This window comes from Mesoflavibacter zeaxanthinifaciens DSM 18436 (assembly GCF_000422365.1).
Classification (GTDB): Bacteria; Bacteroidota; Bacteroidia; order Flavobacteriales; family Flavobacteriaceae; genus Mesoflavibacter; species Mesoflavibacter zeaxanthinifaciens.
Genome location: NZ_KE383820.1, coordinates 264,338 through 322,008, shown reverse-complemented (window position 1 = coordinate 322,008; position 57,671 = coordinate 264,338). Strand labels below are relative to the sequence as shown.

The following is a 57,671-nucleotide window of genomic DNA, read 5'->3' as shown; positions in this document are numbered from 1 at the left end:
TCAAAAAGCACCGTAATATTTTTGGTTAGCCTATTAATTAATCTAATTTGATCACTTGTTAAAGCTGTACCAGAACTTGAAACTACGTTTTTTATTCCTGTTTGATAAAACTGAATAACGTCTGTATAACCTTCTACTAAATAACAATTATCTTCTTTTGCTATGCTTTGCTTAGCATGATAAATACCATAAAGCACTTTACTTTTATGGTAAATTTCACTTTCTGGACTATTTAGATATTTGGCTGCTTTTTTATCGTTTGTTAAAATACGACCTCCAAAACCTAAAACACGACCACTCATGCTTTGTATAGGAAACATTACACGACCTTTAAATCGGTCAAATTGTTTGTTTTCTTTAACTATTGTAAGTCCTGTTTCTTCTAAAAACTCTAATTGATATCCTTGTTTTATAGCCTCATCTGTAAAAGCACTCCAATCGTCTAAAGAATAACCTAAATCAAACTTTTTTATAGTTTCTGATGTAAAACCACGCTCTTTAAAATAGCTTAATCCAATTGCTTTACCTTTATCTGTATTGTGTAATATATTTTGAAAATATGTGTTTGCATATTCACTTACCAAATAAAGACTTTCTCTTTTATCTTGCGCTTCTTTTTGAGCGTTAGTTTGCTCTGTTTCTTCAATTTCAATATTGTATTTTTTTGCTAAATACTTTATTGCTTCAGGATAAGTAAAATGCTCATGCTCCATTAAAAAAGCTACTACATTTCCTCCTTTACCTGTACTAAAATCCTTCCAGATTTGCTTTACTGGAGATACCATAAAACTTGGTGTACGCTCGTCTGAAAACGGACTTAAACCTTTAAAGTTACTACCAGCTTTTTTAAGCTGAACGAAGTCACCAATAACCTCTTCTAGTCTGGCGGTTTCATATACTTGATCTATGGTAGTTTTTGATATCAAAAGATGTGTGTTTTTAATGCTTATTTAGACTGTAAAAGTAATAATATTTTACTTCTTCTTTTAATAACAAAACAATCTAAACAAAAAAAACCTCTTAAAATTTTAAGAGGCTTTAATACTAACTTATTAGACTTAATCCAAATCTACTCTAATACCTAATGAAATATTATTTTGATCTACTGTTGCGTCTTTAAAAATTGTAGACAAGTCATATTTAGCATATAAACTTAAATCTCCGTAACCTATATAAGCCGCTAAACCATAAACAAAAGTATTAGTATTGTAGCTTGTTTTTATTTTCTGTTTTACACGATCACCAAATTCATCTTCGTAAACTAACTTTTGTTGTGTCCCTAAATTGACACCACCATAACCACCTATACCTACTTTAAAATGATCATCTGTAAAATATCTAATACGATCTTTATATTCTTTTTTAGTTGATGGTCCAAACTCAAAATACACAGGTATTACAAGATTTGTAGTTCTAAACTTTGCTTTTTTTAAGTCGTTAGGAAAAACCTGCAGAGTTGTTTCTTCTGTTCCTTTTTCAAAATACAAATTGTCTTTTATATCAAATTTATTCCACTGAAAAGACAACCCGTATTTAAATCTTAAAAAATTAGATTCTTTAAAAACTCGTGTATTCCATAACCAACCAAGTTCTACAAACCCAGATCCTCCTAATTTGTATGGAGAATCATCTAAAGAAACACCATCTATAATTGCGTTATTAAAACCCATTGCAAAAAGCAATTGATTACCAGTTCTTATATCATATTTTGGTGGAGTTTTTTTTGCTTTAACCTCTACTATTTCTTTTTGTCCATCTCCTATATTAATAGAAAACACTGTTGACTTTTTATCTGGATCTGGTAGATCGTTATTGCGCTCCATTAATTCGAACTTATTTTCTAAAATAATGTAACGATTCTCTATGTTTTTAGCATGTTTTTCTGCAGCTTCTTTTTTAAGCTTTTCTGCTTCTTCAAAAGTAATATCTTCTCTATCTAAACGGTCATTAATATTATCTACTTCTTCTTTTAAAGTTTCAAGTTCGGCTTTTTTAATACGTTCTTTATAATCTTCGATCATTTTAGAAACGTCTTGTTTTGCAACTGTTAATGTGTCTTGTGCTTGCAGTTGACTAACTACAAAAATTGAAATTAATAGCGTTAAGTGTTTAATAATGTTTTGCATAATTGTTCGTGTTAATTTTGTTAGATGAAATATTAATTATCGCTACTTACTACTGTGCTTTTTACGGTTTCATAGCCTGATTTTACGACATGAAACAGTCTGTGTTTTAATGACTTTTCTGAAGTCATCTCTACTTCTTCCAGTAGATCGTTAGCGTTTATTTTTTCTGTTACGTTTTTATAATCATCTGCAGAAAATTGATTCATTGCATTTTCTAAAAGCTGGTTAGCTTCGTCTAAATTTATTTGTTCTTCAGATACTTCTGCAACTATATTTTCTGATATTTGATTAATTAGTTGATTGTTATTTTCTTCTTTATTTTTATGGTTAACCGTTGCTAAATGTTGCTCTGGTTTTTTCTTTTTATTAGTTATTAATGTTTTAGGTGCTTCTGTTTTTAATTTAGAGTTTTCGCTTTCTTCATTAACATTTACTAATGGTTTATTTTCTAAATTTTCTTCAATTTTATTTTTTGTAATTGTAGGCTTTTCTTTATTTTGTTGGTTTTTTTCTTGATTAACAATAGTGTTTTCTGGCAATACTTCTTCTTTGTTAAACAAAGTAATGGCTAACATTACACCTACTAAAGTTGCAGCTACACCTAACCACCAAACAGACAATTTTCTTTTTTTATCAGACTGCTCTAGTTTATTATTTAACTGTGTCCAAGCGTCTTTACTTGGCGCTATGGCACGGCGTTCTAAAACGTCTTTAGCTTTCTTTTCAAATTTATTTGGAGCCATACTCTTTGGTCTTTTGGTTATTAATTTGGGTTTGCAATAATTGTCGTGCTTTAAACAATTGTGATTTTGATGTACCTTCTGAAATGTTTAATTCTTTTGCAATTTCTGAGTGTTTATAACCTTCTATCGCATACATAACAAAAACCATTTTATAGCCATCAGGTAAATTATCTATCATTTTTTGCAAATGTGCCACATCATATTGTTGTGATGTACTATCTTCTATCTCTGTATAAGGATGCGTATCTTCTGTAAAAAATAGTTGCTTGTCTTGACGTAAGAAAGAGATACTTTCTCTTATCATAATGCGTCTTATCCATCCTTCAAAACTTCCTTCACTTTTAAATTGTTTAAGATTAGTAAACACTTTTAAAAAACCGTTTAGCATGACTTCTTCTGCTTTTTGAAGGTCTTTTATATAATAACGACAAACGCTTAACATTTTTGGCGCGTGCATCTCGTATAACGTATGCTGCGCTTTTCTGTTATGCTGAATTGCTTTTTTTATCAGCTTTGCTTCGTTATTAAAAAGTGTTACTACTTTCACAAAAACGTGTTTAGTTGGACGTTGTATTTATAAAGACGCAAAAACTATGAAAAAGGTTGCCTGAAGTTGAAAAAAAATTATTTTTTTCTTTCTATCACGTAATTTACCATCAGTTTTAATGATGCTTTATAGTCTGATTCTGGGAAAGTTTCAAGGATGTTTAGGGCTTCTTTTTGAAAAGATTTCATTTTAGAAACAGCATAATCTAGTCCGCCATTTTCTTTTACAAATTCTATAACCTGATTAACTCTTTTTTTATCCTTGTTATGGTTTTTCACTGAATTGATTAACCAGTTTTTATCTTTTTTAGAGCAAGTATTAAGCACATAAATAAGCGGTAAGGTCATTTTTTGCTCTTTAATATCTATACCTATAGGTTTACCAATACTTTTAGAACCGTAGTCAAACAAATCGTCTTTTATTTGAAAAGCCATTCCTATTAACTCTCCAAATTTACGCATGGTTTCTACTTCAACAGAATTAGGTTTTACAGACGCTGCGCCTAAACTACAACAAGCAGCGATTAAAGTTGCTGTTTTCTGTCGGATGATTTCGTAATAGACTTCTTCGGTAATATCTAATTTTCTGGCTTTTTCTATTTGAAGCAATTCGCCTTCACTCATTTCTCTTACGGCAACCGAAATTATTTTAAGCAAATCAAAATCGTTATTATCTATAGAAAGTAATAACCCTTTTGATAATAAAAAGTCTCCTATTAAAACTGCTATTTTGTTTTTCCAAAGTGCATTGATCGAGAAAAAACCACGACGTTTGTTACTATCATCAACAACATCATCGTGTACTAAAGTTGCTGTATGGATTAGTTCTATAACAGATGCACCACGATAGGTACGTTCGCTAACCTCTCCGTTTGCTACCATTTTTGCAACTAAAAATACAAACATTGGTCGCATTTGTTTTCCTTTTCTATTTACAATGTAGTAGGTAATACGATTAAGTAATGCGACTTTAGAAGACATTGACAACCTAAATTTTTGTTCGAAAAGATCCATTTCAAACGCTATAGGTTGTTTTATTTGTTCGGTTATTTTCAAAAAACAGTGATTATTTTATGAATTTCAAAAATACGAATAAAGTAAGACACAATATTATTAATATTTTGTAATTTTTTGTAGTCGTGCTATTTAATAGATTTTTTTGTTTAACTTTAAGTTAATTTATTAATCAACAACTAATTAGCTTATGAGAAATTTTACTTTACTTTTATTATCCATTATTTTTTCGATTGGTGCTTATAGCCAATGCACCACTATTACAGGTGAAAATTATGGAAACTTGGTTATGGTCAATGATGGTACAGCAGAACAAATTGCTGCAGATAATTGGCCAAACGCAGAATATTCTGCTATTGAAGGCTTAATTATAGGTAACACCTATACTGTTACAGGAACAAATACTACTAGCATATATATTACTGTTGCAGAAATCGACTGGCAAAATCCTGCTATAGGAGGTACAGTATTAGCACATGGTGCTTCTTCTGTATCGTTTACTGCTACTACTACAGATGTCATAATTCATTGGCATTTAAATGCAGCTTGTCAAACCCAAGCTTTTGACGCAACAGTAACTACAATACAATGTACAAGTCCTTCTTGTACCTGCACCGCTACAATGATGCCAGATGCTGCAAATATTACTTATCCTGCTAATGGTGCTATCGATGTACCAATTGATATGACAGATCCAGCAAACCCTGTTATAAACGGTTTTGCATGGACAGATAATGGCGCTGCTACTACGTACGACTTAAATCTATTAACTGTAGGAACTGTTACTGGAGTTACAAGTCCTGTTAACATAACTTATGGTTCTTGGGCTTATAATACAACCTATACATGGAATATTACTTCTACTAATTGTTTAGGAACAGTAACTAGTGTTGATTACACTTTTACAACCGAAGCTGATCCTAATTTATCTACAGATGAATTTAACATTAAATCATTTAGTATTTATCCTAATCCAACATCAGACTTTATAAAAATTAAAACAGAAGTAACTATAAATTCTGTTGAAGTATTTAATCAATTAGGACAAAAAGTATTATCATTAAATAATGATCAAATAATAGACAACTCCATAAATGTAAAAGAGTTTAATAACGGTATTTATTTTATGACTATTACCACTGAAGAAAGGAAAGAAACTTTTAAATTTATAAAAGAATAATTACACTTATTAATATTTAAAAAGCGATTTCAAAATAATTGAAATCGCTTTTTTTATTTACTCTTATTGGCTAATTGACCACAAGCGGCATCTATATCTTTACCTCTACTTCGCCTAACTGTTACCGTTATATTATTAGCTTCTAATATATTTTGATACATATCTATAGCTTCTGTGTTTGCTTGCTGAAACTCGCCATCATCAATTGGATTATATTCGATTAAGTTAACTTTACTTGGTGCAAATTTGCAAAACTTAACTAATGCATCTACATCTTTACGTTTATCGTTTATGCCTTTCCATACTACATATTCATAAGTTATCCTATTTTTTGTTTTAGCATACCAATATTCTAAAGCTTCTCTTAAATCTGATAGCGGAAACGTTGCATTAAATGGCATTATTGATGTTCTTACCTCATCTATTGCAGAGTGTAATGACACTGCTAATTTAAATTTAACCTCATCGTCTGCCATTTTTTTAATCATCTTTGGCACTCCTGAAGTTGACACCACAATACGCTTTGGAGACATTCCTAAACCTTCTGGCGAGGTAATTTTGTCTATTGCCTTTAATACGTTGTTGTAGTTCATTAATGGTTCTCCCATACCCATAAAAACAATATTGCTTAAAGGTCTATCATGGTATAATCTACTTTCTCTGTCTATGGCTACGACTTGGTCATAAATTTCGTCTGGATTAAGATTACGCATACGTTTTAAACGTGCTGTGGCGCAAAACTTACAATCCAAACTACAACCAACTTGACTAGAAACACATGCTGTTGTACGTGTACTGGTTGGTATTAAAACCGACTCGACCACCAAACCATCATGTAATTTTACAGCATTTTTCACTGTACCATCACTACTACGCTGTAAAGTATCTACTTGTATATGATTAATTACAAAATTATCTTCTAGCATTTGACGTGTTTCTTTTGAGATATTGGTCATATCTTCAAAAGTATGAACGCTTTTACTCCATAACCATTCATATACTTGATTACCTCTAAAGGCTTTGTCGCCTTGAGACACAAAAAAATCTCTTAATTGGTCTTTGGTTAATGCACGTATGTCTTTTTTCTTTATTTCCATAGATTTTGCAAAGCTACAAATTATGATTTATCCTTTGTGTAAGTGATTGATTTATTTAATGTAATAGTCTTTGGCTGGCGCATTAGCGGTTAAGGCTTTGTTGAAGCTCTTTTTGTGTTGTTGCGTATATGCAACACAAAAAAGCGACTGCCGAAAACGCGACCCTTTTGGGTAATGCCATAAAAAAACCTCTTCTTATTGACATAAAAAGAGGTTAATTTATATTTATTTTTCTTTTACAGAATTAACATGGCATCACCATAACTGTAAAACTTGTATTTTTCTTTAACAGCTTCTTCATAAGCATGCTTTACAAAATCGTGTCCTGCAAATGCAGAAATCATCATTAATAATGTTGATTTTGGTGTATGGAAGTTTGTAATCATTGAATTAGCAATACTAAAATCGTATGGTGGAAAAATAAATTTATTTGTCCAACCTTCAATCTCGTTTAACGTACCGCTTGAAGATACCGAGCTTTCTATAGCACGCATTGCTGTAGTACCAACTGCGCATACACGACGTTTTTCGGCTTTTGCGTTATTGATTATTTTTACTGCTTCTGGTCCTATTTTTAGCTCTTCGCTATCCATTTTATGTTTAGAAAGATCTTCTACCTCTACTGGGTTAAATGTACCTAAACCAACGTGTAATGTTACTTCTGCAAAGTCTACACCTTTAATTTCTAAACGTTTTAATAAGTGTTTTGAAAAGTGTAATCCTGCTGTTGGAGCTGCTACTGCGCCTTCTTCTTTTGCAAAAATGGTTTGGTAACGCTCTTCATCTTCTGGCTCTACTTCTCTTTTAATATATTTTGGTAATGGTGTTTCTCCTAACTCATTTAATTTTCTACGAAACTCTTGGTAAGATCCATCGTAAAGAAAACGTAGTGTACGACCACGAGATGTTGTGTTATCTATTACCTCTGCAACCAAAGACTCGTCTTCTCCAAAATACAATTTATTACCAATACGAATCTTACGCGCTGGATCTACTAATACATCCCAAAGACGTTGTTCTTCGTTTAATTCTCTTAATAAAAATACTTCTATACGTGCTCCTGTTTTTTCTTTGTTACCAAATAAACGTGCAGGAAACACTTTGGTATTATTAAGAATCATCACGTCTTTTTCATCAAAATAATCGATCAAGTCTTTAAACATTCTGTGTTCGATTTTTTGAGTATCTCTGTGCAATACCATTAAACGAGACTCGTCTCTATTTTCTGCTGGATATTCTGCTAAAAGTTCTTCTGGTAAGTCAAAGTTAAAATGTGATAATTTCATCTAGTTGCTTTATTTTATTTACAAGTTGCAAATATACAATCTGAAACTAGGCGTTGTCAAGTAAATGAGCAATTATTATTTACAACCTAGCAATAACAAGGGTTTACAGAGCTAAATTAAAACCTAAAGTTTTTAAATCTTCCCAATATGTTGGATATGACTTAGAAACGACTTTATAATCTTTAATTATAATATCTGTTTTTAATGCTAATGGTGCAAATGCCATAGCCATTCTGTGGTCATTATAGGTGTCTATTTCGATATTATTTAAAATTGAATTTGAAGCTTCTAAAGTTAGACTATCATTAGTAATAATTACATTACCTCCAAGTTTTTCTATTTCGGTTTTTAAAGCAACTAATCTATCTGTTTCCTTTATTTTTAAAGTGTGCAAACCTGTTAAATAACAAGATAAGCCTAACCCAAATGCTGTTACTGTAATGGTTTGAGCTATGTCTGGCGCTTCTTGTAAGTTTAATTCTTTAATTGATTTTGCTTCGGAAGTTTTTGAAATTATTACAGAGTTATTATTAAACTCAGTCGAAACTCCAAATGTTTTATAAATCTGTTCTAAAACAGAATCGCCTTGCAAACTTTCCTTTTTATAAGATGAAATAGTAACATTAGCACCTATATCTGAAAGTGCTATAATACTATAAAAATAGGATGCAGAAGACCAATCGGACTCTACTACCAAATTTTTATTTTCTTTTATATTTAGTAATCGCTTTACTGTAATTACATTATCTTTAAAAGAAGATTCTACGCCTATTTGTGATAATAAATTAAGCGTCATTTTTATATATGGAATAGATGTTATTGTTCCTTCTAAAGTTAACTTTAGTCCGTTTTCTAATTTAGGAGCAATTAACAATAATGCCGAAATATATTGACTACTAACATTGGCTTTTAAAGTAACTTCATGACCTGTTAGTTGTTTTCCTTTTATGATCAATGGTGGAAAACCTTCGTTTTCTTTATATGAAATATCTGCACCAATTTGTCTTAAAGCATCAACTAATATGGCTATTGGTCGCTCTTTCATCCGTTTAGATCCAGTTAATTCTACTTCTCTATTTTTTTGAGTAGAATAGAATGCTGTTAAAAAACGCATTGCTGTACCAGCGTGATGTATATCTATAATTCTATCTGATGATTTTAATGCCTTTTGCATTAATTGACTATCGTCTGAATTTGACAGGTTTGCAATATTAATACTTGGATATAACGCTTGTAAAAGCAACAGTCTGTTTGACTCACTTTTTGAGCCTGTTATAGCTATTTTTTTGTTGCTTGATATGGTAGATTTATGGAGTTGTAAATTCATCTATCTATGATTTACTTTAATTTTTGATTGTTATGGTGTCTGTCGTGATCGCGTTTTGTTTTTAAGTCTAACTTTTTATCAAAAGCATCTTGTAAGTCTACTCCTGTTTGATTTGCTAAACATAAAACTACAAACATAACGTCTGCTAACTCTTCACCTAAATCTTTATTTTTATCGCTTTCTTTTTCGCTTTGCTCTCCATAACGTCTTGCAATAATACGTGCAACTTCACCTACTTCTTCTGTAAGTTGCGCCATATTAGTAAGCTCGTTAAAATATCTTACTCCATGATTTTTAATCCAATTATCTACTTCTTGCTGTGCGTTTTTGATATTCATTACTAATTACCTTTGAAATGTTGATTAAACACTTCAAAGATAATTATTGTATTTTCAAAAGCTATAATACTTTTAAAATATGATTAGAATGTTTGAATAAATTTTTGTTTAAGCTTTTTTAAGAACAATTTTTTCTGACTCTTTGTCTTTTAAAAACTGATAGAATTTTTTAAAATCAAGATATTGATCTGGAGTAATTAAAGTTTGATTTATCTCTGTATCTACCATAATCTGAATTTTATTACCTACCTGCTTTGCTATGTAAGTAAAGCTAGCTGCATTAGCATTAAACTTAACTGATGCGCTTTCTGGTAAAGCATCTACCACATAGCCTTCTGGAAGGTTAATATTTACGATATATTTACTTGATAATGGTGCTACAAAATCTATAGGATAATTTCTTTGTTCTTGTACAAATGGATTTTCTTCTGAAATCAAAAATGCTAAAGGAGACAAATAGATCATACCTGCAATTTCTTCTGCTGCACCTTCGTATGTAAAATCGTAATCATAGGTTATTGGCTTGTATGTATTATCTAAATCTTTATGATTAATCTCATTAATTATTAACCCTGAATTATCATTTTCTATGTCTTGAATTATAGATTCTTTTGCTTTACCTCTATTATCATCCCTATAATTAAAAGCATAATAATCGGTTAGTCTTTTTCTAAGTTTACCTGTTTCGGTTAAATCTTCATTTAAATCTAAGTTTAATGAAATTATTTCTTTAGATGTTTTTTTTGGAGACAATTGTACCCAATCTGAAGTATTGTCTTCTCTTACAATTCTACCTAACCAATTAATAGCTCTTGTAGGAAGAATATTTATGTTAGCGTTTTTTTGTGTAGCGTCTAAATAGATTAAACCTTGTTCTTTTTCTACTGCACAGACTACATAGTTAAATCCACTTCTTGTTGGAAAAAGAGGCACACCATTATCTCTTGTACTTATTAATACAGGATTTGCTTTTATTCCTGCTTTTTTAAGCATTGATACTAAAATAAGGTTTATCTCTGCAACATTACCTACTCCTTCTTTGTAAGCTTTTTTTACACCGTCATTGGTTTTATATCCTATAAAGTCATTCCATTTTACCTTGGATTTTACTAAGTCGAATATTGCAAGAATCTTTTCGTCATCACTATTAGTTTCTTTAAGTACTTTTGCTAAATCTTCTTCGTAGTAACTTGATTTTTCTATTTGCTCTCCAAAGCTTTCGCTTTTATTTATGTTTTTTGTGATTTTGTCCCAAGTGGTAGAATATGATGTAACTTTTCCGTTTGGAGCTCTATAAAAAGCATACTCTAATGCTAATTTACCTCTATAATTATCTAAATTATCAACATACGGTTCATCTTTTAACGAAGCTACATTATCCATATTGATATTGATGATGTTTTCATCAAACTCTAATCCTTGAGATTTTGCATCAAATTGCTCTCTTCTTACTTTTTTTGTTTCTGTTAGTTCTGGTTGAATTTTTGCTTTAAGATTTGGGTATTTATTGTAGTTAAAATACTCTGGTATTGCTATTCTACTTTCTATTTTATTTATTGGAATATCATATTGAACAATAACATCATCTATACTCATAAATGGAGTTTTAAGAATATACTCAAATTCTATTACACAACCTTCTTCTATACTTGGCATTGTAAAAGATTTGGTTGCCCAAAATTCATTATTTTCGTTTTCAAAAATATTTTCTTTTCTAAGTTTTATTTTTTCTACTTTTCCATTTTTTAAAACATAAGTATAGCCTTTAATTCCTATAACTCTCTCTCTTGTTGAGGCATCTTCATTGTATAGTTTCAACTTTTTAGTTGCATAATCGTAACCTTCTTTATTATAAATTTTAATCCTTTCGTGTACTTTTCTTGTTTGCTCGAAGCCTTCTATTGTACTAAAATCAAAAGCAATCTCTTCACTTTTATATAATACTGCTGCATTTGCTTCTGACTCTAAAGGATGTTGTTTTTCTTCAACCTCTTCTTTACTAACTTTTCCGAATTTAAAATTTTGTGCTTTTGTTGTTACTGTAGATATTAACAGTAAAATAATAATTATTCTTCCCATTGGTTATTGATTTATTTTTAAGACCATTTTTGATTTGTCATATTTTGCTATATCTAGTCTAAATTGTCTGTAGTTTTTGTAGTCTTCTTTAGTATATGCGCCTTTATTGATAAGTAATTCTCTTGTGTATATTAAAGTTTTTTCATCTTTTGATTGGATAGAAGCTTTATATAGCCCAAATTTATTTTTTATTTCTATTGGTTCAAATAGAGCTTCTACTACTACATTTTCTGGTAGTAATATTTCATACTCATCAACATCATAAAAACCTCTGTCTATTTCAAAAGGTAAACTTCTGGTCTTATATCTTGGTGGCACGTATGCCATTATATTAAAAATATTAGGGCAGAACAAAAATCTGTTTCCTGCTTTTGTTGTGTAGTTTTTTGCAGATAATTTTAAATTTTCTTCAAATACAATCTGATCTTTGTTATTGATTAGGTTGATATTTTCTATTTTAAGATTCTTTATATTATCAAAATAATTTTTATAATAAAGTATATTTTCTTTTTCTGTTTGTATATCTAAGCGTTGATATTTTTTATATTGTGTTCCTTGAGATTTTATGCTAACATTAGCTTTAATACTTCCTGTTTGATCAATACTTACACTTGCTAAAGTTGTTTGTTTATTTTCTTTAGGAGCATAACTTTTTGTATGTATTATTTTACCGCCTTCTGGTGTTATTATCAACACATCCCTATCGTCTGTAAAATTAGCTATATAACCAAATGGTGCTGTTTGACTTGTACATTCTAAAGTAATATAATCGTCATTATTAGGTATACTTAAAATAGCATGATTACCTTGTAATGAAGAAAAATCTGAATCTATATCACGTATATCTGAGTCACCATAAACAATAGTATAATAAGAGGTTACACCTACGTAATCTAGTAATGCTTTTGTGTAGTTAGAAAGACCTTTACAGTCTCCATACCCAAGTCTATCTACATCTTCTGCTAACATTGGCTTCCAGCCACCAATACCAACTTGTATGCTTATATACCTTGTTTTATTTTGCATGTAGTTATAGACTATTTTGGCTTTTTCAATTGGTGAAGAAGCGTCTTTGGTAAGCTCTGTAATTTCTGTTTTAACTTCTTCTGGTAGCTCTTGTGTGCCAGATAATAGTTTATCATCCATCCACTTCCCAAAGTCTTGCCAATTGTTATTAACACCTTCTACGCCTAACATGCTAAAGTTTTTTAAAGTTGCTTTGACTGAAGGAACTATTTTTGATAATGAAGGACTAAAAGCTTCTCTTGTAACTGCTGAAGCGTTTTCAATCTTATAATTAAAATCTGAAATCTTTTCAGCTTTATATTCTTTTAAATTAGATTCTTTTACTACTACCTCTATAGGTGTGTTATTTATTATTTTGTAGGTAGAAAGCTCTGTACTTACGTTATAAGCCTCTAAAGGATACCATGACGGAATAAAAGCAGTATTTGTATTAATTGTCTCGACAGTAAAGTCTACTGTATAAGGATAACTGCTTGGTGTATAATCTAAATGCAATGCACGATTATCATTAAAAATAGAAAAACCATCAGCAACACTAACATCTGAAAAGTCTCTTTTTTTTACAGTTTTAATTTCTCTTCCTAATTGATCATATATAATCGCTTTTATCTTCTTGACATCTTTACCATCATCATAATAAGCTACTGCATTTACGTGTCTATTTCCTGCTTCGTTTAAAACCGTTACTATTCGACGTTTTTTATAAGTAATAACATCTATTGATTCGATAGTAATTTCTACTGAATTTTCTCTAATAATTGCATTAGCATTATCTGTTAAAGCAGTATTAAATAAACTAAACTGTAAGTTACTTTGTGCAAAAAAAGTTGTTGAAAAAAGGATTAAGAGCAAAGCGCTCTTCAGGTTTTTATAAAAGGGCATTATTGATTAATTTGCGACTAATATATGAATATTAATTCAACAAAAAAACTTATATCAATTTCTGTTTTTCCTTTTAACTATGTATGGTAAAATTAAAATATGAAATAATCCCATTGCTACACCAAAAAACACGCCCATTTTAACTAATTCATTTAAAGTATAATCATTATCTATAACTAAATGAATTAACGAAAAGATAATACCGTTAAATAAAAAAGCTACAATAAATTCTAATATTTTTCTTTTCATGGTTATTCTTTATTTTTTGTATCTATAATGATGGTTACTGGTCCATCATTTACTAAAGCAACTTTCATATCGGCACCAAATTGTCCTGTTTGAATAGGCTTTTGTAAGTCTGCTTCGCAAGTTTTTATAAAACTTTCGTAAAGCGGAATTGCAACATCTGGTTTTGCTGCTTTTATATAGCTTGGTCTATTGCCTTTTTTAGTACTGGCATGTAAAGTAAATTGACTTACAACTATTACATCGCCATCAATATCTTTTACAGACTTGTTCATCACACCGTTTTCATCAGAAAAAATACGGCAATTCATTATTTTATTGACTAACCAATTAATGTCTTCTTGCGCATCTTCTTCTACAATTCCTACTAAAACTAATAGACCTTGTTCTATTTTAGCTACTGTTTGGTTATCTATAGTGACACTTGCTTGACTAACACGTTGTAATACAACTTTCATCTTACTCTTTATCCCAATTATCAGTTCGGTAATGCTCTTCTTCTCCTTCTAAAATCTGAACATAACTTCTATATCTTGATGCTGCAATTTCATCATTTTCTAAAGCATTTTTTACAGCACATTTTGGCTCTTCTAAATGTAGACAATTATTAAATTTACAATCTTGTTTTAAGGCAAAAAACTCAGGAAAATAATCACCTACTTCTTCTCTTTCCATATCAACAACTCCAAAACCTTTAATCCCTGGAGTGTCTATGATTTTAGCATCAAAACTTAAATCAAACATTTCTGCAAAAGTAGTAGTGTGTTGTCCTTGCATATGCTGCATGGATATTTCTTTAGTTTTTAAATCTAAAGATGGTTCTATAGCATTTACCAAAGTAGATTTTCCTACACCAGAATGACCTGTAAACATACTTACTTTACCAGACATCATACTTTTTACCTTATCTATATTTTTTCCAGTTTTTGCTGAAATGCCAACGCACTCGTATCCTATTTGTCTATAAACATGTGCCAAATACCTTACCTCATTTAGTGTATCTTGATCATAAGTATCTACCTTATTAAACAAAAGTACAGCCTTAATATCATAAGCTTCTGCAGTAACCAAAAAACGATCTATAAAACTGGTAAATGTTGGAGGATTATCAATTGTTACTAACAAAAATACCTGATCAATATTAGAAGCAATTATGTGTGTTTGTTTAGATAAGTTAACAGATTTTCTAACGATATAATTGTCTCTATCATGAATCTTGTTTATCACTCCAGTTTCATTATCACTTTTTGTATCTAACTCAAAATCCACGAAATCACCAACAGCAATTGGATTGGTACTTTTTATTCCTTTTAAACGGAATTTACCTTTTATTCTACACTCGTAAGTCTGACCTAATTCGGTCTTTACTGTGTACCAGCTTCCTGTAGATTTATAAACGCGTCCTGTCATTTAAGCTAAATAAGTTACAAAATAACAATTTTTAAATTGAAATACGCTAAGGCTTAATCGCTTTTTTAGATGGTAATTTTTCACCATCTGCTACAATAGTTATTAAATAAACACCAGAGTTAAACTGAGATAAATCTAAACTTAAAGGTTGTGATACATTATTAAATTGATGTTGTTGCAAAATTTGTCCCGATAAGTTTGTTACTTGCACTTCAACTTGATTATAATTCTTTAACAGTTGTAAACTAAAAACACCTGTTGATGAAGGATTTGGAAAAAGCTTAGACTTGACTATAGCTTTATTGTTTTCTGTAATTTTAGTAACCTTTACAAAGCAACTGTAACAACATTTATAAGTCGTAGATTGATAACCAATTAAAACAACTTCATCCAAAGTATTATCAACTTTTAATATTACTTCAATATTATTTTGATCAGTGATTACAATATTTTTAGTACTGTAACCTAAATACAAAATTGAAAGTGTATCATTTTTTATTGCTTCAATTTTAAATTCACCATTAGCATCAGATGTTGTTCCCCTTTTTGTGCTTTTAACAATAATATTAGCATCTTCAAGTTTGTTTTCACCATCTGTAATAGTTCCTTTTATTGTTTGCGCTTTTATTATTATTGAAGATAAAAGCAATAGACTTAAGAGTAATTTTAGTTTCATAATTATTAAATTATTAATTAGACAACCAAACTTAACATTAACCTAAAATTTATAAAACCTTAATTGAGGGAAAGACCATTTTGATTGAGGGAAATAAATTGATAAAAATTATAAATTAATGTATATTCGCAAATGAACAAACAATCAATTTAATATCAATGAAAAAACAATTAACCTTTTTATTTTTCTTTTTTATCCTATTTTTAGGTCAATCGCAAACACATCTCTACGAAAACCCTAAGTTTGATAGCATTGCAAAAAACCACAAATCTATTGCGATAATTCCTTTTAAAACTCAAGTAAAACTGAGACCCAAACAGATGAAAGACATCACTGAGGAGCAATTAAAAAAATTAGAAAAAGATGAATCTTTAGGTTTACAACAAGGAATGCATTCTTGGTTTTTAAAAAGAAAGAAAAGAGGTAGTCTTAAAATAGAAGTTCAAGAACCTTCAAGAACAAATGCAATATTAAAAAAATCAAACATTTCTTATAATAATATTGAAGATCAACTACCTGAAGAACTTGCTAAACTTTTAGGAGTTGATGCTGTAATAATGGGAACATTTGAAACCAACAAACCAATGTCTGAAGGAGCATCAATAGCATTAGGTCTTTTAGTAGGTTTTTGGGGAAGCACAAACAACGCTATAGTAAATATGAATGTTCATAACAGTAATGATGGAATATTACTTTGGAATTATAATAAAAAAGTAAAAGGCAGCATTGGAAGTAGCCCAGAAGATTTGGTAAATATTTTGATGCGTAAAGCATCTAGAAGATTAGCTTACACAAAATAACATTATAAAAAAATATAAAAAGCCTTTTTCAATTAATAAAAAAGGCTTTTTTAATTTTTAAGATTTAATAATTTTCTCTTGATGATTTATAGATTCTTGATGAATAGCTTTAAATAACTTTAAAATAAACTCTTCACTTAATCCTTTTTGCTCGCCTTCAAGCACCATTTTTCCTAAAATCTCATTCCAACGCTTGCTTTGTAAAACTGCTACGTTTTTTTCTTTTTTAAGCTGTCCAATACCATCTGCTACTTGCATACGCTTTCCTAAAAGCTCGATAATTTGATTATCTACAACATCTATTTTAGCTCTTAAATTGGCTAAGTCTCTATTAAACTCTGCTTCAGGATCGGTTTCTTTTCTAATGCGTAAATCTTTCATAATTTGCACTAAACTACTTGGTGTAACTTGTTGTGCAGCATCACTCCACGCGTTATCTGGATCAAAATGAGTTTCGATCATTAATCCATCAAAGTTTAAATCTAATGCGGTTTGTGATACGTCAAAAATCATATCACGTTTTCCTGTTATATGCGACGGATCGTTAATTAACGGTAAATCCGGAAACTTGGTTTGCAACTCGATAGCTAATTGCCATTCTGGATTGTTTCTGTATTTTGTTTTTTCATACGTAGAAAATCCTCTGTGTATGACTCCTAACTTTTTAATATCTGCACTCGCTAAACGCTCTATCGCGCCTAACCATAACGGTAAATCTGGGTTTACTGGGTTTTTAACTAACACTACTTTATCTGTTCCTTTTAAAGCGTCTGCAATTTCTTGAACAATAAAAGGGCTAACCGTAGATCTTGCTCCTATCCATAACAAATCAATATCATGCTCTAGCGCTAATTCTACGTGTGCACGATTAGCAACTTCGGTAGCTGTTTTTAATCCTGTTTCTTCCTTAACTTTTTGTAACCATTTTAAACCTAATGCACCAACACCTTCAAAATTACCTGGTCTTGTTCGTGGTTTCCAGATTCCTGCTCTGTAATAGCTTACGTCTGTATCTTTTAAATCGTGAGCGATTTTTAAAACTTGTTCTTCGGTTTCTGCGCTACATGGTCCTGCAATTACTAAAGGATGATCTAATTGTAAATCGTCCAACCATGTTCTTAATTCTTTCTTGTTTTCCATTTCTTTTTCTGAATTTAACCTACCAGGTTATATTAATGTATTCCGTTTAAAATTTGTTTTATATAATTAGTGTCTTTCATTGCTTTGTAAACCGACTGAAAATCGTCTTCTACAATCATTTGTTTAAACATTGAAAGATTTTGAATATACTCTTCTAAAGTCTCTACGACATTTTGTTTGTTCTGCTCAAAAATTGGCGTCCACATTTCTGGGCTGCTTTTTGCAAGTCTAACTGTACTTTCAAAACCAGATCCTGCCATATCAAAAATATCGCGTTCGTTTTTTTCTTTTTCTATTACAGTTTTTCCTAACATAAACGAACTAATGTGTGATAAATGCGACACGTATGCTATATGTTTATCATGCGATTCTGGATTCATGTAACGCATGCGCATACCTATTTTTGAAAACACATTTAAAACTTGTTCTTGTAATTTTGATGCGGTTTTTTCGACTTCACAAATGATATTTGTTTTATTTTTAAATAAATTTTGAATAGCTGCTTTAGGACCAGAAAACTCGGTACCAGCAATTGGATGTGTTGCTAAAAAGTTACGACGTTTTGGGTGATTATCTACCGCTTTACAAATAGCTTGTTTTGTAGAACCAACATCTATCACTACCGAAAAATCAGACACTTTATCCAGTACTTTTGGCAACTCATTTACCGCAACATCTACTGGAATTGCAAGCACTACCAAATCTGCATTTGGCAAATCTTCATAAGTTGCTTTTTGATCAATAACGCCTAATTCTTGCGCTTCTATTAAATGCGCTTCGTTTTTATCAATACCATAAATGATACAGTCTGGCAACGCATTTTTAAAATCTAATGCCAAACTACCGCCAATTAAGCCTGTTCCTATGATGTATATATGTTTCATTATAATCTACTAATTGCGTCTTTAATTTGTGCTTCTTTAGCGCAAAGCGAAAAACGTATATAACCTTCGCCTTGAGAACCAAAAACGGTTCCTGGTGTAATAAACACGCTGTTGTTGTATAAAATTTGATCTATAAATGCTTCAGATGTTTTTCCTTCTGGTAACTTTGCCCAAACAAATAATCCTGTTGCATTTTTATCGTACGTACAATCTAATTTATCGGCTAATTTCCAAACAAGTTCGCGTCTGCTTTTATAAATTTCATTTAAACTTTTATACCAAGCTGATGAGCATTTTAAAGCTTCTATCGCACCTTTTTGGATTCCGTAAAACATACCAGAATCCATATTACTTTTTACTTTTAAAATCGCATTGACATGCTCTGCTTTTCCTAAAACCATTCCAACTCGCCAACCTGCCATATTAAATGTTTTGCTTAACGAATTTAGCTCTAAAGCGACATCTTTTGCACCTTCAACATCTAAAATACTTATTGGATTATTATTTAAAATGAAGCTATACGGATTGTCATTTATTAATAAAATATTGTGCTTTTTAGCAAATGCGACTAACGTTTCTAAATCGGCTTTTGTCGCTTTTGCACCTGTTGGCATATGCGGATAACTGGTCCACATTAATTTAACTTTGCTTAAATCTTGCTGCTCGATAGCTTCAAAATTTGGCAGCCAATTATTGGTTTCATCTAAATTATAATGCATTGGTGTTGCTTGTACCAATTGTGTCACCGAGCTATAAGTTGGATAACCCGGATTTGGTATTAAAACAGCATCGCCTTCATTTAAAAACGCTAAAGAAATATGCATAATACCTTCCTTGCTTCCCATAAGTGGTAAAACTTCGGTATCAGGATTTACTTCGACATTAAATTCAGAGTTATAAAAATCTGCAATTGCTGTTCTTAATTCTGGTAACCCTTGATAACTCTGGTATTTGTGCGCCACAGGATGTACTAAACTATCTACCAAAACATCAACCACTTGTTTTGGTGGCTCTAAATCTGGACTACCAATCCCTAAATTAATAATTGGTTTTCCGTCTTTAATTAATTGATTGACTTCTTTTAACTTACGAGAAAAGTAATATTCTTGAACGCTATGTAATCGATCTGCAACTTTCATTATAGTTTTGCGTTTTTATAGGTTCCTAAAATTTTAAAATGAGTTGCCATTATTGTCATAATTGATGCTGCTTTTTCAAAATCTTCATAAGCTTCAAAAGTGACATCGACAAAAAATGAGTATTTCCAAGGTGTTTCAATTTTTGGTAAGGATTGTATTTTGGTAAGGTTTAGTTTACAATCGCTCATCACATTTAAAATTGTTGCCAAACTTCCTCTTTTATGGTCTAATTCAAATTTTAATGACGCTTTATTAATTTCGTTTTTATGATTGTTAATTGGTTGCGTTTTTACAATAGCAAATCGGGTTTGATTGTGTTTTATGGTTTGAATACTTTCGGCTAAAATGTCTAAATTAAAAATCTGTGCCGCCAAAGTACTTGCTATTGCTGCAACACCTTTTATTTGCTGTGCTTCAATTTTTCTTGCCACATCTGCAGTATCTTTATCTTCGACTAATTTGATATGCGGAAAGTCTTTAAAAAATGATTTGCATTGCAATAGCGCCATAGGATGACTGTGTACTTCTTTTATATCTGCAATTGTTTGGTTTGGTAATGCCATTAATTGATGTTGCACATCCAAATACTGCTCGCCAACAATGTGTAAATTATTATTATCTATTAACGCGTAATTTGGCAAAATAGAACCAGCAATAGAGTTTTCTAATGCCATAATTGCTGTTTCTGCGGTATTATCAAATAAGGATGCAACCGTTTCGTCAAACGTTAAACATTCTTTCACTTTATGTGTGTTATCATAATAATTTAACGACACTATATGATGAAAAGAGCCTTGTATACCTTGTATTGCTATTGTTTTTGTCATAAAAAAAAGTCCCGATAAAATCGAGACTTAGTATTAAATTTATGCTGTTTAAATTACATATACAACGTCTCGTTCTTTTCGTTAAAAAAGAAGTAAAACCAGTTATAATATGTATTTAAAATTGTGTTCATTATTTTTTTGTTATTGCTAAAGTAGACAATTAATTGAAAAATCAAAATACTAAAGCCTGAAATTATGAGTTTTATAACAAGTTTTAAAGATTTTAAAGCAAATAAGCTTTTAAATTAAAGATTGTTTATTTTTGAAGAAACATATTAGCATGTCAATAAAAGTTAAAAACATCACTAAACAATTTGGATCTCAAAAGGCATTAAACAATGTATCTTTTAGCGTTAATCGTCCAGAAATTGTTGGATTTTTAGGTCCTAATGGCGCAGGAAAATCGACAATGATGAAAATTTTAACCACTTACCTTTCTCCTACTTCTGGTAACGCTGAAGTAAATGGGCATGCTGTATCAAATCAACAAAAGCAAGTACAAAAAAGTGTTGGCTACTTACCAGAGCACAATCCTTTATATTTAGACCAATATGTACGTGAATATTTAAAATTTAATGCAAACGTATATAACGTTGACAAATCTAGAGTTGAAGAAGTTATTGAGCTTACTGGATTAACACCAGAAGCACATAAAACTATTGGACAACTCTCTAAAGGTTACAGACAACGTGTTGGTTTAGCAAATGCTTTATTACACAATCCTGAAGTCTTAATTTTAGACGAACCTACAACTGGATTAGATCCAAATCAACTTGTAGACATAAGACAATTAATTAAAGGCTTAGGTAAAGACAAAACCGTGTTTTTATCTACACATATTATGCAGGAAGTAGAAGCTATGTGTGATCGTGTTATTATAATAAATAAAGGTGAAATTGTTGCTGATAAAAAGTTAAGTGAATTACGAGAAGGACAAGAACAAACCGTTATTGTCGAGTTTGATTACCGCGTAGAAGATGCGTTTTTACTTAAACTTCCGCATGCTAAAAGTGTAAAAAATGTTCACGATTTTATTTATGAAATTGTATTTGATACAACAACAGATATGCGTGCTCATGTATTTGATTTTGCACATGATAATGAGTTGAAGATTCTTCAGTTAAACCAGAAAAATGCGAGTTTGGAGAGTTTGTTTAGGGAATTAACGAGTTAAGCAAAGTTTTTCATAAATTATTAAGATTAGGAATTTTTATTCTTTCTTCTAATTTAACATTATTCAATACTAATATTAATTGATCGTTGTCATTTTTTTCAATATCCATCCAAAATGTTTTTTTATCTGAATAGATAATTTTAATTTTTTTAGTTCCAAAATCTATAAATATTAGTTCTCGTTCAGCATTAGACAAATTAGATCTTTTTAAAGGATTTAGACTCCATCGTTGTAAAAACACGCCATTTTCTACTCTATAAAACCAGTCACTAAAAAACGTCTTATCAAAAATATTTTTTGGTTCAGTTTTTATATGAATGAATACTGGTCCAAAAGGAATTTCTCCAGCATATTTACTCAATATTTTAAATTCCAAAAAAGATGTTAGAATTCCCCATTTATATCTATCATTTGAGTAAGAATCAAATTCTGATTTTTTGTCAATTCTGATTTTTTTTATTAAAAGGACTATTAATAAAACTCCAATAATTATAATTAAAATTGCCAATGTTTTCATTATAAAAGCTAACTAGAAATTAATATTCCTGCTTTCGCAGGAATGTTACTCAAAAATAACCCGACCATCAAATTGCTCGGTAACATCAATAATTGGCGGAATATTGACTGCAATTACATTTCCTGTGCTTACTAAATTTGCGGTAAGTTCTTGTTGCGGATTTACAATTATATCGTTACTACCACGATGATAAATAGTCACGTTTTGCGCCACAAGATATCGTCCTTCAAAACGTCCATCTCCTGATGCATGACTTATGTTTAAATTTTCTGTAGAACCAGAAATTATATTTGTTGTTAGATTGTTAATTACAACTCTTAATGTTGTGCAATTAACTTCTAAATTAAAATTACCTACGTTATAAAAATTTCCACCATAATCTTCAGACAGTAATTTTAATTCCTCAAAATTTAAAACGCCAACGCTATGCACATCTAAAGTACTACTGTTTCTAATTTCGGTTAGATTTGGAACAGTAACGTGTACTTTGGTGATACCGTAATCTCTGGTTAAATTACAAGTATTGTTATCTCTTAAAATCAATCGGTCGTTTTGTACATAAACCTCAACATCATTAATTAAGTTTTCACCAGTTTCTACTAAAACACTTGGCGTTGCGCCTTGTGTTATAAATAACTCGACATCTTTATATACCGTGATTTTAGAAAATGTACCAACTTCAAAAGTTTGCTGAATGATATCTCCTGCACTTTGAAAACAGTCTGGTGCATCTTCTTGATTGCATCCAAAAACAAAAAATAGGGTAATTATGTATAGTATTTTTTTCATTTTTTTACTCTTTACTTTATCGTCAAACACTAACCACTGGCTTTACCTGCGTTAGCGATTAAGGTTTTGTCGGAGCTCTTTTTGTGTTGTTGCACATATGCAACACAAAAAAGCGACTACCGAAAGCGCGACCCTTGTGGTAACGCCCAAATTTTATAATCTAATTCCAACGCCAAATTCTACAGCTTCTGCTTTTGCACCATGAGATTTTAGGGTTAATGCTCCAAAAATTTTATCTCCAAAATAACGTTTTAAACCAACACGACTGTAGACACGACCTTCAAAATCGAAAGGGTAATACACATAATAACCTAACTGCGTTACTAAAGACGTTTTACTTATAAACAACTCATGCCCAACAAATGCGCCAACACGTTTGTAATCTTCGTCTCCGCTAACATTATCTTCTGGAAAGGCTACTGATTTATACTCGATATGCTTCTTTAAAAAGTTTGAAAAAAACACATCTGTTCCTAATTGGATGGCACTTTTACGATTTAATCTTTTATCTGCATAAGCAGACACAATGTAAAATGCGTATTGACCAGAATTTATGATATCGCTTTCGTTTACACCTGTTCTAAAAGCGATATTGTATTTAATTTTTTCGGTAAAGGCTTTGTCTTCTGTATTTGGGATATATTCTGGTAATTGATCTGCATCTAACACATAATTTACACCTAAGTTAAATGTAATACTGTTTATTGAACTGTTAGGTGCTTTTACATTGGCGTTAGAATAATGGATTAACGATAATCCAGTTTGTAATCCTAAACCTTTAAATAAGTTTTCTTTTTTGTAGTTAAGCATCAAATATGTCGAGCTTAATAAATGTGTTCCAAACGCATTATTGCGGTAATTCTCTACTTTATCGTAAGGATTAGTATTATAGGCTAAACCTTGACCAATCCTAAACATCAAATGTCTTTTTAAGAAGTAGAAATTATAATGCGCGTATAACCCAAAATTGTTCCCTAAAGTTTTATTCTGAAGGTTTTGATAGATAAAAGATGCGCCATAATCCGGATAATTATACCTGCTTTGCCAAGCTTGATCGCCAAAGGTTTTTTGGTTAAAACTTAATATTACGCCAGTTGGATGACCTTTAATTAAATGCGAAATATCAGTATTATGTTCTGCTATATTTCCATAAAAGTAATTGACATCTAAAGAGAATGGTCGCTTGTCTTCCTGAGCAAAAATTAATGTTGTAATACAACAACAAATTAGGGCTAGTTTTAGTTTCATCTTAAAAATTAATGAAACAAAAGTAATGGTTTTTTAAAATACTGATTTTATTAATCAAATAAATCTGAAGATAAGTACCTATCTCCTCTATCACATATAATCACAACAACTGTTCCTTGGTCTAAATTTTTAATCAATTTTAATGCAGTTGCAACAGCGCCACCACTACTCATTCCTGCAAAAACGCCTTCTTCTTTTGCTAACCGTTGTGTCATTGCTTTAGCTTCTTCTGTACTAACTTCAAAAACTTGATCTACTTTGTTTTTATCAAATATTGTTGGCACGTAAGCTGGTGACCATTTTCTAATTCCTGGGATTTTTGATCCATCGGTAGGTTGCGCACCAACTATGGTGATGTTTTTATTTTTTTCTTTTAAAAAAGTAGATGTACCCATAATGGTTCCTGTTGTTCCCATTGCAGATACAAAATGTGTTACTTCTCCGTTAGTATCTCTCCAGATTTCTGGACCTGTAGTTTTGTAATGTGCTTTCCAGTTATCATTATTTTCAAACTGATTTAATAGTGTATATCCTTTTTCATCACGAAGTTTAAAAGCCACATCTCTTGAGCCTTCAATACCGTCTTCTGCAGATGTTAGGATGACTTCTGCACCATAAGCTTTCATCGTTTTTACACGTTCTTCGGTAGAATTTTCAGGCATGATTAATTTCATTTTTAAGCCTAATAAGTTTGCTATAAAAGCTAATGCTATTCCTGTATTACCGCTTGTTGCTTCTACTAAAGTATCTCCTTTTTTTATATCTCCTCTTTTTAAAGCTTCGTTTATCATGTTATAAGCCGCTCTATCCTTAACACTTGCACCAGGATTGTGTCCTTCTAATTTAAAATATAAGGTCACATTTTTGTTTGGGTTGATACTTATAGACTTTACTAAAGGCGTGTTTCCTATAAGGTTTATGATACTTTTATTACTCACTTTTTGTTCTGATTTTATATTCTTTTTTATAGGTTAACGTTGAATTTTTAGGAACATTTTCTGTTACACATACATTAGCACCTATAATGGTATTAGAGCCAATAACAATATCGCCTAACACTGTAGCATTGGCATAAATAACCACATTTTTTTCTATAGTTGGATGTCTTTTTGTATCTGCAAGACTTTTTAATACATGTAATCCACCAAGTGTAACACCTTGGTAAATTTTTACTTCATCCTTTATGATTGTGGTTTCTCCTATTACAATTCCTGTACCGTGATCTAAGAAAAAAGAATCGCCAATAGTTGCTCCTGGATGAATATCTATACCTGTTATACCATGCACATATTCACTCATCATTCTTGGCAAAATCCTAACACCAAGTTTTAATAATTGATGACTTAAACGGTGTATTGAAATTGCATAAAATCCTGGATATGCTAAATAGATTTCTTCTACGCATTTATTTGCAGGGTCATTATCTTGAAAAGCTTTTGCATCTAAATGCAATTTTTTTCTGATTAACGGTAAGCTTGCGTTAAAATCATTCCAAATTTGAGCTGTATCATTTACTCCTAAAGCTGTAGTTATTTCTAAAAATTTTTCTTCTAAAAATTGAGAATCTTCAGGTTGCTCGTCAAACATAAAGTAGTAAAGTCTTTTGGTAAAAACTTCTACTTTATCTTTTAATCTTACGTTTATTGTTAAAGCCATTAAAGTGTTTATCTAACAGCTACAAAGATAAAGCTTAATTAACTAGCGGCTTGTTTATATTTTGTTAAGGCTTCTTTATTTAAGTTTGAGTATTGAAAAATAGGTTTTAAAATTTTTGAAAGCTGCTCAAACTCTATTAAAAACGCATCATGACCATGTATTGATTTAATTTCTGAAATAGATATATTTTCTTTTTTAGGTTTTAGATGAATATAAGTATCCCAGTTATGATCTGATAAAAACAAACCATCTGTATTTATCGTTATTAGATGAATTTGTCCAGATATTTTTGAAGCTTTGCTAATAAACTCTTCTTTTGTTTTGGCAACTTCAATAGTTTTTAGCAGATGATTCATCAATTTATAGGAAGACAATTGAAACCTATTTTTTAATGTATTACCATGATATTGCAACCAATTTTCTATTGCATAATAATTAGCTTCTTTTTGATTATTAAACTTATGATTGAAAGATGTTGCTGTGCGATAAAATGTCATAGCATGCATACGTGCATCTTCTATTGGTCGATTAGAATTATTTAAAATATTATCTTGAATAAAAACATTACCTATCAACCAGTCGTCTGCTTTCCAATGACTAGCGACAACAACTATATTATCAAATAGATTTGGATTGTTTACTGCCAAATGCCAAGTAATACCGCCACCTAAAGAGGCACCAATTACAGTATGTATGCTGTCAATATTTAGTGTATAAAGCCCAATTTCAAAGATTTTTGCAATATCATTTACTGTAAAATCTTTATAGTTATTTATTAGATTTTCTTCTTTATTATCAAAGCCATTACCTGGTATGTTAAAGCATAAGATTGTATATTTTTGGGTATCAATTATGTTTTGGTCGCCAACAACATCGTTCCACCAACCATTTATTCCTGTTACATTTGAGTTTCCGGTTAATGCATGATTAATAAGAACTATTGGTGCTGTGTGTAAAGCTTGCCCAAATATTTGATATGTTAAGTCTATTGATTTTGTTTGACCGTTGCTTAACGCAAAGTCATATATTGATATATGTTGTAATTTTCTCATAATTGCAGATTTTTTAAAATAGACTTCGCACTTCACTTTTTCATATAAAATGCGAAGCTATTTCTTACTAATAACTAAAAATAAAACATGCTATTTTTAAGCCAATACTGACTTTTCTACAACATTAAAAGCTTCTTTTAAATCAGCTTTTAAATCTTTAATATTTTCTAAGCCAACAGATAGTCTAATTAAGTCTTTTGTAACACCTGTATCTTCTTGAGACACATCACTAAGTTGTTGATGTGTTGTACTAGCTGGATGAATAATTAATGATTTTGAGTCTCCAAAATTTGCTACTAAATCAAACAGTTTGGTTGTATCTACTATTTTTTTTGCAGACTCATAACCGCCTTTTACTCCAAAAGTTAACACACCACTTTGTCCTTTTGGCAAATACTTTTGTGCTAAAGAGTAGTACTTACTAGTTTCTAAACCTGGATAGTTTACCCAATTAACTTCTGGTTGTTCTTCTAACCATTTAGCTAGTTGTAGTGCATTATCACTATGCTTACTTAAACGTAATTCTAAAGTTTCTAATCCTTGTATGATTTGAAACGAATTAAACGGACTTAAAGCACTACCGTAATCACGCAAACCTTCTATTCTTATTTTTGCAATAAATGCAGCAGCACCAATAGCTTCGCTATATACTAATCCATGATACCCTGGTGATGGTTCTGTAAATTCTGGAAATTTACCATTTGTCCAATCAAATGTTCCTGCATCAATAATAATTCCGCCTAACGAAGTACCATTACCTGAAATGTATTTTGTTAAGGAATGAATAACAATGTTTGCACCATATTCTATTGGGTTTAATAAATATGGCGTTGGCACTGTATTATCAACAATTAATGGTACTTTGTGTGCTTTTGCTACTTTAGAAATACTTTCTAAATCTAAAACATCTAATTTTGGATTTCCTAAAGATTCCACAAAAATAGCTCTTGTATTTTCTTTTGTAGCTTTACTAAAATTATCAGGATCTGAAGGGTCTACAAAAGTGGTCGTTATACCATGTCTTGGCAAGGTTACACTTAATAAATTATACGATCCACCATAAAGACTATTTGAAGCAACAATATGGTCTCCTGCCTTAAGTAATGTTAGTAATGTAGTTGCTATTGCAGATGTGCCAGAAGCTGTTGCTACTGCAGCAATACCGCCTTCTAAAGCAGTTAATCGTTGTTCTAAAACATCTGTAGTTGGATTATTTAATCTAGTGTAAATAAACCCAGGAACTGACAGATTAAATCTTCCTGCTGCGTCATCTGCATTATCAAAAACATATGCTGTGTTTTGATAAATTGGGACTGCTCTTGTTCCTCCATGTTGACTAACGTCATGACCTGCGTGCAACGCTTGGGTTGCAAATTTTTGTGTACTCATTTTTCTAAGTTTTTGAGTTAATAAATAATTAAACCAAAAGCCAAATAAGCCTCGTAAGAAGCGTACTTAATAGAAAAATGTTATAAGAAAAATAGTAATTACAGATGAGTAATTACGTGTTAGTTATCTATCCGAGAATGCGAGAAATGATTCGCACTTTCAAGTAGAATTTAGCACCTTCTTAGTAAGTCTAAGGGTTGCTAAGGCTTCATTGGGTCTATTCCCTCTGCCTTTCTTGATAACATTTCAGTAAGTTATTGAACTTTGTGAGCACAAATATTCAAACACAAAAACTTAAAATCCAAATAATTTATACTAAAATTTTTAAAAAAGATGAAAATCGCTATTGGTTTTCTTGCAAAAACTTCTCTCTAATCACCTGGTCTACAGGCTTGTTTTCAACTTTACTTTCTAGCCAAGAAATGATATCTAAATATAAAAATGCACGACGTTCAAAAGGGTGATTTTCGTAGACTTTCAACTTTTCAAGTAAAGATTTAAATGCTTTTTTAATGTCTTGTGGATAAATATCTTGTAAATTTCTGATAAATTTTATCATCTCTTTTTGCACTTCGTGCAACTCATTCATTTGTATTAAAAATTTATAAGTTGTACGCAATAAAGTTTCTAAATGATAATCTAAACCAGCTTCATAATGCGCAACTAAATTTAAAACTCTAGAAAAACATAACAAATCTTCTCTCATAGTTAAAGATTTGTTTGAAATTATTTTATCTAGATAAAAAATGCATGCTTTATTATTACCAGACCCAAAATGTAAGCTAGCAAATTTGTAGTAAAAAATCATGGTATGATGCTCGTCAATCCTATCCTTAAAACGCTCTAATTCTTTATCAATTTCTGGGATTAATTCTACACCTTCTTTAAAGCTTCCATCAATAAAAAAAGAATTGATTTTATTTAAATTGAAGTACAAAAACGAAAGTGCTTCTACATTTTCATCTTTAGGGAATTTTTTATCTTCTATAACTGCTCGAAATTTATTTAAAGCTTCGTCAAATTTATTTTTGTTTTTTATAAAAAACAGTGATTCTAACAAGTAGTTATTTCCTTTTAAGAAGAAAACAGGATTTAGGCTTATCATTGAAGGATTTTCATAAAAAAGATCAACCCACTTTAAGGCATATTTATAACAGTTTTTAAAATCCTGTAATAAAAAACTGTACCACAAATAAGCGTTATACAACCATAATTTTTCTCTAAATCCTAAATCTTTTATTTTGTATTTAGGCAATCTAGCTTTAAAATAATCACTAACCTCATTACCTTCTGCTTCACTTTTTACATAGCCAGTTTTAAGAATAATACTATAAAGCTGAAGTGATAGATTTGACAACTTACTTGCTATCAAGTTTTGAGTACTTAACTCTTTTGCTTGAATAGTTAACTCATCTGCCCTACTACTGATACTTCTGGTTATGTATTGAGATTCTATAACTTTTTCGAATTCTACAATTTCATAAGCTAAGTTTTTTTCTTCATTTTGTACGGCTAGCTCTTTGGCTTTATCCAATATTTTTAGACTCTGTTTATAGAGTCCTTTATGATATAAAATAGAGGCAAAATCTAACTGTTCTCTAATTTGAGAACGTATGTTTTGATGAGATGGGCTTAACTTAAGACTTATTAAAATTTGCTTATATAAATGTGCTTTGACATTGGCTAATTGCTGTTTTTTAATTTCAGTAGACTTTAAAATTGCAATTTCATCATACACTTTTAACTTATCTAAGACATTAAAAAGGTTTAAAAATTTAGAATCACTATTTACTCCTAACCTACCTACATACAATTTAAATTGACGTTTTTCTGACTTAGTTAAAGATTTAACTAGTATAAATAAATTATCTTTTTGGTCTTTAGTCATCAATTAACATGTTATTTAACTTGCTTACTTACAAGCTCTTATGTTTGTTTTTAAAAACTGAACATCGTAAGATATCAATTAGCCATTATGTGTTAGACATACCAAAGTATAAATTAGTAAGTCAATAGAAAAATAATTCTCTCTTAAAATGTCTAAAAACACAATTCAAATATTTGATACTACACTTAGGGACGGAGAACAAGTCCCAGGTTGTAAATTAAATACAGAACAAAAAGTAGTCATTGCAAAGCAACTAGACTTACTTGGTGTTAATGTAATAGAAGCTGGATTTCCTGTATCTAGTCCTGGCGACTTCCAATCGGTAGAAGCAATTTCTGAAATTGTAAAAAATGCTACTGTTTGTGGCTTGACAAGAGCTGTAGAAAATGATATTAAAGTTGCTGCAGACGCTTTAAAAACTGCAAAAACACCAAGAATCCACACAGGAATTGGCACTTCAGATTCTCATATAAAATTCAAATTTAAATCAAACAGAGACGCTATTATCGATCGTGCTTTTGAAGCGGTTAAGTATGCAAAATCCTTTGTTGAAGATGTCGAATTTTATGCAGAAGATGCTGGTCGTACAGAAAACGAATATTTAGCACGTGTTTGCGAAGCTGCCATAAAAGCTGGCGCAACAGTTTTAAATATTCCAGACACAACAGGCTATTGCTTACCTAGTGAATATGGTGCAAAAATAAAATACTTAAAAGAAAATGTAAAAGGCATTGAAAATGCCATACTTTCTTGTCATTGCCATAACGATTTAGGTTTGGCAACAGCAAATTCTATAGAAGGCGTAATTAATGGTGCAAGACAAATAGAATGTACTATAAATGGTATTGGCGAACGTGCTGGCAACACTGCTTTAGAAGAAGTTGTTATGGTTTTAAAACAACATCCTTACCTAGATTTAGACACCACAATTAACACAAAACACCTTTACGGCATCAGCCAATTGGTAAGTGAAAATATGGGTATTTACACGCAACCAAATAAAGCTATAGTTGGTGCAAATGCGTTTGCACATAGCTCTGGAATACATCAAGATGGTGTGATTAAAAATCGTGAAACTTACGAAATCATTGACCCAAAAGACGTTGGTGTAACCGAAAGTGCAATTGTTTTAACTGCTCGTAGCGGAAGAGCTGCTTTAGCATACCGAGCTAAAAATGTCGGTTACGAATTAACAAAACTTCAGTTAGACGACGTATATGCAAACTTTTTAAGTTTTGCAGACAAGAAAAAAGAAATTAACGATAACGATATACACCAAATCATAGAAACAAGTAAAGTATATCAACAAATTAAAAGCGCTTAGTACAAAATAAACATTAAAGTTAATGAGCAAAAAAACATTATTTGATAAAGTTTGGGACGCGCATGTGGTAGATGCAATAGAAAATGGTCCGCAAATTTTATATATAGATAAACATTTAATACATGAAGTTACAAGTCCGCAAGCTTTTAATGAGCTAAAGGCGCGTAACATTCCTATTTTTAGACCTGATCAGATTGTTGCAACAGCAGATCACAATACACCAACAGTAGATCAACATTTACCTGTTAAAGACGATTTATCAAGAAAACAATTAAAACAACTTTCTGAAAATTGTAAAGCTAACTATATTACACTTTACGAGTTAGGTCATAAATACAATGGTATTGTTCATGTTATGGCACCAGAACTTGGTATTACTCAACCAGGAATGACCATAGTTTGTGGCGATAGTCACACTTCAACTCATGGTGCATTTGGATCTATCGCTTTTGGTATTGGCACAAGCCAAGTTGCACAAGTATTTGCTAGTCAATGCCTATTATTAACCAAACCAAAAAGCTTAAGAGTTACCGTTAACGGAACACTAAAAAAAGGCGTTTTACCTAAAGACGTCATTTTATACATTATCGCTCAAATAGGCACTAATGCAGGAACAGGTTACTTCTGCGAATATGCTGGTGATGTGTTTGAAAACATGTCTATGGAAGGTAGAATGACAGTTTGTAATATGAGTATTGAAATGGGCGCACGTGGCGGAATGATTGCTCCAGACCAAACTACTTTTGACTATGTAAAAGATAGAGAGTTTGCACCAAAAGGAAAAGATTTTGAAGACAAAGTAGCCTACTGGAAAACTTTACCAACGGACGAAGGTGCTATTTTTGATAAAGAATACACCTTTAATGCTGAAGATATCGAACCCATGATTACCTACGGTACAAACCCAGGAATGGGCATAAAAATCACCGATAATATACCGCAATTTAATGATGCATCGTTTGAAAAATCTTTAAAATACATGGATTTTAAAAAAGGTGAAAGTCTGATAGACAAAACCATTAATTACGTATTTATTGGTAGTTGTACCAACTCAAGAATTGAAGATTTTAGGATTGCTGCACAATATATAAAAGGCAAACAAAAAGCAGATAATGTAACTGCTTGGTTAGTCCCAGGAAGCAAACAGGTAGAATCTCAAATTATTGAAGAAGGCTTAAAAAGTATTTTTGAAAATGCTGGTTTTAAGTTACGTCAACCTGGTTGTAGTGCTTGTTTAGCAATGAATGACGATAAAATTCCGGAAGGCGAATACTGTGTATCGACTTCAAATAGAAATTTTGAAGGTAGACAAGGTCAAGGATCACGTACTATTTTGGCAAGTCCATTAGTTGCAGCCGCAACAGCTATTGAAGGAAAAATTATTGATGTAACTGCAACCAATTTTGTTGCTGAAGAGATTTAAGACATGGAAAAGTTTACAACATTACAATCTACAGCCATTCCATTAGCGATAGAAAATATAGATACCGATCAAATTATACCTGCGCGATTTTTAAAAGCTACAGACCGTAACGGTTTTGGCGAAAATGCGTTTAGAGATTGGCGTTTTAATAAAGATGGATCTGTTAATACAGATTTTGCATTAAACCAAAAAGAATACAGCGGAAGCATATTGGTTGCGGGTAATAATTTTGGTTGTGGCTCTAGTAGAGAACATGCTGCTTGGGCTTTGACAGATTACGGTTTTAAAGTTGTTGTCTCTAGTTTTTTTGCAGATATTTTTAAAGGAAATGCACTTAACAACGGTTTACTACCAGTACAAGTTAGCGACGATTTTTTAAAGGTACTTTTAAATGAAATTAAAGAAAATCCAAAAACCGAATTAATTGTAAATCTTGAAAAACAAACTATAAGCGTTGCCAACACTTCGTTTAAAGAACATTTTGAGATTGACCCTTATAAAAAAACATGCTTAATTAATGGTTATGATGATATTGACTATTTATTAAGCAAAAAAGAATTAATCACTCAGTTTGAAAACCAACGTAGCTAGTTAGCCTGCGTTAGCGATTGAACGGTATGTTTGAGCGCCTCGCAGAGCGCGAGTAGTGAAAGCGCGACCCGATAGGGAAACGCCCTAAAACAAAAAATTAACTAACAAAAAGCAAAAATTGCTTTAAAATATATACTATGAAATTAAATATTGCAGTTTTATCTGGTGATGGTATTGGACCAGAAGTTACGCATCAAGCCATAAAAGTACTTAAAGCTATCGCACAAGAGTTTGACCATAGTTTTAGATTTAAAGAAGCGCCAGTTGGTGCAATTGCGATTGACCAAACCGGTAATCCTTTACCTGACGACACCTTACAACTTTGCGAGGCTAGTGACGCTATTTTATTTGGCGCTATTGGTGATCCTAAATACGATAATAATCCTAGTGCTAAAGTTAGACCAGAACAAGGGTTACTTAAATTAAGAAAATCTCTTGGTCTTTACGCTAACATTAGACCAGTTAAGGCTTACGAGACATTATTAGACAAATCGCCTCTAAAAGAACACATTATTAAAGGTACAGATATTAGTATTTATCGCGAGTTGACTGGCGGTATTTATTTTGGTAAAAAACAATTAAGCGAAGACGGACATGTAGCTTCAGATTTATGTGAATATTCTCGGGAAGAAATAGAGCGTATTGCACATCTTGCTTTTAAAGCTGCTCAAAGCCGAAAGAAAAAAGTGACTTTAGTAGATAAAGCTAATGTCTTAGAAACATCGCGTTTATGGAGAAAAGTAGTTACTGAACTAGCTAAAGATTATCCTGATGTAGAATTAGACTTTTTATTTGTAGATAATGCTGCAATGCAAATGATTTTAAATCCAAAACAATTTGACGTGATCTTAACCGAAAACTTGTTTGGTGATGTAATTAGTGACGAAGCTAGCGTTATTGGTGGAAGCATTGGTTTGTTAGCTAGCGCATCTGTTGGAGATAAGCATGCTATGTTTGAACCAATTCATGGTTCTTATCCTCAAGCAAAAGGTAAAGGTATTGCAAATCCTATAGCTTCAATTTTAAGCGCTGCAATGTTACTTGAACATTTTGGTCTTTACAAAGAAGCAAATGTTATTAAAGCTGGTGTAGAAAAATCGTTACAATTGCATGTAACAACACCAGATTTAAATGATAATTTTGATCATATCACAACGTCTAAAGTTGGAGATTTTATAGAAGATTTTATCCATAATCCTAAGGATAGTAATTTAAATTTTACTAATATTCACTTAGGACAATCCACAATTATTTAAGTTTTAGTATTTAATTTGGAGTCTATGAAGCACCTTGAAAAAGGTGCTTTTTTTTTTACACTAAAAACTGAAATAAATCCGGTTTATTATTTAAATAATCCCCGTAAAAATTATGAAGTTTCATTTTAGTAATTAATGGCTGTAAATCGTCTGCCGATTTTAACTCTACTCCTACTACTGCTGCACCATTTTCACGGTTTGTTTTTTTGGTATATTCAAAGTGAGTGATATCATCATTTTCTCCTAAAATATCCACAACAAACTCTCGTAATGCGCCAGCACGCTGCGGAAACGTCACAATAAAATAATGTTTTAGATTAGCGTGTAACAAGGCACGTTCTTTAATTTCGGCAGTCCTAGTAATGTCATTATTACTTCCGCTTACTACACAAATCACATTTTTACCTTTTATTTCTTCTTTAAAATCATCTAAAGCAGAAATACTCAAAGCGCCAGCAGGTTCAACTACTATCGCATCTTTATTGTATAAATCCAAGATAGTTTGGCAAACTTTACCTTCAGCAACCGTTACCATTTGATCTAAATTTGACTTACAGATTTCAAAATTTAAATCGCCAACGCGTTGTACTGCTGCGCCGTCTACAAACTTTTCGATGTGGTTAAGCTGTGTGTTTTTTTGATTTTCAATTGACGTTTTCATTGATGGCGCGCCTAAAGGCTCGACACCAATAATTTTGGTTTGCGGTGATAACTCTTTAAACACTGAAGATAATCCAGCTGATAATCCGCCACCACCAACAGGTACAAATACATAATGAATTGGATGATGTGCTTGGTCTATAATTTCCAATCCAACGGTAGCTTGACCTTCAATTACCTTTTCATCATTAAATGGATGAATAAATGCTTTTGACAGTCGCTCGCATTCTTTCATCGCTAGATGATAAGAATCGTCAAAAGTATCGCCTGCAAGAATAATATCTATATACTCTTCTCCGAACATTTTTACCTGCTCCACCTTTTGTTTTGGCGTTGGAGCAGGCATATAAATAGTACCTTTGATTTTTAATAATTTACACGACAATGCTACACCTTGCGCATGATTACCAGCACTAGCACAAACAACACCATTCTCTACTTCTGAAGCCGATAACGAAGACATTTTATTATATGCGCCTCTAATTTTATAAGATCGCACTTGCTGTAAATCTTCACGTTTAAACATGATATTACAGTCAAATTCTTTAGAATATCTAAAGCTTGATGTTAATGGCGTCACCGCTGCAACATCGCGTAACTTTTCGGCTGCAGCTTCTACTGCTTTTAATTTAGGAAAATAGATTGTTTGCGTTTGCATTAGTTTGTTTTTAAGCTAAAACACTTTCTTCTTTAGCTTCGGTTTTTATCACTTTCATTGCGGTCATTGCGGCACGAAGACGTTTACCAACGGTTTCAATTGGATGATTTCTAATAGCGTCATTCACTTTGATTAATTCGATATTATCAACACCTGTTTTTGTTGAAAATGACTTTCCAATTACAGAAGTATCAACTGTTTTCATAAAATCTGCTAATAAGGGTTTGCACGCATGATCAAATAAATAGCAACCATATTCAGCAGTATCTGAAATGACGCGATTCATTTCAAATAACTTTTTACGTGCAATGGTATTTGCTATTAATGGTAATTCGTGTAACGATTCATAGTAAGCTGAATCTTCGATTATTCCTGCGCTTACCATAGTTTCAAAAGCAAGTTCTACACCGGATTTTACAAATGCGACTAACAGCACACCATGATCAAAATACTCTTGTTCTGTGATGTGATCTGTGGTTAATTCGGTTTTTTCGAAAGCAGTTTCACCAGTTGCTGCTCGCCATTTTAATAGATTAACATCATCATTTGCCCAATCTTCCATCATGGTTTTTGAGAAATGACCAGAAATGATATCGTCCATATGTTTTTCAAATAACGGACGCATGATGGTTTTTAATTCTTCAGACAATTCAAATGCTTTAATTTTTGAAGGATTTGACAATCTATCCATCATGTTTGTAATTCCGCCATGTTTTAAGGCTTCAGTAATGGTTTCCCAACCAAACTGGATTAATTTTGCAGCATAACCAGCATCAATTCCTTCGGTAACCATTTTGTCAAAAGACAAAATCGCACCAGTTTGCAATAAGCCACATAAAATGGTTTGCTCACCCATTAAATCAGATTTCACTTCAGCTACAAAAGACGATTCTAAAACGCCTGCACGATCGCCACCAGTTGCAACTGCGTAAGCTTTTGCTTGCGCCCAACCTTTATTTTCTGGATCGTTTTCTGGATGCACAGCAATTAAAGTTGGCACACCAAAACCACGTTTATATTCCTCACGTACTTCGGTACCTGGACATTTTGGCGCGACCATAATTACCGTAATATCCTTGCGAATTTGCGTACCTTCTTCAACAATATTAAATCCATGCGAGTAGCTTAACGTTGCGCCTTTTTTCATTAAAGGCATCACTTGATTTACTACATCTGTATGTTGCTTGTCTGGTGTTAAGTTTAACACTAAATCTGCTGTTGGGATTAAATCTTCATAGGTTCCAACATTAAATCCGTTATCGGTTGCATTTTTGTACGACGCTCGTTTTTCATCTATAGCTTGCTGACGTAAAGCATAAGAAATATCTAAACCAGAGTCTCTCATGTTTAATCCTTGGTTTAATCCTTGTGCGCCACAACCTACGATGACTATTTTTTTATCTTTTAATGCAGCTACGCCATCTTCAAATTCTGAAGCGTCCATAAATCTGCATTTTCCTAATTGTTCTAATTGTTTTCTTAATGGTAATGTGTTAAAATAATTTGCCATTTTAGTTTGTTTTTTAGTAATTAAATGCCTCTAGCATTTTAGTTATTTCCATTGGTGTTTTGGTAACTGCAATTCGTCCAGAACGGGTGAATTGTAAAATTCCAAACGCACTTAATTCTCTGTGTAATAATTCTATTTCGCTTCGTCTTCCTGATTTTTCAAGTACAAAAAATTCTTTATTTACAGTGACAATTCTTGCATTACTTTCTTTGATAATATTTTGAATTTGTCGCTCTTCAAACAATAAATCTGATTTGATTTTAAACAGACAAGATTCTTGATAAATGGTTTCTTCTTCGGTGTGATAATAGGCTTTAATCACCTCAACCTGTTTTTCAATCTGACCAATAATTTTTTTCATTTGGTCTTCGGTTAACTTCACCACAATGGTCCATTTAGACACATTTTCAATTTCAGAAATTGAAGAATTTATACTTTCAATATTGATGTGTCTACGTTGAAATATTGCCGAAATACGGTTTAATAACCCAATATTATTTTCAGTATAAATAGAAACGGTATATAATTTATTTTCGCTCATAATTACTCTAATCTTACATCTGAAACACTTGCGCCTGTTGGTATCATAGGGAATACATTATCCTCTTTTTCAACCATAACTTCTAAGAAATATGGGCCTTCCGTTTCCATCATTTCTTTTACAGCATTAGCTAAATCTTCTCGTTTAGACACGCTTTTAGCATTAATATGATAGCCTTTTGCTATCGCTACAAAATCTGGGTTTTCCATTTCAGTAGATGCGTAACGTCTATCAAAAAATAGTTGTTGCCACTGTCTTACCATACCTAAAAAATTGTTGTTAAGTACGACAATTTTTACTGGTACTTTGGTTTGAAAAATAGTTCCAAGTTCTTGTATTGTCATTTGATAACCACCATCACCAGCAATCATTACAACATCACGTTCTGGTGCGCCCATTTTTGCACCAATTGCAGCTGGTAAAGCAAATCCCATAGTCCCTAATCCGCCAGACGTAATGTTGCTTTTAGATACATTAAAATCGGCATAACGACACGCAATCATTTGGTGCTGACCAACATCGGTAACTATTGCTGCTTCACCTTTGGTTTGTGCATTAATCTCTTTAAGCACTTCACCCATAGTCAATCCATCTTTTGTTGGATGCAAATCGTCTTTTATGACTTTATCAAATTCAATTTGATACAAATCTTTAAACTTTTGATGCCATTCTGTATGCGAATTTTCTTTTAAAAGTGGAAGAATTGCCGCCAAAGTATCTTTCGAATTTCCTAAAACTGCAACATCTGTTTTTACATTTTTATCAACTTCTGCTGGATCAATTTCAAAATGAATCACTTTAGCTTGTTTAGCGTATGATGCTAAGTTTCCTGTGACGCGATCATCGAAACGCATTCCGATTGCGATTAAAACATCACATTCATTTGTTAACACATTTGGTGCATAATTACCATGCATACCAACCATACCAACATTTAATGGATGTGTTGAAGGAATTGCCGAAGCACCTAAAATAGTCCAAGCCGATGGTAAACCAGCTTTTTCGATAACAGCTTTAAATTCAGCTTCAGCTTCACCTAAAATTACACCTTGTCCCCAAACGACAAGAGGTTTTTTTGCATTATTTATTAAATCTGCAGCAGCTTGTAAGGTGTTTGGATCAGTTTCAGGAATTGGTTTGTAGCTTCTAATTCCTGTACATTTTTCGTATTTAAAATCGAATTCTTCAAATTGGGCATCCTTAGTAATATCTATTAAAACTGGACCAGGACGACCACTTTTTGCGATATAAAATGCTTTAGCAATGACTTCAGGAATTTCTGAAGCTTTTGTGACTTGATGATTCCATTTAGTCACAGGTGTAGAAATACCAACAATATCGGTTTCTTGAAAGGCATCACTACCTAATAAGTGTGAACCAACTTGACCAGTAATACACACCATTGGCGTACTATCTATTTGCGCATCTGCAATACCTGTGATTAGGTTGGTTGCGCCTGGACCAGAAGTTGCCATAGCAACACCAACTTTACCAGAAATGCGCGCATAACCTTGTGCCGCATGCGTTGCACCTTGCTCATGACGTGTTAAGACATGATGAATTTCGTTTTGAAATTTATACAACTCGTCATAAACTGGCATAATTGCACCGCCTGGATAACCATAAAGTACATCTACGCCTTCAGCCATTAAGCTTCGAACAACCGCTTCGCTACCCGAAATGCGGATAGTTTTTGAAGTAGATTGCTCGTTATTTTTTATCGTTTTTGTTTCCATAAATTCCTGCGCAGGCAGGAATCTCATCCTACCTTTTTAATTTTTATGTTTTCTCAAGTAACACTTGAGTTTTATGATTTTATTAAACCATCTCTTTTAGATTCCTGCTTTCGCAGGAATTTGTTAAAACTCGTCGGTTACGCAACCTTTGGATGCAGAGGACACTGTTTTAGCATATTTATAAAGGACACCACGATTAAATTTTAATTCTGGTGCTTTCCATGATTGTTTTCTTTGTGATAATTCTTCTTCTGAAACTTCAAGTTGAATGGTGTTGGTTTCAGCATCTATTGTGATAAAATCGCCATCTTTAACTAATGCGATTGTACCACCATCTTGAGCTTCTGGTGTGATGTGACCAACCACAAAACCGTGTGTACCACCAGAAAAACGTCCATCTGTAATTAACGCTACGTCTTTACCCAAACCTGCGCCCATTATGGCTGCAGTTGGCTTAAGCATTTCTGGCATTCCTGGTCCGCCTTTTGGTCCTTCGTATCTGATTACAACCACATCACCTTTTTCTACTTTACCATCTCTAATACCATCGTTTGCTGCGTATTCACCTTCAAATACTTTTGCTTTTCCGCAAAAGCGTAATCCTTCTTTTCCTGTGATTTTTGCAACACTTCCATCTTCAGCTAAATTACCGTAAAGCATGCGCAAGTGACCTGAGATTTTTATAGGTTCTTCGATTGGTTTTATCACATCTTGACCTTCTGCTAAATCATTAACATCTAATAAATTTTCTGCTAGTGTTTTTCCGGTAACGGTTAAACAATCGCCATGAATTAAGCCTTTTTTCAATAGATATTTTAAAACTGCTGGAATACCACCAACGCGATGTACGTCTTCCATTAGGTATTTTCCGCTAGGTTTTAAATCGGCTAAAAATGGTGTGTTATCACTGATATTTTGAAAATCTTTTAAGGTGAAATCTATATTTGCCGCACGAGCAATTGCTAAAAAGTGAAGCACTGCATTGGTCGATCCGCCTAAAATAGTTACCAAACGAATAGCGTTTTCTAAAGATTTACGTGTGATAATATCGCTTGGTTTAATATCTTTTTCAATTAGCAATCGCATTGCTTCGCCAGCTTTTATGGCTTCTTGTTTTTTCTCTTCGCCTGTTGCTGGATTTGATGAGTTAAAAGGTAATGTCATTCCTAAAGCTTCGATAGCTGACGCCATCGTATTTGCGGTGTACATTCCGCCACAAGCACCAGCACCAGGACAAGCTTTTTCAACTATATTTTGATATTCGCTTTCATTCATTGTACCAGCTACTTTGCTTCCCCAAGCTTCGAAAGCAGAAACGACGTCTAGTTTTTTTCCGTTATGACAACCAGAATCAATAGTTCCACCATAAACCAAAATACTTGGTCTGTCTAATCGAATCATCGCCATTAATGCTCCTGGCATATTTTTGTCACAACCAACAACGGTAATTAGTCCGTCGTAACTCATTGCTTGCACTACGGTTTCCATAGAATCTGCAATAATATCTCGTGACGGTAAAGAATAACGCATACCTGGTGTACCCATGGAAATTCCGTCACTTACACCAATTGTATTAAAAATTAAGCCTACAACATCTTTATTTTTTGTGCCTTGCTTAGCGAGTTTTGCTAAGTCATTTAAGTGCATATTACATGGATTACCTTCGTAACCTGTACTTGCAATACCTATAATGGGTTTATAAAAATCTTCTTTGGTTAATCCTATTGCATGCAACATCGCTTGTGCTGCTGGTTGCGTTGGATCTTGTGTTACTGTTTTACTGTATTTATTTAGTTGACTCATTTAGTCCGTTTCTTATTTATGATTTTCTAAATTACTAATTTGACTATGCTTGACTTTTTAGTTATTGAATTATAGACTAAAGCCACAAATCTATTTAACTATTTAAAATATTGATTATCAGTTATTTAAAATAGAGCGCGTATGATGCCCAATTGTTAATATTTGACCTTTTTATTTTACTTTAAACTGAAATAAACCCAAAAAAAAAGCCTTCCTGAAAAGGAAGGTTTTTAAATTTATTCTTAACTTATAGACACCATTCCTTAACACCGTGATTTAATAATCACAATGCTAATAATTGAAATGATATTTACGATTTGTTTGTTCATCTTGATAAACAAATATTGAAATTATTTAATTAAAATCCAAATTACACGATTACACTCTTGGTAAATCACCTTCTTCTTTTAATGGTAAATTAGATTTTCCCATTAAAAAAGCATCTACATGATGTGCTGCTTGACGACCTTCGGAAATTGCCCAAACAATTAAAGATTGACCGCGACGCATATCTCCTGCAGTAAAAATACCTTTTACATTGGTTGCATAATCTTTTTCGGTTGCCTTGATGTTGGTTCTAAAATCCATTTCTAAACCAAATTGTTCTGCTAAAGTTTTTTCGGCACCTGTAAAACCAAGTGCTAACAGCGCTAAATCGCAGTCCCAAGTTTTTTCTGTTCCAGGTAATTCTTTTAATTCTGGTCTTTCGCCTTCTTTAAAAATCCATTCGACTTCAACAGTTTTTAAACCGATTAAATTTCCATTTTTATCGCCTAAAAATTCTTTAGTTGAAATACTAAAAAAGCGCTCAACACCTTCTTTATGCGATGTTGTCGTTTTTAATCGCATAGGCCAATAAGGCCAAGGTTGATGCGCAGGACGACCTTTAGTTGGTTTGCTCAAAATTTCAAAATTTGTTACCGATGTTGCACCATGACGATTACTAGTACCAATACAATCGCTACCTGTATCGCCGCCGCCAATGACAATTACTTTTTTATTTTTTGCTGAAATAATTTCATCTTCACCTATCAGTCCATCAACATATTGATTATTTTTCTTTAGAAATTCCATTGCTTGATGTACACCTTTTAGATGATTTCCTTTTATAGGAATATTACGCCTAACAGTTGCGCCGCCACATAAAAGAATTGCATCAAAATCTGCTTTAATCGTTTCGACACTTACGTTTTTTCCAACGTGAGCATTGGTTTTAAAGGTAATCCCTTCGTCTTCAAGGATTTTAATACGTCTATCTATAATTTTCTTTTCTAACTTAAAATCGGGAATACCGTAACGTAACAAACCACCAACTTTTGCGTCACGCTCAAAAACGGTTACCAAATGTCCTGCTCTATTTAATTGCTGTGCAGCAGCCAAACCTGACGGACCAGAACCTACAACAGCAACTTTTTTACCTGTAAGATGTTTTGGTGGATGCGCTTGTATCCAACCTTCTTTAAAGGCGATTTCTGCAATGTTTTTTTCAATATTTTCAATGGTTACTGGATCTTCATTAATCCCTAGCACGCAAGCTTCTTCACAAGGTGCAGGACACAAACGACCTGTAAATTCTGGAAAATTATTTGTAGCATGTAAAATTTGTGCTGCTTCTTTCCATCGTCCTTTATAGACTTTATCGTTAAAATCAGGAATTAAATTACCCAGCGGACAACCGCTATGACAAAACGGAATACCACAATCCATACATCTAGCTCCTTGATTTTTGAGTTTTTCCTCTTTTAAAGGCACTGTGAATTCTTTATAATTTTTTAGACGATTTTCTACTTTCAAATAACCTTCGTCTTCTCTTTTATATTCTAAAAACCCTGTTGTCTTTCCCATAATTTTAAGCTTTTACAGTTTGCTCTTCTGCTATTCTTATTAATGCTTGTTTGTATTCTTCTGGTAATACCTTAATGAATTTTGGCAATTCTGTTTGCCAATTTTCGAGAATACGTTGTGCTAACGGACTTAATGTTGCGTTGTAATGATTCTCTATTAAGTCTTTTAATTCTGAAATATCTTCAGCAGTTTCAACTGGATCAAGATTTAACCCTTCTTTATTACAGTGTTTTTCAAAGGTGTTTTTTGAGTCGTAGATGTATGCAATTCCGCCACTCATTCCTGCTCCAAAATTACGACCAACTTCACCTAAAATTACAGCGCGTCCGCCAGTCATATATTCGCAACCATGATCACCAATACCTTCTACAACAGCACTTGCGCCAGAATTTCGCACACAAAAACGCTCACCAGCTTTTCCGTTAATATAAGCTTCACCAGAAGTAGCACCGTAAAGCGCCACGTTACCAATAATGATATTTTCTTCAGGTACTAATGTAGACTCGTCTGGCACTTTTACCACTATTTTTGCACCAGACAATCCTTTACCTAAATAATCGTTAGAGTTACCATTTATTACCAAGGTTAAACCTTTGGTTGCAAATGCACCAAAACTTTGTCCTGCAGCACCAGTAAAATTAATTTTTAACGTGTTATCTGGTAAACCTTGTGCACCATAAATTTTTGAAATTTCGTTACTTAAAATTGCTCCGAAAGCACGATTACGATTAGTAATTTTTGATTCAAGTACTGTTTTTTCTTTTCTGAATAACGCCGGATGTGCTTGACTAATAATTTTAAAATCTAAAGCCGAATCTAAAGCATGATCTTGCTTTTCGGTGTTATAAAATTTAGCATCTTTTGGCGCATCTACTTGATGTAAAATTGGCGTTAAATCTAAATCTAAAGCCTTATAATGTTTAATGGTATTGTTTCTGTTTAATTTTTGAACTTGACCAACCATTTCATTAACGGTTCTAAAACCAAGTTGCGCCATAATTTCTCTTAATTCTTGCGCTACGAAATACATGAAGTTAACCACATGTTCTGGTTTTCCTTTGAATTTTTTACGTAATTCTGGGTTTTGAGTTGCAATACCAACTGGACATGTATTTAAGTGACAAACACGCATCATAATACAGCCAGAAGCCACTAATGGCGCTGTTGCGAAACCGAATTCTTCAGCTCCTAAAAGACAAGCAATAGCAACATCACGACCAGTTTTTAATTGTCCGTCACATTCTAAAACTACACGATTTCTCAAATCATTCATCACTAAAGTTTGTTGTGCTTCGGCTAAACCTAATTCCCATGGTAAACCAGCGTGTTTTAGCGATGTTAACGGAGATGCACCAGTACCACCATCGTGACCCGAAATTAAAATCACATCGCCTTTTGCTTTTGCAACACCAGCTGCAACGGTACCAACACCAACTTCGGATACTAATTTTACATTAATTCGTGCGTCACGATTAGCCGATTTTAAATCATAAATTAATTGTGATAAATCTTCGATAGAATAAATATCGTGATGTGGCGGCGGAGAAATTAGACCAACATAAGGTGTAGAATTACGTGTTTTTGCAATATCTGGATTTACTTTTGGACCAGGTAATTGTCCGCCTTCACCAGGTTTTGCACCTTGCGCCATTTTTATTTGAATTTCTGACGCATTGGTTAAATAATTTGACGTCACACCAAAACGACCAGATGCAACTTGTTTGATTGCCGAGTTTTTCCAATCTCCATTTAAGTCTTTATAAAAACGCTCTTCATTTTCTCCTCCTTCACCAGAATTGGATTTTCCTCCAATACGATTCATCGCAATTGCTAAATTTTCATGCGCTTCTTTACTAATAGATCCGTAAGACATCGCACCTGTTTTGAAACGTTTTACAATTTCTGTCCACGGTTCGACTTCTTCTAAAGGAATTGGGTCGTAGTTAGTAAATTCAAATAATCCACGAATGGTCATTAACTGCTTGCTTTGCTCGTTAATTAAATCGGAATATTCTTTATATGTCTTGTGCTTATTACTTCTCACAGCTTCTTGAAGTTTTGCAACAGTTAATGGATTAAACGTATGTTTTTCGCCATGACGTCTCCATTTGTATTGTCCGCCAAATTCTAAATTTAAATCAGCATCAACTTCATCTGTCTTGTAGGCTTTTTTATGACGCTTGTAAATTTCTTTTTCAATTTCGCGTAAGCCAACACCTTGTATTCTTGTTATGGTATTGGGGAAATAATCGTTTACAATTTTTGTGTTTAATCCTACACATTCAAAAAGTTGAGATCCGCGATAAGAATTAAGTGTTGAAATACCGATTTTGTTCATCACTTTTAAAATACCCATTCCTATAGCTTTATTGTAGTTTTTAATAGCCGGTAGGTAATCTAGATTTTCAATTTCTTTATTTTCAACTTGATTGTAAACAATTTCGTTTACGATGTAAGGGTTTATTGCACTTGCACCGTAACCAAAAAGTAGTGCAAAATGATGGACTTCTCTTGGTTCTGCCGACTCGATAATGAGGCTAACCTTGGCACGTTTACCTATTTTATACAATTCGTGATTTACATAAGAACACGCCATTAATGCAGGAATTGGTGCTAGTTTTTTGTTTACGCCTCTATCCGAAAGTATGATAATATTTCCGCCTTTATCAATAGCTTTTGAAGCTTGTTTTACTAAATCTTCTAACGCTGCTTCCAATCCGTTTAAGCCTTTATCAACTTCATATAGCATCGAAATGGTACTAACTACAAAATCTGGATTGTTTTTATAGTTTTTTATCTTATCTAAATCGTGTTTTGAAATGACAGGATTTTGAATTTTTAACTTTCGGCATTGATCTTCGTTAATCTTGAAAATGTTAGTGTCGCTACCTAAAGTCAAGCTAATATCTGTGATTAATTTTTCGCGAATACCATCTAATGGCGGATTTGTAACTTGAGCAAAAAGCTGTTTAAAATAGTTGTAAATCAGTTGTGGTTTTTCAGAAAGCACCGCAATTGGCGTATCATTTCCCATAGATCCTATTGGCTCTTTTCCTAATTGTGCCATAGGTTTGATAATGGTATTTAAATCTTCTTGCGTATACCCAAATACAACTTGTCTTTTGTCTAATGTGTCTTCTTTATGTTTTATTGGTCCTTTTTTAGCAGGTATATCTGCTAGATGCACTAAGTTTTTATCTAACCATTTTTTGTACGGATGTTTGGTAACGATATCTGCTTTAATTTCTTCATCATTAATAATTCGACCTTGATTCATATCTACCAAAAACATTTTTCCTGGTTCTAAACGACCGTGTTTTTCTATGTTTTTAGGATCAATTTCTATCACTCCAGTTTCTGAAGACATAATTACATATCCATCTTTAGTGACAGAATATCTTGACGGTCGTAAACCATTTCTATCCAAGACAGCACCGATATAATTACCATCTGTAAACGGTATTGATGCTGGTCCGTCCCAAGGTTCCATGATACAAGAATTATACTCGTAAAACGCCTTTTTAGCTTCAGACATTTCAGGGTTTTTTTCCCAAGCTTCAGGAACTAACATCATCATTACTTCTGGTAAAGTTCTTCCTGTCATTAGTAATAATTCTACAACCATATCCATAGACGCAGAATCAGATTTTCCTGGTATTACAATTGGAAAAATACTTTTTATATCTTCTCCAAACCAATCACTTTCCATTAATTCTTGTCGTGATAAAGTACGCGAGACATTTCCGCGAAGCGTATTAATTTCGCCATTATGACACATATATCTAAATGGTTGTGCCAAATCCCAAGTTGGAAATGTATTTGTTGAAAAACGTTGATGCACCAACGCCAAACGCGTAACTAGTGTTGGATCTTGTAAATCTGTGTAATACAGTTTTATATCTTCAGGAATTAAAAGTCCTTTATATATTATAGTTTTAGTTGAAAGACTTGGCAAATAAAATCTTGAACTTTCTGATAATTTTGAATTTCTAATAGCATGTTCAGCTTGTTTTCTTGCCGTAAAAAGTTTTAAATTGAAATCAAAATCTGATTGTTTTTTATCGGATTTTCCTATAAATACTTGTTTTACAAAAGGCTCAGTTTCTGCAGCAATTTTACCTAAAACCGAAGTGTCTACAGGCACATCTCTCCAACCTAATATTTCTAAGTCTTGACCTTTTATATAGTTTTTAAAAACTTCTATACAATAATTGCGTTGATTTTCCTTTTGAGGCAAAAACATATTACTTACAGCATATTCTCCTGGTTTTGGCAATATAAAATCACAGTTTTTCACAAAAAAATCATGCGGAATATCTATTAAAATACCTGCGCCATCGCCAGTTTTTCCGTCACTACTTACAGCACCTCGATGTTCTAATTTTTCAAGAATTTCTAGTGCTTTATGTATGATGTTATTTGATTTATTTCCTTTAAGACTGCAAATAAATCCTGCTCCACAATTATCATGCTCAAATTCTGGAAAATAAAGGCCTTGTTGCTTTAACATAATGCAAAAATTTTTAAAGAGTTAGTTAGTTGTATTTATCCTAAGATACTGTGATACATCCTAATATGAAAGAAGTGAAATCATTTTTCCATATTTAATAATGACATTAATTTTTTATAAGATATTATCAAAATGAACCGCTAAAAAATAAGAAATAACTAATGATAATTTTTAGCAAAAAAGGCAATTTGTTGCGAAAAGGTTTTCGAAAAAGACGAAAATCAAAAATAAATTCAACGAAAATATCTATTTACTGAGATTTACTCAAAACACCGATTAAGGATTTGATAATATTTTTAAATATAAATATTTCACCCTTAACTTTTAAGGGTTAAAAATATCAATTTAGCAAAAATTAAAACATTACCCCTTAATTTTATAGGGTTAAACATCTTTTTTATTAGCTTTAAAACAACAACTAACAAAAAACAACTAAATAAATGAAAAAAGTAGAAGCAATAATTAGAAAGTCTAAGTTTTCTGCTGTAAAAAAAGCACTTCATGAAGTTGGAGTTAATTTTTTTTCCTATTGGGATGTTACTGGTTTGGGTAACGAAAAGATAGGACACGTTTACAGAGGTGTATCATATAGCACAAGTGACATACAGCGTCGCTACTTGTCAATTGTTGTTAATGATGAATTTTTAGACGTTACTGTACAAACTATAATTGAAGCTGGAAAAACAGGTGAAGTTGGAGATGGGAAAATCTTTGTTTCAAACATTGAAGAAGTTTATCGAATAAGAACAGAAGAAAAAGGAGGAAACACATTAAACTAACTAATAACAAATGGAATTATTAACCACAAATAATGTATGGATGATGATCTGTACAGCCTTAGTATTTTTTATGCATCTTGGCTTTTCTCTATTAGAAATAGGATTGACAAGACAAAAAAATACCATTAACATATTATTTAAAAACATATTTATTATCTGCGTAGGATTACTATTATATTGTTTAGTTGGATTTAATCTAATGTATCCAGGATTTGAAGAAGGCGCTTCAGGCTTTTTTGGTTTCTCTGGTTTTGGGTTAGGTTCACCATTAACAGCAGAAGGCACATTAGACCTTAATTACAACCAAGGCTACACATATTGGACTGACTTTTTATTTCAAGGAATGTTTGCTGCAACAGCTGCAACTATAGTTTCTGGAGCAGTTGCAGAACGCATTAAAATTGGACCATTTATGATATTTACAATTATATATGTAGGATTAGTTTATCCAATTGCTGGTTCATGGAAATGGGGAGAAGGTTGGTTAGACCAACTAGGTTTTTATGACTTTGCTGGCTCAACATTAGTACACTCCGTTGGTGGTTGGGCAGCTTTAGTTGCTGTTTGGTTACTTGGCGCACGTATTGGAAAATTTAAAGACGGAAAGTCCTTTGTAATTCTTGGCCATAATTTACCATTAGCTACTGCTGGTGTTTTAATTTTATGGTTAGGTTGGTTCGGGTTTAATGGAGGATCGGTTTTATCTGCAGATCCAGCAGCTACATCACTTACTTTAGTAACTACATCTTTAGCTGCTGCAGGTGGAGGCGTTTCTTCTTTTTTAATTTCAACGTTAGCTTATAAAAACTATGATTTAACGATGTTTTTAAATGGAATTTTAGGTGGTTTAGTAGGTATTACCGCTGGAGCTGATCAAATGTCACCAACAGATGCTATATTAATTGGAGTTGTTGCTGGCGGATTAATTGTAGGCGCTGTAGCATTAGTTGATAAAATTAAGCTTGATGATCCTGTTGGCGCTATTGCTGTACATTTAATATGCGGTATTTGGGGAACATTAGCTGTAGGTATATTTGGAAATCTTGCTGGTTTTGATCAATTTTTAAACCAATTAATAGGTGTTGCTGCTTATGCTGTTTTCTGTTTAGTCACCTCATTTATAATATTATTTACACTGAAAAAATTAACAGGCATCAGAGTCTCTGAAGATGAAGAAATTAATGGATTAGATGAATACGAACACGGTATGAGTGCGTATCCAGATTTTAGATTAAACGAACATTAGAATATTAAAATTTAAAGTGGTTTTAAGTAACTATTTTTATTTAGTTTGTTAGTTAGTGTCAAGCCTCAAAGTTGTATAAGCTTTGAGGCTTTTCCAATTTTAATAGATAAAGAAACAAAAAAAGACACTTTAAAAAGTGCCTTTTTGGAAGTTAATTTATTATAAATTTTAAGCTGAATTACGACTAGCGTTAATATTACCAAATAAAGAGCGTGTTACCATTTTTTGATACACTTCTAACTCTTCACCTTCTGTCACGCCATCTTTTTGCAGCTCTTGAATTTTTTTCAACGCATATTGTTGTATAGTTAATAAAGGTAACACTATAGATTCTCTAACATTAATTGAAGCTTTTCCTGCTGGCTCTTCCTGCATTAATTCTTTATAACCAGTTAGCTTTAAAATTAGACGTTTAGAGGTTTCAAACTCTTTATAGATAATATTCCAAAACTCACCATATTCAGGATCTTCACTCATATATTTAGTCAAATCAAAAAACGATTTTGATAAGGACATCATACTGTTTTCTATTAATGTTCTAAAGAAATTTGATGATTTAAATAACGCTTGCACTTTATCAAATTCGCCTGCATCCTCATAATATTTAAGCGCTGTTCCTACACCAAAAAATCCAGGTACGTTTTGCTTTAACTGACTCCAAGACCCTACAAAAGGTATTGCTCTTAAATCCTCAAAAACTAAACCTTCAGATTTTCCTCTTTTTGACGGACGACTACCAATATTTGTTTTAGCATAATATTTTAAGGTACTCATGTGCTCTAAATAAGGAATAAATTTTTCATGTTGTTTAAAGCTAGAATAAGCTTCGTAACTTAGTTTTGCTAAATTATCCATTACTTCTCTATTTTCTGGTACCATTCTTAAATCTGTATCACTTAAACTATTGTAAAGTCCAGAACTTATTAATTGTTCTAAGTTATATTGTGAAGATTCTAATGTCCCAAAATTAGAACTTATTGTCTGTCCTTGAATGGTTAACTGCACTTCTTTATCCTCAATAGTTGGTCCCAAAGACGCGTAAAAGTTGTGTGTTTTTCCTCCTCCACGTGCTGGCGGTCCGCCACGCCCATCAAAGAAAATTACAGTTACATCATATTTTCTTGATACTTCAGTTAGGCGTTCTTTAGCTTTATATATTGCCCAATTAGCCATTAGGTAACCACCATCTTTTGTACCATCACTAAAACCTAACATGATGGTTTGTTTGTTACCTCTAGATTTTAAATGTGCACTATATTCTGGATTTGTATACAACTCTTCCATTACCAAATGTGCGTTTTCTAAATCTGTAATGGTTTCAAACAACGGACCAATATCTACAGTTAGTTTATCATGAAACGCTACTAGTTTAAGCATTGCAAATAACTGCATCACATTTAATGTGGTTTGGTTGTTACTAATTATGTAACGGTTTGCTGCGCGCTCTCCATTATTTTCTTGGATGGTTTTTATTACCTCAATAGTCTTAAGTGCTTTTAAAGCGTCTTCATCTTTTATTAACGATAAATCCACTTTTCCTTTTACTTTAGAAAGTAATTGCACTTGTTCTTTTTCACTTAAATCGTGATAATTTTTAGGAAAAATATCACTACCGTTTTCAATTAAAGTATCAACCATAGTGTTAAACACCTTAGCATGTGCACGACTATCTTGACGGATATCTAAATTTGAAAAATGAAAACCAAACAATTTCACTTTATTAAGTAGACTTGTTAATTCATCTACGTAAAGTGATTGATGTTTTTCTATAATTACTTTTTTTATAGCTTCTAATTCTTCAGTAAAGTTTTGAAGTGTTAAATCTGATTCTTGTTGAAGCACAATACTGTATAGTTGCGACTCTAATTTTAAAACTCTATCTTCTACACCTTCAAAGGTTAACTTTCTTTTTAATTGTCTTATATCTCGATAGTAGTTTTTTATTATTGCTTCTCTTAATTTATTTGCTACTTTCAGAGTAATTTCTGGTGTAACAAATGGATTACCATCTCTATCTCCTCCTGGCCAAAAGCCAACATTAATGATATCGTTATTTACTTCTTGTCCTTCAAAAATATTACTTTGAATGTAATCGAATATTTTACCAAAAGAATAGTAAAACACGTTTTCTAAATACCAAATTAAACTTACAGCCTCATCGTATGGTGTAGGCTTTTTATCTTTAAAGAAAGGTGTTTTCCCTAATTGGGCTAATAAATCGTTAATCCTTAATAAATCATTATCTTTTATTGCTTCTGTTAAATCTGTAATAATCGCCAGAACAGAACCTGGATAAAATTGAGTTGGATGCGCAGTAAGTACTATTCGCACTTTAAATTCTTCTAAATATTCACGTAGCTCGTCTAATTTTCCACTTGCTCTAGTAGATTCTTTTAAACTTCTTAACGTACCAATACCATCCATATTATTTACTACAGGAAATGCAGCATCTTCAATAGCATCAAACAAAACAACTTGTCTTTCTATATATTGAATAAACCTAAACATAAGATTTATTCGGCTTTCTTCACTTCGTCTTGCTTGGTATTTTTCAAAAAAGGTTTCTACAATTTCAGTTGGATTTTGCCCATCTTTAAAACCTTTCTGACACGTTTCATGAAACAACGGTAATAAGACACCAGTTTTTGTAATTGTATCAAAAGGCAGAGTCATAAAAATACTATTGTAGATTTGGTATTTTGACAAAACATTTTGATTAAAACGAGTTAATTTTGGCTGTAAAGGCATATTTATCTTTTATTTTTTTTATTAAGCTTAAAGTTAATGAAGCTTCTTAAACTTAGCAAAGTATAACCCGTTTTTTAAGATTAAATTAGAGAAAACCTTTTCGTAATTAATATTTTTTTCTTCTTGTATTTGAAGTTATTGTTATAATAATTTTAACGTCTTACCAGTTTTTAAATTATTTTATTTTAGTACATTTGTCGCTCGAAAAAACAGAGGAAAGATTTGACTGATTGCAACCTCCATAAAAAATGCTAAAGGCAGTAATACTTCCTTGAGACGCACGTGTCAAATCTTACCTATAAATTAAATTTAAAATGGCGTATTTATTTACATCAGAAAGTGTATCTGAAGGACATCCAGATAAAGTAGCAGATCAAATTAGTGATGCTTTAATTGATAATTTTTTAGCATTTGACAAAGAAAGCAAAGTTGCTTGCGAAACGTTGGTTACGACTGGTCAAGTGGTTTTAGCTGGAGAGGTTAAGTCTAACACTTATTTAGACGTTCAAAAAATTGCAAGAGATACTATAAATAAAATTGGTTACACCAAAGGAGAATATATGTTTGACGGCAACTCTTGCGGTGTTTTTAGTGCAATACATGAGCAAAGTGACGACATTAGTCGTGGTGTAGACCGTGCTACTAAAGAAGAACAAGGCGCTGGTGACCAAGGTATGATGTTTGGTTATGCAACACGCGAGACTGAAAACTACATGCCACTTGCATTAGATTTATCTCATAAAATCTTAAAAGAATTAGCAACTTTAAGACGCGAAAACAAAGATATTACTTACTTAAGACCAGATTCTAAAAGCCAGGTAACTATCGAGTATAGTGATGATAACGTACCTCAACGTATTGATGCTATCGTAGTCTCTACACAACATGACGATTTTGCAGATGAAGCTACCATGCTAGCAAAAATTAAAAAGGATATTATTGAAATCTTAATACCTAGAGTTGTTGCTACTTTACCTGAAGAGTTAAAAGGGCTATTTAATGACGACATTAAATACCACATCAATCCAACAGGAAAATTTGTAATTGGAGGACCACATGGCGACACAGGATTAACAGGTCGTAAAATTATAGTAGACACTTATGGCGGAAAAGGCGCACATGGTGGTGGTGCTTTTTCAGGAAAAGACCCAAGTAAAGTAGACCGTAGTGCTGCTTACGCAACTAGACATATTGCTAAAAATCTTGTTGCTGCTGGAGTTTGTGACGAGGTTTTAGTACAAATAAGTTATGCTATTGGTGTTGTAGAACCAATGGGGATTTTTATTGATACTTACGGAACTTGTCCTTTTAACATGACCGACGGAGAAATTGCAGAAAAAGTCTCGAAAATATTTGACATGCGTCCAGCAGCTATCGAAGAACGTTTAAAACTACGTAACCCTATGTATAGCGAAACTGCAGCTTATGGACATATGGGAAGACAAAACGAAGTTGTTACTAAAACTTTTGAACAACCTAACGGTGAAAATGTAACATTAGATGTTGAATTATTTACATGGGAAAAACTTGACTATGTTGAAAAAGTAAAAACTGAATTTGGGTTATAATTCTTATAAATCAAAATAAAAAAAGCCTTTTCGATCTGAAAAGGCTTTTTTATTTATTTCCATTTTAATGGTAGATGAACTACTTTTTTGGTTTCGAAAAAATCTTCTTCAAAAAAGTCTGATATATTATAAATAGTCGTGGTTTGATAATCTTTTAATTCTTCAGTTAAATCACCACCTTTTAAATAAATAATTCCATTTTTTAAATCATTATTCTGTGGTTTAGCTATCTTACCCTTTACCCAATGTACAAAAGTTGGCATTGCAGCAACTGCACGACTAATAATAAAATCGTAAGTTTCATTAATCTCTTCAACTCTAGTATGTGTTACTTTTACATTTTCAAGCTCTAAACCAGCCATTACTTCTCTTACAACATTTAGTTTTTTATTAATACTATCTACTAAATGAAATTGACAATTAGGAAATAAAATAGCCAACGGTATACCCGGAAAACCGCCACCAGTACCAACATCCATCAAAGAACTTCCGTCTTTAAAATTTATAACTTTTGCAATAGCTAATGAGTGTAAAACGTGTCTTAAATACAATTCGTCAATATCTTTTCTTGATACGACGTTTATCTTTAAGTTCCAATCTTTATATAAATCTTCTAAAGCTTCAAATTGAGCAATTTGTTTCTCTGTTAAATCAGGAAAATATTTTAAAATGAGTTCCATGGGTTGTATAAAATTTAGGCAAAAATAGACATTTAACACTAAAACATTGCGCTTGCTTTTACATATTTACATATCTTTACAGCCAATAAAATTTGGCTCTTACACGTTATAAAATAAATAATTAATAGCAATGACAAAGCAAACACTTTCTTTTTCAAGAACAGATTCTGCAAACTTTTTTAGAACACTTAACAAAAGAGTAAACAAGTATTTTAAAGAAAACAACATTAAACGTACAGGAGACTGGCGTATTTGGCTTAAAACCATAGTTATGTTTACTATGTTTTTAGCTCCATATTTTTTAATTATGACCTTAAACATTCCTGGTTGGGCTCAATTACTTTTAACTATTGTTATGGGTATTGGTATGGCTGGAGTTGGTATGAATGTGATGCACGATGGTAACCATGGTTCTTTTTCTAATAAAGAATGGGTTAACCGTTTAATGGGAAGCAGCATTTACATTTTAGCCGGTAATGTTTACAACTGGCAAGTACAACACAACGTTTTACATCATACTTACACAAATATTCATGGACATGATGAAGACTTAGAAGCAGGTCGTATTTTACGTTTTTCTGAACATACAGAATGGAGAAAACACCATAAGTTTCAACACTACTACTCTATCTTACTATATGGTTTATTAACCATTAATTGGGCAATTACTACAGATTGGCAACAAATGAAACGTTACATGAAACGTAAATTAGCCTATGGAAAATTTCCTAATCCTGTTTGGAACTGGAGTAAACTAGTAATTTCAAAATTAGTTTATATCGCTATTTGGATTATTATTCCTTTAGTATTTTTTGATCTTGCTTGGTGGAAGGTTCTTTTAGGCTTCTTCATCATGCATTATACAGCTGGTTTGATTTTAAGTGTTGTATTTCAATTAGCGCACGTTATGGATGAGGCTGAAATGCCATTACCAGAAAAAGATGGAACAATGAAAAACACTTGGGCAATTCACCAGTTAAAAACCACAGTTAATTTTGGCGCAAAAAGCAAAATTATTAACTGGTTTACAGGAGGTTTAAATCATCAGGTTGAACATCATATATTCCCAAATATTAGTCACGTTCACTACGGTAAAATTTCCGAAATAGTAAAAAATACCGCTAAAGAGTTTAATTTACCTTACAACGAATATAAAACAACACGTAAAGCTGTTATTGCTCATTTTAAATTTTTAAAAGAAATGGGGCAAAGACCAAACACTATACAAGCATAAGATGAATCAACCACTTTCTAACCGAATTTTAAACATGTCTACTTCTGCTACTTTGGCTATGGCGGCTAAAGCAAGAGAATTAAGAGGAGAAGGCAAAGATATTATTGGACTTAGTTTAGGCGAACCTGACTTTAATACTCCAGATTTTATTAAAGACGCTGCCATACAAGCTATTAATGACAATTATAATTCTTACACACCAGTAGACGGTTACCAAGAGTTAAAAGAAGCTATAATTACTAAGTTTAAACGTGATAATAATCTTACTTACACATTACCACAAATAGTTGTTTCTACAGGAGCTAAACAATGCTTAGCCAATGTAGCTGCGGTAATGTTAAATGAAGGTGACGAAGTTATTTTACCTTGTCCTTATTGGGTAAGCTACTCTGACATTGTAAAGCTAAATGGAGGCATACCAGTAGAAGTACCAACAACTATTGATACAGATTTTAAAATGACTCCAGCTCAATTAGAAGCTGCTATCACACCAAAAACTAAAATGATTTGGTTTAGCTCTCCTTGTAACCCAAGTGGATCAATCTATAGCAAAGAAGAATTAGAAAGTTTAGCTGAAGTTTTAAAAAAACATCCTAATATTTATGTAGTTTCAGATGAGATTTATGAGCACATCAACTACACAAACTCTTCCCATGCAAGTATGGCTAGTGTAGACGGTATGTTTGAAAAAACAATAACAGTAAACGGCGTATCTAAAGCATTTGCTATGACCGGATGGCGTATTGGTTACATTGGCGCTCCAGATTGGATAGCTCGTGCATGTAATAAAATGCAAGGTCAAGTTACTAGTGGCGCTAACTGTATTGCTCAACGTGCTGTTATTACTGCATTAAATGCAGACCCAAGCGCTGTCAAATTTATGATAGACGAGTTTAAGGTACGTCGCGACTTAGTTTTAGATTTACTTAGTGACATTGAAGGCTTTAACACCAATGTACCAGAAGGCGCTTTTTATGTTTTCCCTAATGTATCTTATTTTTTCGGAAAAACGTTAAAAGGAAAAACAATTAATAACGCTACGGATTTTTCTTTATTCTTATTAGAAGAAGCTCTAGTAGC

48 protein-coding genes and 1 riboswitch (2 of these 49 running past the window's edge) are annotated in these 57,671 nt (G+C 32.3%); of the genes, 12 read left to right on the top strand and 36 right to left on the bottom strand.

Annotated features, from left to right (window positions below):
• The 5 genes from dnaG to H574_RS0113515 all read right to left on the bottom strand — a co-directional run.
• On the bottom strand, positions 1 to 926 hold the 5' end (the start) of the coding sequence (gene dnaG, locus H574_RS0113540) for a DNA primase (protein ID WP_027881097.1). The gene continues 1,033 nt to the left of window position 1, outside the view; only the first 926 of its 1,959 coding nucleotides appear in the window; its start codon is at positions 924 to 926; the stop codon falls past the left edge of the window.
• Between the two features lie 132 nt (positions 927 to 1,058).
• The gene (locus H574_RS0113530) at positions 1,059 to 2,126 is read right to left on the bottom strand and encodes a porin family protein (protein WP_027881096.1); all 1,068 of its coding nucleotides are present in this window, start codon (positions 2,124 to 2,126) and stop codon (positions 1,059 to 1,061) included.
• 32 nt (positions 2,127 to 2,158) lie between these two features.
• Positions 2,159 to 2,869, bottom strand: a complete 711-nt coding sequence (locus H574_RS0113525; RefSeq protein ID WP_027881095.1) for a hypothetical protein — start codon at positions 2,867 to 2,869, stop codon at positions 2,159 to 2,161.
• Positions 2,856 to 3,416 (bottom strand): RNA polymerase sigma factor, encoded by a 561-nt coding sequence (locus tag H574_RS0113520; RefSeq protein ID WP_027881094.1) that lies wholly within the window; start codon positions 3,414 to 3,416, stop codon positions 2,856 to 2,858. The genes H574_RS0113525 and H574_RS0113520 overlap by 14 nt, the downstream gene beginning before the upstream one ends.
• 77 nt (positions 3,417 to 3,493) lie before the next feature.
• Positions 3,494 to 4,471 (bottom strand): polyprenyl synthetase family protein, encoded by a 978-nt coding sequence (locus H574_RS0113515; protein ID WP_027881093.1) that lies wholly within the window; start codon positions 4,469 to 4,471, stop codon positions 3,494 to 3,496.
• A 148-nt stretch (positions 4,472 to 4,619) separates the two neighbouring features.
• Here H574_RS0113515 and H574_RS0113510 point away from each other — a divergent pair, with 148 nt between their 5' ends.
• On the top strand, positions 4,620 to 5,609 hold the full coding sequence (locus H574_RS0113510; RefSeq protein WP_027881092.1) for a T9SS type A sorting domain-containing protein: 990 nt from the start codon (positions 4,620 to 4,622) through the stop codon (positions 5,607 to 5,609).
• 53 nt (positions 5,610 to 5,662) lie between these two features.
• On the opposite strand, the gene rlmN is transcribed toward H574_RS0113510, so the two are convergent.
• From rlmN to H574_RS0113455, 10 genes are all read right to left on the bottom strand, one after another.
• Positions 5,663 to 6,706, bottom strand: a complete 1,044-nt coding sequence (gene rlmN / locus H574_RS0113505) for a dual-specificity RNA methyltransferase RlmN (protein WP_027881091.1) — start codon at positions 6,704 to 6,706, stop codon at positions 5,663 to 5,665.
• 236 nt (positions 6,707 to 6,942) lie between these two features.
• On the bottom strand, positions 6,943 to 7,992 hold the full coding sequence (queA, locus tag H574_RS0113495) for a tRNA preQ1(34) S-adenosylmethionine ribosyltransferase-isomerase QueA (protein ID WP_027881090.1): 1,050 nt from the start codon (positions 7,990 to 7,992) through the stop codon (positions 6,943 to 6,945).
• Positions 7,993 to 8,095: 103 nt separating this feature from the next.
• Positions 8,096 to 9,319: a 3-phosphoshikimate 1-carboxyvinyltransferase gene (locus tag H574_RS0113490; protein ID WP_027881089.1), complete on the bottom strand. Its 1,224-nt coding sequence runs from the start codon at positions 9,317 to 9,319 to the stop codon at positions 8,096 to 8,098.
• A gap of 11 nt (positions 9,320 to 9,330) precedes the next feature.
• The gene (locus H574_RS0113485) at positions 9,331 to 9,657 is read right to left on the bottom strand and encodes a nucleotide pyrophosphohydrolase (RefSeq protein WP_027881088.1); all 327 of its coding nucleotides are present in this window, start codon (positions 9,655 to 9,657) and stop codon (positions 9,331 to 9,333) included.
• Positions 9,658 to 9,765: 108 nt separating this feature from the next.
• Entirely contained in the window at positions 9,766 to 11,736 is a 1,971-nt protein-coding gene (locus H574_RS0113480; RefSeq protein WP_027881087.1) for a DUF3857 domain-containing protein, read from the bottom strand.
• A 3-nt stretch (positions 11,737 to 11,739) separates the two neighbouring features.
• The gene (locus H574_RS0113475) at positions 11,740 to 13,614 is read right to left on the bottom strand and encodes a DUF3857 domain-containing protein (protein ID WP_240471275.1); all 1,875 of its coding nucleotides are present in this window, start codon (positions 13,612 to 13,614) and stop codon (positions 11,740 to 11,742) included.
• Between the two features lie 84 nt (positions 13,615 to 13,698).
• Positions 13,699 to 13,893 (bottom strand): hypothetical protein, encoded by a 195-nt coding sequence (locus tag H574_RS0113470; protein ID WP_027881085.1) that lies wholly within the window; start codon positions 13,891 to 13,893, stop codon positions 13,699 to 13,701.
• A 2-nt stretch (positions 13,894 to 13,895) separates the two neighbouring features.
• Complete coding sequence (dtd, locus tag H574_RS0113465; protein WP_027881084.1) at positions 13,896 to 14,348, bottom strand: D-aminoacyl-tRNA deacylase; 453 nt, start codon at positions 14,346 to 14,348, stop codon at positions 13,896 to 13,898.
• A 1-nt stretch (position 14,349) separates the two neighbouring features.
• A complete protein-coding gene (gene rsgA / locus H574_RS0113460; RefSeq protein WP_027881083.1) occupies positions 14,350 to 15,300 on the bottom strand; it encodes a ribosome small subunit-dependent GTPase A in 951 nt (316 codons plus the stop codon).
• A 46-nt stretch (positions 15,301 to 15,346) separates the two neighbouring features.
• On the bottom strand, positions 15,347 to 15,976 hold the full coding sequence (locus H574_RS0113455; protein WP_027881082.1) for a carboxypeptidase-like regulatory domain-containing protein: 630 nt from the start codon (positions 15,974 to 15,976) through the stop codon (positions 15,347 to 15,349).
• A gap of 158 nt (positions 15,977 to 16,134) precedes the next feature.
• Here H574_RS0113455 and H574_RS0113450 point away from each other — a divergent pair, with 158 nt between their 5' ends.
• Positions 16,135 to 16,776, top strand: a complete 642-nt coding sequence (locus tag H574_RS0113450; RefSeq protein WP_027881081.1) for a hypothetical protein — start codon at positions 16,135 to 16,137, stop codon at positions 16,774 to 16,776.
• 57 nt (positions 16,777 to 16,833) lie between these two features.
• Here the strand turns inward: H574_RS0113450 and H574_RS0113445 are convergent, their stop codons facing one another.
• From H574_RS0113445 to H574_RS0113430, 4 genes are read right to left on the bottom strand one after another with little or no spacing between them, the layout of a single operon-like run.
• Positions 16,834 to 17,916, bottom strand: a complete 1,083-nt coding sequence (locus H574_RS0113445; protein WP_027881080.1) for a bifunctional 3-deoxy-7-phosphoheptulonate synthase/chorismate mutase type II — start codon at positions 17,914 to 17,916, stop codon at positions 16,834 to 16,836.
• Between the two features lie 32 nt (positions 17,917 to 17,948).
• On the bottom strand, positions 17,949 to 18,800 hold the full coding sequence (locus H574_RS0113440) for a prephenate dehydrogenase (protein ID WP_027881079.1): 852 nt from the start codon (positions 18,798 to 18,800) through the stop codon (positions 17,949 to 17,951).
• Positions 18,800 to 19,942: a pyridoxal phosphate-dependent aminotransferase gene (locus H574_RS0113435; RefSeq protein WP_027881078.1), complete on the bottom strand. Its 1,143-nt coding sequence runs from the start codon at positions 19,940 to 19,942 to the stop codon at positions 18,800 to 18,802. Before H574_RS0113435 ends, H574_RS0113440 begins: the two co-directional genes overlap by 1 nt.
• Positions 19,939 to 20,766: a prephenate dehydratase gene (locus H574_RS0113430; protein ID WP_027881077.1), complete on the bottom strand. Its 828-nt coding sequence runs from the start codon at positions 20,764 to 20,766 to the stop codon at positions 19,939 to 19,941. The genes H574_RS0113435 and H574_RS0113430 overlap by 4 nt, the downstream gene beginning before the upstream one ends.
• A gap of 280 nt (positions 20,767 to 21,046) precedes the next feature.
• Here H574_RS0113430 and gldA point away from each other — a divergent pair, with 280 nt between their 5' ends.
• Positions 21,047 to 21,940 carry a gliding motility-associated ABC transporter ATP-binding subunit GldA gene (gldA, locus tag H574_RS0113425; RefSeq protein WP_027881076.1) on the top strand — a complete coding sequence of 298 codons (894 nt, stop codon included), beginning with the start codon at positions 21,047 to 21,049 and terminating at the stop codon, positions 21,938 to 21,940.
• 10 nt (positions 21,941 to 21,950) lie between these two features.
• Here the strand turns inward: gldA and H574_RS0113420 are convergent, their stop codons facing one another.
• From H574_RS0113420 to H574_RS0113385, 8 genes are all read right to left on the bottom strand, one after another.
• Complete coding sequence (locus H574_RS0113420) at positions 21,951 to 22,457, bottom strand: hypothetical protein (RefSeq protein ID WP_027881075.1); 507 nt, start codon at positions 22,455 to 22,457, stop codon at positions 21,951 to 21,953.
• 45 nt (positions 22,458 to 22,502) lie between these two features.
• The gene (locus H574_RS0113415; RefSeq protein WP_027881074.1) at positions 22,503 to 23,246 is read right to left on the bottom strand and encodes a head GIN domain-containing protein; all 744 of its coding nucleotides are present in this window, start codon (positions 23,244 to 23,246) and stop codon (positions 22,503 to 22,505) included.
• Between the two features lie 153 nt (positions 23,247 to 23,399).
• Positions 23,400 to 24,494: an acyloxyacyl hydrolase gene (locus tag H574_RS0113410; protein ID WP_027881073.1), complete on the bottom strand. Its 1,095-nt coding sequence runs from the start codon at positions 24,492 to 24,494 to the stop codon at positions 23,400 to 23,402.
• A gap of 50 nt (positions 24,495 to 24,544) precedes the next feature.
• Entirely contained in the window at positions 24,545 to 25,432 is an 888-nt protein-coding gene (gene cysM, locus H574_RS0113405) for a cysteine synthase CysM (RefSeq protein WP_027881072.1), read from the bottom strand.
• Positions 25,425 to 26,150 carry a serine O-acetyltransferase EpsC gene (gene epsC / locus H574_RS0113400; RefSeq protein WP_027881071.1) on the bottom strand — a complete coding sequence of 242 codons (726 nt, stop codon included), beginning with the start codon at positions 26,148 to 26,150 and terminating at the stop codon, positions 25,425 to 25,427. Before epsC ends, cysM begins: the two co-directional genes overlap by 8 nt.
• 38 nt (positions 26,151 to 26,188) lie before the next feature.
• Positions 26,189 to 27,202, bottom strand: a complete 1,014-nt coding sequence (locus H574_RS14280; protein ID WP_036227656.1) for an alpha/beta fold hydrolase — start codon at positions 27,200 to 27,202, stop codon at positions 26,189 to 26,191.
• Between the two features lie 96 nt (positions 27,203 to 27,298).
• Positions 27,299 to 28,591, bottom strand: coding sequence for an O-acetylhomoserine aminocarboxypropyltransferase/cysteine synthase family protein (locus H574_RS0113390; RefSeq protein WP_027881070.1), 1,293 nt, complete (start codon positions 28,589 to 28,591; stop codon positions 27,299 to 27,301).
• A 120-nt stretch (positions 28,592 to 28,711) separates the two neighbouring features.
• Positions 28,712 to 28,836: riboswitch (SAM riboswitch) on the bottom strand.
• A 98-nt stretch (positions 28,837 to 28,934) separates the two neighbouring features.
• The gene (locus tag H574_RS0113385; protein WP_027881069.1) at positions 28,935 to 30,479 is read right to left on the bottom strand and encodes a hypothetical protein; all 1,545 of its coding nucleotides are present in this window, start codon (positions 30,477 to 30,479) and stop codon (positions 28,935 to 28,937) included.
• Between the two features lie 148 nt (positions 30,480 to 30,627).
• On the opposite strand from H574_RS0113385, the gene H574_RS14275 reads away from it, so the two are divergent.
• From H574_RS14275 to leuB, 4 genes are all read left to right on the top strand, one after another.
• Complete coding sequence (locus H574_RS14275) at positions 30,628 to 31,803, top strand: 2-isopropylmalate synthase (RefSeq protein WP_081653217.1); 1,176 nt, start codon at positions 30,628 to 30,630, stop codon at positions 31,801 to 31,803.
• Between the two features lie 22 nt (positions 31,804 to 31,825).
• Positions 31,826 to 33,226, top strand: a complete 1,401-nt coding sequence (gene leuC / locus H574_RS0113375; RefSeq protein WP_027881068.1) for a 3-isopropylmalate dehydratase large subunit — start codon at positions 31,826 to 31,828, stop codon at positions 33,224 to 33,226.
• 3 nt (positions 33,227 to 33,229) lie between these two features.
• Positions 33,230 to 33,817 carry a 3-isopropylmalate dehydratase small subunit gene (gene leuD / locus H574_RS0113370; RefSeq protein ID WP_027881067.1) on the top strand — a complete coding sequence of 196 codons (588 nt, stop codon included), beginning with the start codon at positions 33,230 to 33,232 and terminating at the stop codon, positions 33,815 to 33,817.
• 137 nt (positions 33,818 to 33,954) lie between these two features.
• Complete coding sequence (gene leuB / locus H574_RS0113365) at positions 33,955 to 35,073, top strand: 3-isopropylmalate dehydrogenase (protein ID WP_027881066.1); 1,119 nt, start codon at positions 33,955 to 33,957, stop codon at positions 35,071 to 35,073.
• Between the two features lie 55 nt (positions 35,074 to 35,128).
• On the opposite strand, the gene ilvA is transcribed toward leuB, so the two are convergent.
• The 7 genes from ilvA to gltB form a co-directional block, all read right to left on the bottom strand.
• Positions 35,129 to 36,391 carry a threonine ammonia-lyase IlvA gene (gene ilvA / locus H574_RS0113360; protein ID WP_027881065.1) on the bottom strand — a complete coding sequence of 421 codons (1,263 nt, stop codon included), beginning with the start codon at positions 36,389 to 36,391 and terminating at the stop codon, positions 35,129 to 35,131.
• Positions 36,392 to 36,401: 10 nt separating this feature from the next.
• Positions 36,402 to 37,901: a ketol-acid reductoisomerase gene (gene ilvC / locus H574_RS0113355; protein WP_027881064.1), complete on the bottom strand. Its 1,500-nt coding sequence runs from the start codon at positions 37,899 to 37,901 to the stop codon at positions 36,402 to 36,404.
• A gap of 13 nt (positions 37,902 to 37,914) precedes the next feature.
• Positions 37,915 to 38,442 carry an acetolactate synthase small subunit gene (ilvN, locus tag H574_RS0113350; protein WP_205619344.1) on the bottom strand — a complete coding sequence of 176 codons (528 nt, stop codon included), beginning with the start codon at positions 38,440 to 38,442 and terminating at the stop codon, positions 37,915 to 37,917.
• 2 nt (positions 38,443 to 38,444) lie between these two features.
• Positions 38,445 to 40,178 carry a biosynthetic-type acetolactate synthase large subunit gene (ilvB, locus tag H574_RS0113345; RefSeq protein ID WP_027881062.1) on the bottom strand — a complete coding sequence of 578 codons (1,734 nt, stop codon included), beginning with the start codon at positions 40,176 to 40,178 and terminating at the stop codon, positions 38,445 to 38,447.
• A gap of 123 nt (positions 40,179 to 40,301) precedes the next feature.
• Positions 40,302 to 41,981, bottom strand: a complete 1,680-nt coding sequence (gene ilvD / locus H574_RS0113340) for a dihydroxy-acid dehydratase (RefSeq protein ID WP_027881061.1) — start codon at positions 41,979 to 41,981, stop codon at positions 40,302 to 40,304.
• A 378-nt stretch (positions 41,982 to 42,359) separates the two neighbouring features.
• A complete protein-coding gene (locus H574_RS0113335) occupies positions 42,360 to 43,826 on the bottom strand; it encodes a glutamate synthase subunit beta (protein WP_027881060.1) in 1,467 nt (488 codons plus the stop codon).
• A 4-nt stretch (positions 43,827 to 43,830) separates the two neighbouring features.
• The gene (gltB, locus tag H574_RS0113330; RefSeq protein ID WP_036227652.1) at positions 43,831 to 48,336 is read right to left on the bottom strand and encodes a glutamate synthase large subunit; all 4,506 of its coding nucleotides are present in this window, start codon (positions 48,334 to 48,336) and stop codon (positions 43,831 to 43,833) included.
• Positions 48,337 to 48,776: 440 nt separating this feature from the next.
• On the opposite strand from gltB, the gene H574_RS0113325 reads away from it, so the two are divergent.
• Positions 48,777 to 49,115: a P-II family nitrogen regulator gene (locus H574_RS0113325; RefSeq protein WP_027881058.1), complete on the top strand. Its 339-nt coding sequence runs from the start codon at positions 48,777 to 48,779 to the stop codon at positions 49,113 to 49,115.
• Positions 49,116 to 49,125: 10 nt separating this feature from the next.
• The gene (locus H574_RS0113320) at positions 49,126 to 50,361 is read left to right on the top strand and encodes an ammonium transporter (RefSeq protein ID WP_027881057.1); all 1,236 of its coding nucleotides are present in this window, start codon (positions 49,126 to 49,128) and stop codon (positions 50,359 to 50,361) included.
• 168 nt (positions 50,362 to 50,529) lie between these two features.
• Here the strand turns inward: H574_RS0113320 and H574_RS0113315 are convergent, their stop codons facing one another.
• Entirely contained in the window at positions 50,530 to 53,109 is a 2,580-nt protein-coding gene (locus H574_RS0113315) for a phosphoenolpyruvate carboxylase (protein WP_027881056.1), read from the bottom strand.
• 314 nt (positions 53,110 to 53,423) lie between these two features.
• Between H574_RS0113315 and metK the strand changes: the two genes are divergently transcribed.
• A complete protein-coding gene (gene metK, locus H574_RS0113310) occupies positions 53,424 to 54,677 on the top strand; it encodes a methionine adenosyltransferase (protein ID WP_027881055.1) in 1,254 nt (417 codons plus the stop codon).
• A gap of 53 nt (positions 54,678 to 54,730) precedes the next feature.
• Here the strand turns inward: metK and rsmG are convergent, their stop codons facing one another.
• Positions 54,731 to 55,357 (bottom strand): 16S rRNA (guanine(527)-N(7))-methyltransferase RsmG, encoded by a 627-nt coding sequence (rsmG, locus tag H574_RS0113305; protein WP_027881054.1) that lies wholly within the window; start codon positions 55,355 to 55,357, stop codon positions 54,731 to 54,733.
• A 130-nt stretch (positions 55,358 to 55,487) separates the two neighbouring features.
• Here rsmG and H574_RS0113300 point away from each other — a divergent pair, with 130 nt between their 5' ends.
• The gene (locus H574_RS0113300) at positions 55,488 to 56,591 is read left to right on the top strand and encodes a fatty acid desaturase family protein (RefSeq protein WP_027881053.1); all 1,104 of its coding nucleotides are present in this window, start codon (positions 55,488 to 55,490) and stop codon (positions 56,589 to 56,591) included.
• 1 nt (position 56,592) lies between these two features.
• Positions 56,593 to 57,671, top strand: the 5' portion of a protein-coding gene (locus tag H574_RS0113295) for a pyridoxal phosphate-dependent aminotransferase (RefSeq protein WP_027881052.1). The gene runs 112 nt beyond the window's last position; 1,079 of the gene's 1,191 nt are visible here — the first part of the coding sequence; its start codon is at positions 56,593 to 56,595; its stop codon lies off the right edge, out of view.

Bases quoted from the DNA above. Each gene is read 5' to 3' on its own strand.
- H574_RS0113530 (WP_027881096.1), bottom strand. From the start codon at position 2,126: ATGCAAAACATTATTAAACACTTAACGCTATTAATTTCAATTTTTGTA.
- H574_RS0113525 (WP_027881095.1), bottom strand. From the start codon at position 2,869: ATGGCTCCAAATAAATTTGAAAAGAAAGCTAAAGACGTTTTAGAACGC.
- H574_RS0113510 (WP_027881092.1), top strand. From the start codon at position 4,620: ATGAGAAATTTTACTTTACTTTTATTATCCATTATTTTTTCGATTGGT.
- rlmN (WP_027881091.1), bottom strand. From the start codon at position 6,706: ATGGAAATAAAGAAAAAAGACATACGTGCATTAACCAAAGACCAATTA.
- queA (WP_027881090.1), bottom strand. From the start codon at position 7,992: ATGAAATTATCACATTTTAACTTTGACTTACCAGAAGAACTTTTAGCA.
- H574_RS0113490 (WP_027881089.1), bottom strand. From the start codon at position 9,319: ATGAATTTACAACTCCATAAATCTACCATATCAAGCAACAAAAAAATA.
- H574_RS0113485 (WP_027881088.1), bottom strand. From the start codon at position 9,657: ATGAATATCAAAAACGCACAGCAAGAAGTAGATAATTGGATTAAAAAT.
- H574_RS0113480 (WP_027881087.1), bottom strand. From the start codon at position 11,736: ATGGGAAGAATAATTATTATTTTACTGTTAATATCTACAGTAACAACA.
- H574_RS0113470 (WP_027881085.1), bottom strand. From the start codon at position 13,893: ATGAAAAGAAAAATATTAGAATTTATTGTAGCTTTTTTATTTAACGGT.
- dtd (WP_027881084.1), bottom strand. From the start codon at position 14,348: ATGAAAGTTGTATTACAACGTGTTAGTCAAGCAAGTGTCACTATAGAT.
- rsgA (WP_027881083.1), bottom strand. From the start codon at position 15,300: ATGACAGGACGCGTTTATAAATCTACAGGAAGCTGGTACACAGTAAAG.
- H574_RS0113455 (WP_027881082.1), bottom strand. From the start codon at position 15,976: ATGAAACTAAAATTACTCTTAAGTCTATTGCTTTTATCTTCAATAATA.
- H574_RS0113450 (WP_027881081.1), top strand. From the start codon at position 16,135: ATGAAAAAACAATTAACCTTTTTATTTTTCTTTTTTATCCTATTTTTA.
- H574_RS0113445 (WP_027881080.1), bottom strand. From the start codon at position 17,916: ATGGAAAACAAGAAAGAATTAAGAACATGGTTGGACGATTTACAATTA.
- H574_RS0113440 (WP_027881079.1), bottom strand. From the start codon at position 18,800: ATGAAACATATATACATCATAGGAACAGGCTTAATTGGCGGTAGTTTG.
- H574_RS0113430 (WP_027881077.1), bottom strand. From the start codon at position 20,766: ATGACAAAAACAATAGCAATACAAGGTATACAAGGCTCTTTTCATCAT.
- gldA (WP_027881076.1), top strand. From the start codon at position 21,047: ATGTCAATAAAAGTTAAAAACATCACTAAACAATTTGGATCTCAAAAG.
- H574_RS0113420 (WP_027881075.1), bottom strand. From the start codon at position 22,457: ATGAAAACATTGGCAATTTTAATTATAATTATTGGAGTTTTATTAATA.
- H574_RS0113415 (WP_027881074.1), bottom strand. From the start codon at position 23,246: ATGAAAAAAATACTATACATAATTACCCTATTTTTTGTTTTTGGATGC.
- H574_RS0113410 (WP_027881073.1), bottom strand. From the start codon at position 24,494: ATGAAACTAAAACTAGCCCTAATTTGTTGTTGTATTACAACATTAATT.
- epsC (WP_027881071.1), bottom strand. From the start codon at position 26,150: ATGGCTTTAACAATAAACGTAAGATTAAAAGATAAAGTAGAAGTTTTT.
- H574_RS14280 (WP_036227656.1), bottom strand. From the start codon at position 27,202: ATGAGAAAATTACAACATATATCAATATATGACTTTGCGTTAAGCAAC.
- H574_RS0113390 (WP_027881070.1), bottom strand. From the start codon at position 28,591: ATGAGTACACAAAAATTTGCAACCCAAGCGTTGCACGCAGGTCATGAC.
- H574_RS0113385 (WP_027881069.1), bottom strand. From the start codon at position 30,479: ATGACTAAAGACCAAAAAGATAATTTATTTATACTAGTTAAATCTTTA.
- H574_RS14275 (WP_081653217.1), top strand. From the start codon at position 30,628: ATGTCTAAAAACACAATTCAAATATTTGATACTACACTTAGGGACGGA.
- leuC (WP_027881068.1), top strand. From the start codon at position 31,826: ATGAGCAAAAAAACATTATTTGATAAAGTTTGGGACGCGCATGTGGTA.
- leuD (WP_027881067.1), top strand. From the start codon at position 33,230: ATGGAAAAGTTTACAACATTACAATCTACAGCCATTCCATTAGCGATA.
- leuB (WP_027881066.1), top strand. From the start codon at position 33,955: ATGAAATTAAATATTGCAGTTTTATCTGGTGATGGTATTGGACCAGAA.
- ilvA (WP_027881065.1), bottom strand. From the start codon at position 36,391: ATGCAAACGCAAACAATCTATTTTCCTAAATTAAAAGCAGTAGAAGCT.
- ilvC (WP_027881064.1), bottom strand. From the start codon at position 37,901: ATGGCAAATTATTTTAACACATTACCATTAAGAAAACAATTAGAACAA.
- ilvN (WP_205619344.1), bottom strand. From the start codon at position 38,442: ATGAGCGAAAATAAATTATATACCGTTTCTATTTATACTGAAAATAAT.
- ilvB (WP_027881062.1), bottom strand. From the start codon at position 40,178: ATGGAAACAAAAACGATAAAAAATAACGAGCAATCTACTTCAAAAACT.
- ilvD (WP_027881061.1), bottom strand. From the start codon at position 41,981: ATGAGTCAACTAAATAAATACAGTAAAACAGTAACACAAGATCCAACG.
- H574_RS0113335 (WP_027881060.1), bottom strand. From the start codon at position 43,826: ATGGGAAAGACAACAGGGTTTTTAGAATATAAAAGAGAAGACGAAGGT.
- gltB (WP_036227652.1), bottom strand. From the start codon at position 48,336: ATGTTAAAGCAACAAGGCCTTTATTTTCCAGAATTTGAGCATGATAAT.
- H574_RS0113325 (WP_027881058.1), top strand. From the start codon at position 48,777: ATGAAAAAAGTAGAAGCAATAATTAGAAAGTCTAAGTTTTCTGCTGTA.
- H574_RS0113320 (WP_027881057.1), top strand. From the start codon at position 49,126: ATGGAATTATTAACCACAAATAATGTATGGATGATGATCTGTACAGCC.
- H574_RS0113315 (WP_027881056.1), bottom strand. From the start codon at position 53,109: ATGCCTTTACAGCCAAAATTAACTCGTTTTAATCAAAATGTTTTGTCA.
- metK (WP_027881055.1), top strand. From the start codon at position 53,424: ATGGCGTATTTATTTACATCAGAAAGTGTATCTGAAGGACATCCAGAT.
- rsmG (WP_027881054.1), bottom strand. From the start codon at position 55,357: ATGGAACTCATTTTAAAATATTTTCCTGATTTAACAGAGAAACAAATT.
- H574_RS0113300 (WP_027881053.1), top strand. From the start codon at position 55,488: ATGACAAAGCAAACACTTTCTTTTTCAAGAACAGATTCTGCAAACTTT.